The following is a 45,562-nucleotide window of genomic DNA, read 5'->3' as shown; positions in this document are numbered from 1 at the left end:
CGGCGGTTCCTGCCGCGCCACCGGCGCGACCGGCTTCGCAGGCGCCCGCCGCGCGGCCGAGAACAGCGGCTTGTCCCTGGTCGCGCTCAACTGTTGCAGCGGCTGGAGCTCCACCGGATTGTCGACGATGACCTCGCCGCCTGCCGGAACTTCCGCAGCGCGAGCAAACAACGCACAAAGACAAAGCGCAGCGACCATCAACGATTGCAATGCGATCGACATCTGCCGGCCGTCCATTTGTCCGGGTGTACTTGCGTGCGTGTACTTGCGTGCGTGTACTTGTCTGCGTGCACCAGCGTCGATGGATCGTCATCAGCGCGTGCGACAATCAACCTGCGCCAGGCGCACGCGTGTTGCAAGCCTTCTCGTTGCAAGCGGCGCAAGATGTCGCGCGTCGCGGCGTGTATGCGTCAAATCTGTGAAGATGAATCACAGCCGGACATTGTCGCCATGCGCATCGCGCGAGAGTTGTTGTAACGACGGCGTCATCCAAGCCGCACACACTCAAGACGTGCAGCAGGCGGCATCCAGCCGACGCTGCGGCTTCCATCGACATCGAGATCGTCGAGACGAAACACCGGTATCAAAGACGTGGCGTCATGCGTTCGAGTCGCATCCGTGCCGGCCTCATGCCGCTGCTGCTCGGCGCCCTGTTCCTGGCGCTGGATTGCATCGTGACGTGCAGCACCGGGGCCGGACAGGCGCTCGCCGCGTGCGAGCTGCGCTCGCGCGGCGGTGTGATCAAGCGCGTCGTGCAGATCGAGTTCGACAACGTTCACCTGCGCCGCGACAATCCGAACGTTCCGTCGGACCTCGAGCAGATGCCACATTTGCGCGATTTCATCACGCGCGGCGGAATCATCGGGAGCAATCACCAGACCTCGCCGCTGGCCCAGACAGCCACAGACGTGCTCACGATCCTGACCGGTTTGCATGGCGACCGCATGGGCGTGCCGATCGGCGACAGCAGCGCTGCGCTCCGCAGCGACGGCAGCGTTGGCTTCGCCAGCGCCTTCGCCTACTGGACCGCGAACAGCAGCGACGGCAAGCCGCTGATGCTGGCCGACACCGGCAAGACCGTGCCCGCGCCATGGGTGCCGTTCACATCAGCCGGCTGCGACGTCGGCGCGTTCGCAACGACAGGTCTGACGCTGCAGGAGATCGGCCCCGAGGTCGCGGCCACGCTCGGTGCCTCCGAAGCGCGCGCTGCTGCCGGCGATCCGCGCAAGGTGCGCGCCGATCTGCTCGGCATCGCCATCCATTGCGCCCGCGGCAGTGCATTGTGCAGCAACGCCAATGCGCGTCCCGATCTGCTGCCCGATGAGCCGGGCGGCTACGCCGGCTTCAGCGCGTTGTTCGGCAACCGCAATGTGCAGCCGGTGATCTCGCCGGACGGCCCGGTCAAGGATCTGGACGGCGATATCATCGACGACGACGCAGGCCACCCGGGCTTTCCCGGCGCGTCGGAGACAACGGCCGCCCAATCGCTCGGCTATGCCGCGGCGATGCTGGAGGCCGGCGTCCCGGTGGTCTATGTCGGAATCGGCAATGCGCACCGGCCGGCCGCCGCGCGCCGGCGCGCCCTCGGCCCCGGCGAAACTGAGCATGTCGCCAGGCTCGCGGCAGACGATGCGGCCTTCAAGGCCTTTGTCGACCGGCTCGCGGCAAGCGGGATCACCACGCGCAACACGCTGTTCGTCGTGGTGCCCACAAGCAACGACCGCTTTGTCGGCGGCCCACCCAGCCCGCCGGCGTGCGATGGCGTCGCGGTGCCGTGCAGCTACGGGCCGACCGGCGCGATTAGCATCGCCATCGATCGGCTGCTCGCGACCGAGCGGCGCAACGTCACCGCGTTCGATGTTCAAGCCGGCAACACGCCGCCGTTCTACATCCGCGGCAATCCGCTATCCACCGATCCGCTGACGCGCACGCTCGCGCAGGACGTCGGCAAGCTTGGCGTCGTCAACCCGGTCACCGGCAAGAGCGATCGCCTGACATCGATGGTCGCGGACCGCGCCCAGATGCAGCTCATGCACATGGTCACGGCAAGCCCCGCGCGCACGCCGCATGTCCTGATGTTCGCCGATCCCGACTACATCATCCGGACGGCCGCCAGCCGCGCCGACTGCGCACAACCGCCGGCCTGCATTGCGGTCGATCCCGACACGGCGTGGGTGCGCGGCGACATCGCGCAAATTCTCGCCGGCAGCTGGTTCGGCATGGCTGGGCCGGGCATCGCTCACCGCGGCGAAACACCGGACATCCTCTCGCACCACGCGGACCTGCGGCCCACCATGCTGGCATTGCTGGGCCTGACCGACCGCTACATCCACGACGGCGTCGTGCTTGTCGATGCGCTCGAAGCGGACGCGCTGCCAGCGGAGCTCGCAAACGATCGCGAGACCTATATGGATCTGGCGCGCGCCGCCAAGAGGATCAACGGTCCGCTCGGCCAACTCGGACGCAACGGCCTTGCCCTTGCGACCCAGGCCATCAAGGGCGGCGACGTCGGCTATCAGCGCTATCTCGACACGATCGGCACGATCACCGCGAGGCGAGCCGCCCTGGCGCGCGAGATCAACTCGCAACTCGATGGCGCAGCTTTCGGGCATCGGCCGATCAATCCGTCTTACGCCCGCGCACTGATCGGTCGTGCCGAGGCGCTGGTCAACGAGGTCGAGGATCTCGCCGGCAGCAGCCTCGCTCCTGCCGATCGTCCCTGGAAGGCAGCAAGCGATGCGCATTGACAACCGATCTGCCGGTGACACCGCGGCATCCCCGCGAGGCGGACAAGAGGGACTGGTCGAGCAACGTCTCCAACCGTTCTGCCTCTCGCGCATGGCGCCGGTTGGCGCAGTGACCGGCACCTGGCTTGCGTTCGCCGGCCTGCTCGGCGGCTGCATGATGGACAAGGGCATCGATTTGCCTGGCCGCGACCAGGTGACCGACCCGATCCGCGATGCCGACTTGCGCGCGCGCTGGAACGGCCCGGTCGGCGGGACCTCCTCCGCCGCAACGGCATCCGCGCGCACGCAGCCGATGGTGTTTCCCGGCGCCGATCAGGATCTCGCGCCGGCACCGACGCAACGCGACGCCGCCACAACGGCGACGACCCGGTTGGCGAACGTCGTCGACAGCGACGTCGTCACCGAGGGCGGCGGCATCGAGCTGAATTTTGACAATGCCGATATTCCGACGGTGGTGAAATCCGTGATTGGTGACAGCCTTGGAATGAACTACGTCGTCGACCCGCGGGTGCAGGGCGTGATCACGCTGGCCTCCGCACAGCGGATTCCGCGCAAGGACGTGTTGCCGATCTTCGAGAGCGTGCTGCGAATGTCGAATGCGGCGCTGCTGCGTGAAGACAATCTGATCCGCATCGTGCCGCTGCCGGAGGCCGCGGGCGCCGGCGTCTCGGTAGTCGGCGCCGGACAGCCCGGCTATGGCGTCTCGATCGTACCATTGCGCTTTGTCTCTGCTGCCGCGATCGGCAAGACCGCGGAAAGCTTCCTGTCGCGCCCCGGCGCCGTGCGCGTCGATCAGGCCCGCAACGTGCTGTTGATCCAGGGCACCGCCTCCGAGCGCCAGGCGGCGCTCGGCGTCATCGGCACGCTCGATGTGGAGTGGCTGCGCAATCAGTCGGTCGGGCTCTATCCGCTGAAGTCGACCGCGCCCGAGACCATGATTCGCGAGCTCGAGAAAGTCTTCGACACCGCCGACGGCGGACAGGGACAGGGCGTGATCAAGTTTCAGCCGGTGTCGCGCATGAACGCGGTGCTGGCGGTGAGCAAGAACAGCAAGGTGCTGGAACGCGCCACCCAATGGGTGCGGCGGCTAGACCGCTCCGATCCCACCGGCACGACGGTGCGGGTCTACAGCCTGCGCTTCGGCAACGCGCGTAGCATTGCCCGCATCCTCAACGAGATGTTCGTCGGCCGCAGCTCGCAATCGGCCGGTGACAGCCAGAGCAGTCCGACCGCGCCCGGTCAGAGCGGAACGACATCGCGTATCGACTCGCTCGGTGCCGGCACGCTCAGCAGCAGCAACAATCCGGCGACGACCACCCAGGGCAGCACCGACAATTCCGGCACCGCCAATCGCAGCGGCGCGGCCCAGGTCGGATTCTCCGATCGCAAGGACGACGACCAGGATATTGCGGGACCCGGCGGCGGCGGGACTGGGCTGGGCTCGCTTCCGCGCGGCATATTTCAGAATGTTCGTGTCACCGCCGACAAATCGACCAACGCGATCATGGTCTATTCCAACCAGGAAGATTACCTCGTGATCGAGCGGGCGATCGAGTCGCTGGATCGGCCGCGGCTGCAAGTCGCCGTCGATGCCATGGTCGCCGAGGTCACGCTCACCGACCAGCTACAGTATGGCGTGCAGGCCTATCTGACCAGCGCCAATGCCGGCGCCGGCCCCGACAAGGGATCGGTGGGCCTGTTCGGCGCCGCGCAATCCGCCGCCCAGACCGCCCTGCTCGCACGCGTGCTGCCCGGATTCAACCTGCTGCTCGGTGCCGAAGCCAATCCCAAGCTGGTGCTCAACGCGCTGTCCACCCTGACCACCGTCAAGGTGCTGTCGGCTCCATCGCTCGTGGTCTCCGACAACGAGCCGGCGATCCTCGAGGTCGGCGACCAGGTGCCGATCTCGACCGGCAGCACCGTCACCGGCCTCAATGTGGTGAGCAGCATCAGCAGGCAGAACACCGGCATCATCCTGAAGGTTCTGCCGCATGTGCATCCGAACGGATCGATCGAGCTCGAGATCGAGCAGGAGGTCTCCAATGTCGTCAATCCGGGCGGCGCGAGCGCCCAGAACCTGACGCCCACGATCTCGCAGCGGCGGATCCATTCGACCGTCGGCACCAGCAGCGGCCAGACCGTGCTGCTCGGCGGTCTCATCAAGGAGGACGACGAGCGCTCGGTCGCCGGACTTCCCGGCCTCAACCAGATCAAATATCTCGGCGACCTGCTCAGTCAGAAGAGCGACACCAAGCTCCGCTCCGAGATCATCGTGTTCGTCACGACGAAGCTGGTGCGCAACGGCCACGACGCCCAGGTGGTGGCCGAGGAATTCCGCGAGCGCCTCGACAGCATGCGGCGCGCACCCTCGACCTTCGATGCGCCGGGCGCGGCACCGCCATCCGTCGCGCGCAAATGAGACCGAGGCCGCCGATGGCGATGGTGTCATCCATGCTGCGGGTCCTGGGAGCAGCCATCTTCAGCACGGCCGCGACCGCCGCCGAGCTGAGCAGCGTGACTCTCAAAGGCGACGTCACCATCATCGCGCTCAGCGGCGATGTCGCCCAAGGCGACACGGAGACGGCGGAAACACTGATCAAGGCAGCCAATGACGGCAACCGCCTGATCTCGGCCGTACGGCTCGATTCACCGGGCGGCAGCCTCGCCGAGGCGGTCAATCTCGCCGGCCTGATCCGCAGGGCGAAGCTGCCGACCATCGTTGCGGCCGGATCGCGCTGCGCATCGGCCTGCTTCATCGTGTTCGCGGCTGGAAACGAAAAATTCGCAAGCTATGAGGCCGCGATCGGCGTCCACGGCGTGTCCGATAAGTTCGGCCACGAGACTGCGCAAACTGAAGAGGCGACCATCGCCATGGCGCGTATCGCAAGCGGGTTCGGCGTGCCGCCGCGCATCATCGGACAGATGCTGGCGACGCACGCCCACGAGATCGCGTGGCTGACGCCCGACGATCTGCGCGCCATGGGCGCCATCATGACCGATCGGCCAGGACGCCGCGCCCCGCCGCCAACGTCGCCTGACGGTCGCTGGCTTGCGGGGCTCGATCATCAGCCGGAAGACGGAACAACGAGATCGCAGGGGGCCGATCAGCGCACGCGTGAGGCGGCGGGCAAACCCGGGGCGCACGCGCTGCCTTGGCAGAAGAGGTAAGGCGGTTTCCGCGGAAGAGTTCGTCGAGCGCGCCGATGTGGCGTGCATCGAGACCGGACTGCGCCCGCTTCTCGGCCTCCCGATCGCGATCATCACAGCTCGCTCGCTCACGAGGCTCACGCGTGATCGCAGGCAACGTCATTGCTCGTTGCTAGCGGCGCTGGTCAGCTTCTCCAACGAGATGTCTCCCGCAGTCCCACTGCCTCCCTCCTGGCCATCGGAGCCATAGGAGAGGATATCGTAGGCATCATGTTCGCCGGGCGCCCGATAGATATAAGGATGGCTCCATGGGTCATTTGGAACCATACCGCCCTTGAGGTAGGGACCGTTCCAGTTGGCAGCGCCTGACGTCCGCTGCACCAGCGCCGTGAGCCCCTCCGCAGTCGACGGGTAACGGCCGGTATCGAGCTGGAACAGGTCGAGCGCGCTCGCGAAGCTCCGCATCTGGATCTTGGCGGCCTTGACCTTCGATTCACTCAGGTAACTCAGCACGCGTGGGCCCACCAATCCCATGATCAAGCCGATGATGGCGATGACGACCAGCATCTCGACAAGCGTGAATCCCCGCTCGCTCTGCCGCGTCGTGTTCCGGCCGATACGCCGCGAAGTCAGGATGGCATTTTGCTTCGGCATCGTTGTTTGTCCGGTGAGCTTCAAGGTCGAGAGCCGTCACGGTTGTTGTCGGCGCCCAGCGAATAATTCCGGGCGCCTCGAAGAGGCGCCCGGTCGCGTCATGTGTTCGGCACTGTCCCGGCGTGGCGCAACCGGGATTGCGCCACCCGCAACCGCGTCGCTTTACTTGGCGCCGCCGCTGGCGCCGTTGGCGACGTTCAGGCAGCCGTTCGCCTGGGTGGCGGCCGCGGCGAAGATGGCGGTCGTCAGGGAGCCCCAGTACTGCTTCTTGATGTTCTGGGCATAATTGACCGGAACCAGGTGGAAGCCTGCGTTCTGGACCACCGCCGAGACATCCGGATCAAAGTTGCCATCGCCGGAATCGGCGCCGGCAATGTACGTCGTCAGGAAGTTGACGAGGTTGGTGACGCGGTTGGAGTCGGCCTGGACGTTGTAGCAGCTATACAGGTCGAGGAAGGTGGTGCCGCTGAGCGGATAGGCGTTCAGCCTGTTCGTGAGCGGCAACACCGGCAGGCCCGTCACGGTCACGCCGGACTGGGTGACGGCGCCGAACACGTTGGCATAGATGTTGTAGTCGTTCCAGGTCCAGGTCGTGGACGGCGTCTTGAGCCTGGTGTCACCCCATGCGGCGTTGGCGCCAGCCGGCGTCGGCGCGATGAACGTCAAGTTCGCCGGACGGGTGGCCGGCGGGGTCACCGAGTTGTTCGGAACGTAGGTTCCCGCGCTGCGGAGCTGCTCGTTCTGCAGCGCTGCCGAGAGCGGCGCGGCGATGGTCCCAACCTGGGTGGTGTAGGGCTGGGTGAAGTCGGCGCTGACATATCCGATGCGGCCTGCATTGCCGCTGCTGGTGCTGATGGCCGATGCCACGCCACCGCTGCCGGTTGCGGGGACCCAGGCGTTTGTCGCCGTCGTGTTGTTCCAGCCACCCGCGCCGCGGACGGCGTTGATACGGGTGATCAGGTTGCTGAAGGACGTGCTCGGCAGGGTCGTGGTGTTGAAGATCGAGGTGTAGCCGAACGCGCCGGTGGAATCGAGCAGCGGGCAGACCGCCTTGAGATAGTTGGTCAGGATGAAGCTCGTGCCGCTGCCATCGCCGCGGTACACGATCTTGATCGGCAGCGACGAACTCGAATAGGCCTGCAGCGTTCCCCCGCTGTTGGCGTTGGCGTAATTGAAAGCCGCGAGCTGCTGCGTACCGGTCTTGTCCAGGTACGGGATCTTGTTGGCGGTGACATCGTTCCAGTCGGTGACCAGACCGGTGAAGATCGCGCACAGTTGCCCCGTGGTGAGCTGGATGGCGGCGCCCTGGTTGGCCTGGGTGCCGGGCGTGGTGCCTGCGCCCGCGACCGACGAGTTCACCGTCATCGTGCTGGTGTTGATGCCGATCGCGACGTTGACTTCGAAAGCCGGGATCTGGATCGGATTGCCGTACACGGTCGTCTGATAGGCGACCGACGCCGTCGAGGTGCTGTTCAGCGTGATCTGGGTCAGCGCGCCGCCGGTGGTGGTCCAGCCCTGCGTCGGGTTGAAGCTGACCGACGATGTCGTGAGCGCCGCCAGGGTGCTGCCGAGAGGCGAGTCCGACAGGCCGATATCGACGCGCGGATAGGGATAGCTGCCGAACTTGGTCGCCGGGCTTCCCGGATTGGCGAGGTCGATCATCGCGGGCTGGTTCGCGGGCAGCGGCGTGGCGATCGAAATGTTGGCCGACGCGTTCGGCGTGACCGTGCCGTTGTACCACTGCTGCGGATTGTTGGTGATGAAGCCGCGGACGCCGTTGCCGCTGCCGACACCGGCATACATGCCTTGCACCGGCACGCTCACCAGCGTGCAGGTGGTCGGCAGTTTGCCCCGCGCCGGGAAGCTGGAGGCGAACGCGAAGCCGTCGGTGTAGCTGGTGCCGGAGCCGACGATGCCGCCCATGTAACAGTCGAAGATCTGCCGGAAGGCTTCCGAGGCGAGCGTGCTGCCGCCAGCGTAGATGCCGGCCGTGGCGGTGGAGGCCTGCGCGTTCGCGGGCGTGATGGTCGAGGACGCGAGCAGGGCGAGCACCGAGGCGGTGCCGAGCATGTATCTGGACGATTGCATTTTCATTGCGCTGTTCCTGTGGGGTTGATCACCACCGGCACATCGTCATCGCGTCGTCATCAGAGCGCAAAGTAATCTTCAAACAAGAAGAAGTTTATTTTGCCACCAATCAAGATTTGTTGGAACAAATCTACGATCGAGAAAGTATCTCTGCCGTCGACGTCATGTCTCCGTCGCCGATGATTGACTTCACGTCTGATAGACAATTCGACGATCGGCTTCGCGCAGGGATTATTTTCGGTCAGCATCCGAAAAACATCTTGGCAATACCACATCGGATGCTCTATGGACTCTCTCGTTCTGATGGCTCGCCGTCTGATCGCATACTCTCTACAGAGCAATCTCCGCGGGCTTTCATTCAAGCGAGGCCTCCCACATGGAAGACAACTCGAGCGGACGTCTTGCGATTCATGTGGGGCATGGCGGCCATGCAATTTTGGCGCGCCCGCTGGCTAATTATCCATCAACCGACCTGAAGCGGGCGCAAGCTCTGCATCAAGAGGGCGTGGCGCACGCGCGACAGGATCGCTGGCGCCAGGCACTGCGCGCATTCAACGAAGCCGCGCGGCTCGCGCCCGACCAGTCCGGCTTCAATTATTGCAAGGGCGTTGCGTTGTGCCGGTTCGATCGTTTCGATGACGCGCGCGAGGCATTCGCCGCGGAACTCAGGGTGACACCGACGCATGCGCCGGCGCTTGCCGAGATCGGCACCTGCCTCGCTCGCACCGGACGCACCCGGGACGGCATTCCCTATCTCCAGGATGGCTTGCGACTGCTGCCGAACATGCCGCTCGCGCAATACAGTCTCGGTCTCGCGCTCCTGACCGAGAACCGGCGCAGCGAGGCGCTCGCGGCGCTCGACAAGGCGATCGAGCTCGATGCCGGGTATGGCGAAGCCTACCGTACCCGCGGCCTCGCCTATGTGATGGACGGACAGTTCGACAAGGCGGTCGACGATCTCCGCGCCGCCTCAACGATCGACAGCGACAATTACAAGGCGATCATCGAGCTCGGCATGAACTTCGGTGTCGCCGCGCGCGACCAGCAGGCGGCGCGGTTGTTCGAGATCGCCGCCGAGAGCGCGCCGACCGTCGCGCTGCCGCAATATCTCTATGGTCACTTCCTGATCAATCATCGCGCGTTCGAGCGCGGGCTCTCTTATGTCGATCGCGCGCTCGCAATCGATCCGCTGCAGGCGGAACATCATGTCGGCCGCGGCTTCGGATTGCTCGGACAGGGCCGCATCGAGGAGGCCGTCGCGGCCTATCGGCGCGCTGGCGAGCTCGATCCCGGTAGCGCCGGCATCGCCGGAACCCTGCTGTTCGCACTTCAGCACAAACCGGGCGTGACCCGCGACGAGCTGCTGCGCGAGCACAGGCGATGGGCGGTGCTCTACCGGCCGAGCGCGCCGTTCAATCGTCTTGCATTCGTCAACGCGCCGGATCCGGCGCGCAAGCCGCGGCTCGGCCTGGTGTCGGCGGACCTGCATCGCCATGCGGTCTCGTTCCTCGTCCTGCGCGCCTTCGAGGCGCTCGCCGCACTCGGCTACGAGATCTTCTGCTACAAGACCGACAGCAAGCGGCAAGACGACGACTTCAGCGAACGCTACAAGGAGATCTCGCTCTCCTGGCGCGACGTATCCGGGATGGACGACCCGGCGCTGGGACGGCAGATTGCCGAGGACCGTGTCGACGTCCTGTTCGATCTCGCCGGCCACACCGCCGGCAACCGCCTCTCGCTGTTCGCAATGCGCGCGGCGCCGATCCAGCTCAGCTGGGCCGGCTATGTCGGCACGGTCGGGCTCGATACCTATGACGGCCTGATCGCCGATCCGGTCGAGATTCCGCCGGAGCATGACGCGAGCTATGTCGAGCGGCCGATCCGCCTGCCCGACTGCTATGTCTGCTATCACCCGCCGGCGAAAGCCCCCGAGGTGCCGCCGCTGCCAAGCTTGAGCGGTGGCCGCTTCACGTTCGGCTGCTTCAATCGTCCGGCCAAGCTCAACAGCGAGCTTGGCAAGGCCTGGGCGCGGATTCTCGCGCAAGTACCGGACTCGCGCATCCTGATGGTTTACGGCGGCCTCGGCGAGACCAGCACGCGCGACGCGGTCTACAACGTGCTCGGCCAGGGCGGCGTTCCGCGCGAGCGGGTCGAGCTGGTCGGCGAAACCGAGCAAGACAAGCTGCTGGTTGCCTATGGCGAGGTCGATATCGCGCTCGATCCGTTTCCCTATTCTGCCGGCGTCACAACGCTCGAGGCGATGTGGATGGGCGTTCCGACCGTGACTTTCGTCGGCGACACCTTCGCCGGCCGTCACTCGGCGGCCCACCTCACTGCAGCGGGGCTGGGCAGCTTCTGCGCGCACAGCATCGACGACTACGTGGCGATGGCAGTTGGCTGGACGCACCGGCGCGATGAACTCGCCGAGTTGCGCCGCACCCTGCGCGACCGCGTAGCCGCCTCGCCGCTCTGCGACGCCCCGCGTTTCGCCGACAATCTCTCCCGCGAACTGATGAAACTCTGGGCGGAGTGGTGCGAGGCCCGCGCGAGCGCGGTGGCCTAGCCGCGATCGCAGGCGAAGCGAACAAGGGTGCGGTCCTCCGCGGTATCGCGAAGGACACGCAGGTCGAGAGTCAAAGGGTGCGTCGATGTCGAAAGCAGGGTTCAGCGAAGCGCAGACGATGCGTGCAGGGCTGGCGATGCTCAATCAGGCCTCGTCCGAGCGGCGCGCGGAATTCATCCAGACTGTCATGGACCGCGCCATCGCGCTGTTTCGTGACGGCCAGCTGGACAGCGCCGATCTGCTGCTCGAGACCATGGAGCAGGAACCCGAGGTGCGGTCACACGTCCTGCATATCCGCGGCGTGATCGCGCTGCAGCGGGACGCGGACGAGCGCGCGCTGCAGCTGATCGAGGAAGCGGTCAGGCTCAATCCCGCCGACGGCGAGGCGCATGGCAATCTCGGCGTCCTGCTGCTGAAGAGCCGCCAGTACCCGCAGGCGCTGGCCGCCTACACCGCCGCGCTGACGCTGCGGCCGGACAATGCAGCGGCGCAGCTCGGCCTCGCCCGCGCACTGGCGATGCTCGAGCTGAGCGATTTCGCCGACGACGTGTTCCGCGACCTGATCGCGGGCGCCCCCGATTACATCGATGCGATCGTCGATTTCGGATGGCTGCTCAGCGACACCAACCGGCACGACGCGGGCATCGCGTTGCTGCACGACGCGCTGGAACGATATCCCACCCGCACAGAGCTGCGCACCGCGCTCGCGGTCTGCCTGTTCGGCGTCGGCAACTGGTCGGCGGCCTGGGCGGAATATGAAGGGCGGCTGTCGGATCCGCGTGTCAACAGGCATCTGATCTCGACCGACCGGCCACGCTGGCAGGGTGAGTATCTTGCCGGCAGGACCATCCTGCTGCAATCCGAGCAAGGCTTTGGCGACACCCTTCAGTTCGTGCGCTACGCGCCGATGGTGAAAGCGCGGGGTGGCCGCGTGATCCTGCGGACGCCGCCAGTGTTGCTGTCGTTGATGCAAACCGTCGCCGGCGTCGATGATGTCGTCAGCGACGCGACCGCGGCGCCGGCATTCGACGTCCACCTGCCGCTGCTGTCCTTGCCGCTAATCTTCGATACCCGGATCGACACGGTTCCGGCGGCAACTCCCTATGTCACCCCCGATCCGGATCTGGTCACGCGATGGCGCGAGCGCCTTCGTGAGCGCCTTGGCGACAATCCCGGCCACGGCATGTCTGTCGGCCTGGTGTGGCAAGGCAATCCCGGTCATCTCAATGATCAGCGCCGCTCGATCCGACTCGATCTGCTACGCCCCCTGCTCGACTGTCCGGGCGCACGATTTGTCAGCCTGCAGATCGGCCGCGGGCGTGAGCAGCTCGCCGACTTCGACGATCGCATCCTCGATACCGGTGCGCAGATCGATGTGGCATCCTTCGCCGACGCGGCCGCGATCATCGGCAATCTCGACCTCGTCATCTCGATCGACAGTGCCATCGCGCATCTGGCCGGCGCGATGGGCAAGCCGGTCTGGATCCTGCTCGCCAACGGCAGCGATTGGCGGTGGCTCCGGGATCGCAACGATACCCCGTGGTATCCACAGGCCCGGCTATTCCGGCAAACAAGACCGGGCGATTGGGCTGAAGTGATCGGACGGCTGAACAGTGAACTCAGGTCCCTCGCCGGGGCCGGGTCCGAGTTGCCGGCGGAACCGATCGCGGACCCGATCACGAGCTCTGCGCTCAAGATGACGGTGCCCCATGACGAGGGCGACGCGCTGGTATGCGATGCCCTGTTCGTCGAGGCGTGCCGCCAGCATCGTGCAGGGAAACTGGATCGCGCGGCAAAACTATTCGAGCATGTCCTTTCCCTCGACCCCGGACACGTCAACACACTGTGCAATCTCGGCGCGATCGAGCTCGGCTTCGGCCATCATGAGCGCGCGTACACGCTGTTGCAGACCGCGGTGGCGGCGGCGCCCAATCTAGCGCCGGCGCGCATCGCGCTCGCCGACGTGCTGATCGCGACGTACAGGACGGAACAAGCGGTTGCTCAATACCGCAAGGCGGTCGAGCTTGCGCCAACGAGCGTCGACGCTCACGCGGCATACGCAAATGCGCTGCGGAAACTTGGCCGTGATGAGCAGGCGAGCGGCATGCATGCCGATATGGTGAAGCGCCAGCTTCATCAGCACTACCGCAAGGCGCTGGAACTCGCCCCCGGCAGTGACACACTGCACGCGCAATATGCACTGGCATTGTGCGAACTTGGCGATCTCGACAACGCCATGCTGCATTTCCTGGCAGCGACGAAGATCAATCAGCAGCAATCTTCGGAATTCTACGAAGCGCTTGGGCGCGCATGCGCCGCACGCGGCAATTCGCAGGGCGCCGAAATCAGCTTGAAACACGCAGTTGCACTCGATCCGCGCCGCGTAACCGCCCATTGCGCACTTGCCGACGTCTATCTCATGCTCGAACGACCCGATGACGCATCGGCAAGTTTCCATGAGGCGCTGGCGATCGATGCCGGAAGTGCGGCGGCCCTGCACGGAATTGAACGGACACTTACGGCGCAGAGAAACACTGTCATCAGCGGACTATCGTGACATGCGTTGCGTTGCCGGTGATCGCGTTGTTGCCCGCTTCGCAGCCGATGTCTGCGATAGACCTGGGGAATGCGCAATCACACTGGACACAAATCAATTCTGCATCATCGACTGTGGCACGGCATGTCGCGACGTGAGCACTCGTTGTGGTTTCATTTCCATGTCACCAACCACAGATAGAAGTGTCGCGACCGACTTGAAATGTGACGATTGCCGCGGTTGGGGATGGGGCCCCTGCAATGAGCGACACCAATCGAACGGCGTTGCTCGCGCTCCTCGTCACAAGCTACGACGATCTCAAACAACGTTTGACGCGCCGGACCGGGTCGGCCGATCTCGCCGACGAGGCCTTGCAGGATACGTTTCTGCGCTTGAGCAAGGCAGACGGCATCGGACCCGTTCGCGATTTGCCTGCATATCTGTTCCGCGTGGCGATGAGCGCCATCAGCAATCGGCGCGTTGCCGAACGGCGCCGTCGCACGGTGCCGCAAGCGGATGCGCTGTTCGATCTACCGGACGATACTCCCGGCCCGGACCGCATCATCGAGGCGCGATCCGAGATCGGTGCGCTGCGGCGCGCCATCCAGGAGCTACCGACCCGTCGCCGGGAGATCTTCATGGCGATATGTGTTGAAGAAGTACCGTTGCAACAAGTGGCAAAACGGTTCGGCATCAGCGTGCGCACGGTGCAGGTCGAGATCAAGCATGCGCTGGTGCATTGCGCAGTGTGCATCGATCGGAACGCGCACATGCCACGGGCTGCGTTTCGGCGCCGAATTTCATTCACCGAGCGGGAGCGCGCGGCGCTGCATTCAGCCGGCGACGGCGATACGGTGCTCGACCGGCGATTGCCCCTGGGCGGCAGCAGGTGACGCGCGATGGCAAGACAAATCCATATCGTCCGTCGTGCCGAGGTGGCCACATCGCGTCCGGCGCTTGAGGTGCAATGTCTTCACCACGTTCGGCAACGCTCAGCGCGACGATCACGTGGCCAGCAGCCGCGCGGCATAGTCGACCAGCTGTGCAGGCCGGTTCAATCGGAGTTGCGCGATGCTAGCGCATGAGAGCGATGCGCCTGCGACACCGGCCGCACCGCCGATCGACTTCATGACGTATCTCGCCGGCAAGGGCGCATTGCGCGACGGCCAGAAGGACGAAGCAGCTGGTCGCCCGCGTCATGCTGACGGGTCGGCTGGCCATGTCGACTGGAGCGCCGTCAGCAAGCTGACGCCATCCGCGCTGGCCGACGAGCTGGCCAGCTTTTACCGATGCGACCGGGTTCGTCGCGACGATCTGGTCGACGGGCGCTTTGCCGGCGGCGAGATGTCGACCCGGTTCCTCAAGGAAGAGCGCCTGTTTCCCTACGAGGGCGCGGCCGGCACGTTACGTCTCGCACTGGCCTCCCCGATTGACGATGAAACGTTGCGCGCGGTCGAACTGATGCTGCGCCGGCCAGTCGCGCTTGCGGCAGCGACCGCCGACGATCTGGAAGCCGCATTGTCGCTACGGCTCGAGCCCGATCAAACAAGCGACGCCCCGCAGCCCGGGACGGCCGGCGGCGAGGACGATCTCGACAATTTGCGCGACCTCGCGCGCGGTGCGCCGGTCGTGCGAGCGCTTGACGACCTGCTCCGCCTGGCGGTCGAGCAGCGAGCGACCGATCTGCACATCGAGCCGACCGGCAATACACTGCAGGTTCGCCTGCGCATCGACGGCATGCTGAAGAACGTGCCGGCACCGCCGATGGCGATGGCCAAGGGCATCCTGTCACGCCTCAAGATCATGGCCGGCCTCAATATCACCGAGCGCCGGTTGGCGCAGGATGGGCGCGCCCACATCCTGGTCGGCGGCAACGAGATCGACCTGCGGGTTGCCACCATGCCGACGATGCACGGCGAATGCGCCGTCATTCGACTGTTGCGCAAGGGAGCCGGCCTGGTCTCGCTCGACCAGATCGGGCTCAGCGCGCAGCACGAGGCGGTTCTCCGCAAGGCGTTGCTTGCACCATACGGAATGGTCATCGTCACCGGCCCGACCGGGTCCGGCAAGACGACGACGCTCGCGGCATCGCTTGCCGTGATCAATGAACCCACCCGCAAGATCCTGACCATCGAGGACCCCGTCGAGTATCAGATCCCGGGTATCACCCAGACCCAGGTGCATCCAGGCATCGGGCTCACGTTCGCATCCGCGCTGCGCTCCTTCATGCGGCTCGACCCCGACGTCATCATGGTTGGCGAGATGCGCGATGCCGAGACCGCCCATATCGGCGTCCACGCCGCGCTGACCGGCCATCTGGTGCTGACCACGCTGCACACCAACACCGCCGCGGGCGCCGTGACGCGCCTGATCGACATGGGAATCGAGAGCTTCCTGCTGGCATCGTGCGCGCGGGTGATCGTCGCGCAGCGGCTGGTCCGGATCCTGTGCGATCACTGCAAGCAACATCACACCTTGTCGGCGGCGGATATCGCGGCGGACGAACGCTATGCGGCGCTTGGCATCGAGGCTGGCGAGGTGGTCTGCCGGCCCAAGGGCTGCGATTGGTGCAGCAACACAGGCTTCCGCGGACGCAAGGGCGTGTTCGAGATCATGGAGATCGGCGCGATGCTGCGACGGTCGATCGGCCCGAAAACCGATGCCTCCGAGCTGGAAGCCGTGGCCCGGCGCGCCGGCATGACGTCGATGACGGAGGACGGTGTCGCAAAACTGCGCGCCGGGCAGACCACGCTCGATGAGATCTTCCGTCTGACCATGAGCCTGTAGGACGGTCATGCCGCACTACCGCTACCGCGCATTGACCAAGGCCGGCGAGATTATTCTCGGCGACGTTGACGCGCCTTCGCGCGAGGAGGTGCTGCGGCGGATCGAGTATCTCGGCCACCTGCCGGTCGAGGCCGAGATCGCAGGCCGCAGCGCGCTGCGCGCCAGCGTTTCGAGCGGGAGCCTGCCGCGGCAACGCGAGCTGACCACGTTCCTTCGTCTGCTGGCGCTGCTGCTTCGCTCCGGACTGACGCTGGAAGCTGCGCTCCAGACGCTTGAGGAAGACACCAACAAGGCGGTGGCCCGCTTTGCCGCCGGGCTGCGCTCCGCAGTCTCCGGCGGCGACGGCTTCGCCGAGGCACTCGAGCGCCACAACCAGATCATCGAGCACATCTACATCGCGATGGTGCGCGCCGGCGAAGCCTCCGGCAAGCTGGAAGTGGTGCTGCGGGCGATCGTCGAGGACCGGACGCGGCGCGAGCATTTGTCGCAACGGATCTCGTCGGCGATTCGCTATCCCATGTTCCTGGTCGGATCGGCACTCGTCATCCTGTTTTTCTTCCTGCTCTATGTCGTGCCGCAGTTCGAGTCGGTATTCAGCGAGCTGCGCGGACGTCTCAATTCCGGCGCGGCCTTTGCGCTCACGATGTCCACCTGGCTGCGCGCCCATCTCGACATGTTCCTTGGCGGCTGCGGCGCAGTGCTGGTGCTGGGTTGGCTGATCCTGCGCCAGCCGGCCGCGCGCGCATCGCTGATGTCGGTGCTCGCGACCATTCCCGGCATCTCCGGCCCGATGCACGATCGTCGAACCGCCCGCTTCATCGGTACGCTCGGGCTGCTGGTTGAGAACGGGGTCGCATTGCCGACCGCGCTGAAGATCCTGCGCGATATCATGACCGAGCCCCGCTACGCGGCGGCCGTCGATAAGGTGCACGAGCAGGTGCGCAACGGCCGCCGTTTCATCGAGGCGCTGGCCGAGAGCGACCTGGTGCCGCCGCTTGCAGTCCGCATGCTCCGGGTCGGTGACGAGACCGGAGACCTCTCGGCCATCGCGCAGCACGCCGCCGATCTCTATGAGCAGCGGCTCGCCATCGGCCTCGATCGGCTGATGGGTGCGATCGGACCGATCACCATCATCGCAGTCAGCATCGGTATCGGAACGCTGGTGGTATCGATCATGAGTGCACTGCTCAGCATCACCGAGCTTGCGATGTAGGGATGGCTGATGACGCACGCGACGATCACCGGCCCGACGGCGGGCTCCACCCTGATCGAGATGATGGCGGTGATGCTGATCATCGCGATGTTGGCATCGCTGGTGGTGACGATGGTTCCGGGCACCGGGCGCGCCAGCCTGAAGGCGTTGACGCTGCAGACCGCAGCCCTGCTGCGACGCGAGCGGCTTGCGGCAATTCTCACCGGGCAAAGCCGCCGCGTGTCGCTCGACGGAAATGCGCGGACGATCGTCGGGCAGGCCGGCACGATTGCGATCCCTCGCGACGTCCGGGTCGATGTGATCGGCGTGAACGAGCTCTGGTCGGGACGACAGGCGGTCGTGCGGTTCGAGCCGGACGGCGCTTCGACCGGATCGGTGCTGAAATTCTCGTGGGAGAATGTGCGCTATGAGGTGGACGTCAACTGGTATAATGGCCGCGTTGCGGTCGATCTGCCCTGAACCTCGTTCGGCATGTGCGGGGTTCACCTTGATCGAGGCGCTGGTGGCATTGGCGCTGCTGCTGGCGTTCGTGTCGGTGCTCGGCCCGCATCTGTTTTATGCGCGCCGGATTGCGGACAAGATCGACGGCCGCATTGCGGCACAGGTCATGTTGCGCACGATCCTGGATTCGGCGGTCGACCGTTCGATTCTCGCCAATGGAACGCGTGACGGCGAGACCGCCGGTCTGCGCTGGTCGGTCACATCGGAGCCCATGTTCGTCGATGCCATGGCCGTGCGGCGGGATGCGCCGGCCGCAGCCGCACCGGACAAGAAGGAGGAGCCCGGCACCAAACGCCCGAACTGGATCGCATATCATCTCGTTGCGACAGTGTCGTGGGCGCCCGGACAGATGGTCAGCGCGGATACGCTGCGGCTCGGATTGGGAGCCGACGAATGAGCGTAGCGCTTCGAAGGGGGCTCCGTGCGGCGTCCGGCTTCACGCTGATCGAGGTGCTGGCCGCGCTTGCGATCGGGTCCGCGGTGATTGCCGCAACCGCTGTTCTGATCAACAACGTTGCGCTGAATTTCGACCGCAGGACGGGTCTAGCGGGAAAGACGGATCAGTTGCTGCTCGCGGTCGACCGCCTCGCGGCGGACATCGGGGCCGCCCGGCAAGTGAAACAGGGTGACGGCGCGGACGCGACGGCCGCCTTCAACGGCGATGCGAACCAGATGACGTTCGTCACCGGAAGCAGTGCGGGCGGCGGTCGGGGTGAGGAAGTGGTCAGCCTGCAGGTCGAGGAGACTGATGGCGTCAACCATCTGGTCCGGCGCCGTGCTCGATGGCAAGGACAACGCACGCCGTTTGCGAGCGTCGCGCTGCAGGACCCCGTCGGTGTGATCGAAGGTCAGGTCGACATCGCGTTTGCATTCGGAAGTTCTGGCCCGGATGGCACCTTGTCCTGGAGCACGACATGGATCGGGCAGCCGCTGTTGCCGCGCCTCGTGCGGCTGACCGTTCGAGACCGCGCCAGCGGGGCCGATCTGTTGCCTGGCGTTCAGTTCACGCTGCGCGCCGACGCGCCGATCGGCTGCGCCCAGCCCGGAGCCAACGCCGACTGCGTCACCGGCAAGTCCGCGTCGCCGAAGGAGATGCCGGCCAAGGACCCGCCGCCAGGAGCGCGCCGATGAGCGGGCGTCTCACCCAACGCGGCATGGTCCTGCTCGCCGTGCTCTGGGCGATCGCGCTGTGCGCCGCCCTCGCCATGGCGACGTCGACGACGTTTCGCAGCCTCGCCGGCATCGTTCGGATCGACCGGGAGCGTGTGCAAGCCGACGGACTCCTGACCGCGGGGCTCGAGGCCGCCGCCGGTATTGTTGCGGCGCTGCGAGACGCCCCGCCCGCCGAGCGCACCACCACGCTGACGTTCGCGACCGGATCCGTTCAGCTCACCATCAGCGATGAGGGCGGCCGCATCGACATCGGAAAGGCACCGGTCGAACTGCTCGCCTCACTGCTCCGCTATGTCGGTGCCGAGGATGACGATGCCGGCATCGTCGCGCAACGGATCGTCGCGCTGCGCGACATCGCAGGGCAAGCGCGACCGAACGATGCGCAGCCGCGGCCGAGCGATGCGGCGAAGCCACCGGCACCCGGTACACCTGACCAGCCGGCGGCAGCGCCCGCGCCGTTCACCGACATCGGGCAGATCGCTGATATCCCCGGCATGCAGCCGCAATGGATGGCAGCGATGGCGCCCCTGATCACCGTCTTCGGCAGCGACGGCGTCAATCCGCTCACCGCGCCGGTCGCGGTGCTGCGGGCCTTGCCGTCGTTCGATGCGGAGCATCTTGATGCCTTCCTCGACATGCGGAGCTCGCCGTTCGTTGATCCCGAGCGGCTCTCCTTCCTGCTCGGACCGGCGCAGAAATACCTGAAGGTTCCGCAGACGCATGTGGTCGCGGTGGACCTCGTCGCCGGCACGACCGGCGGATACACCGCCGCAGCCAGGGTGCTCATCGTGCTGCTCCCGGACGACAAGCAACCGTATCGGGTTCTGGCCTGGACACCGATATCGCGGTTCGCAAGGACAGGCGTCGTCGCATCGCTGGAGGCGCACTGATGAACATCGAATTGATCATGCGGCGCTGGATCGACATCCTCGCCCGCCTGTGGCTCGGCTGGCAGGAGCGGCGCCGCGCCAGGCACTGGTTGAAGGTGACCAGGGTCGGCAGCGACTGGGTCGTTGAAGACGCAACGAAATCGGCGAGATCGACGTTCGCGGCGGGGGTTGTGGGCAATGCGCTAACGGATGAGATCATCCGCGCCGCACAGAAATCCTTCGTCATTCTCGAGCTTCCTTCCTCCGACATCGTTTCGCGCGCGATGAATGTTCCGGCGCAGGCGCGAGACTTACTGGCCGGCATCGTGCGCAATCAGATCGAGCGGCTATTTCCGTGGCGGGCGAACCAGGCCGCCTTCGGCTTCAATGTAGCAACCAGCGCGGATGCAAATATCCTCAATGTGCAGATCCTCGCCACCTCGCGCGCGACACTCGATGACGCGTGCGGCCAGTTCGGCGCGCTGGGCCTGCGGGTCGACCGGGTCGTCGCGGGCAAGGGCAGCGGCGACGGAACGGTCACGCTGTGGTCCCGCCTCGCTGAGGCGTCCGACAGAAATCTTTCGCGGACGCGCCGAATGGTCGTCGGCCTGATGGTCGGAGCGGTCTGCCTGACGCTGGTGGTCAACGTCTGGGCCTTCAAGAGCGCGGCATCCGCGGACAGCGAGAGCGACGAGATCGGATCGCGCCTTGCGACGCTGCAGCGCCAGATCAAGGGCAGTTCGTCGAAAGAGGCGATCGCCTCGCTGGCGCCGGCTGAACGGGCTCGCGCCCTGAAGGAGACATCGCCGGTCGCGGTAGTCGTCGTCGAAGCACTGTCGCGCGCCCTCCCCGACACGTCCTATCTGACGGAACTGAATATGGACGGCTCGACGCTGCGCATCGTGGGCCTCGCCGGCGACGCACCGTCGCTGATCGCGCCGCTCGAGCGCTCCGGACATTTCAAGGACGTGCATTTCTTTGCCCCGACGACGCGCAATGCCGACGGCGCTCGCTTCGTGTTTCACATCGAGGCACGCGTCGAGCCGCATGTCAGGATCGATGGAGAGTGATTCGTGCTGAAGGCGACGCTGAACCTCAACTTCGACATCAACCGCGAGCAAGTTCTCGCGGCCGGCGGATTCTGCGCGCTGCTGCTGATCTGCGCGATCGCGACTGCGGGCGCACTGCAGGCACGCTCCAGTGCCCTGCAGCACCTCGCCGAACAGCGCGACGAATTGGCGGCGCTTGAGCTGCGTTCGCGGCCGGTCGCCAACAAGCGTACACAGACCCAACGCCTCGCTGCGCCGGCGGCGGCTTTCCTCGATGCGCCGACCAGCGGCCTCGCCACCGCGCAGCTCCAGGCTTATCTGTCCGAACTGGTGCTGAACCAGCACGCGGTGCTGGTCTCGTCCGGGATTCCCGCTGATCGCGACGACAAGAACGACGCCATCAGGCTCCAGATCTCCCTCAATGCCACGCTGGCGGCATTGCAGACGTTGCTCTACCGGCTTGAAAGCGGCGCGCCCTATGTGTTCGTCGACGCATTGCTGGTGCAGCCGGGGGGATCAACCGAGCGAACTGCCGGCGATCCGGTCTTGAAGGTCGCTCTGACGGTGCACGCTTTCTGGCGCCGCCGGACAGCCTGATCGATCGCAACCGTTCAAGGGGGGCCAACTCAAAGGATGCTATTCGGCCGCTGCTCTCAACTGGCTCCGGAAGTAATCGATCGTACGCTCGAGGCCACGGCCGAGATCAATGGTCGGCTCCCAGCCCAGCACAGCGCGCGCCAGCGAAATGTCCGGCTGCCTCTGACGAGGATCATCGGACGGCAGCGGCGCGAACACCAGCCTGCTTCTTGATCCGGTCATTGCAATGACCTGCTCGGCCAGCTCGCGGATGGTGAACTCCCTGGGATTGCCGATGTTGATCGGCCCGGTGAAATCGTTGGGCGTGTTCATGGTCCGGATCATCGCCTCGATCAGATCGTCGACGTAGCAGAAGCTGCGGGTCTGCCGGCCATCTCCGTAGATGGTGATGTCGTTGCCGCCGAGCGCCTGGACGATGAAGTTCGACACCACGCGCCCGTCGTTCGGATGCATGCGGGGGCCATAAGTGTTGAATATCCGCACGACCTTGATCCGCAGACCGTGCTGGCGCCAATAGTCCAAGAACAGCGTCTCGGCACAGCGCTTGCCTTCGTCATAGCAGGAGCGCAGCCCGATCGGATTAACGTGTCCCCAGTAGGATTCGACCTGCGGATGGATTTCCGGATCGCCATAGACCTCCGAGGTCGAGGCCTGGAGGATCTTGGCCTTCACGCGCTTGGCAAGTCCGAGCATGTTGATGGCGCCGTGGACGCTGGTCTTGGTCGTCTGCACCGGATCGAACTGGTAATGGATCGGCGAAGCGGGGCACGCCAGATTGTAGATCTGGTCGACTTCGACATAGAGCGGGAACGTCACATCGTGGCGCATGACCTCGAAGCGGGGACTGCCGACCAGATGCGCGATGTTGGCCCTGCTGCCGGTAAAGTAGTTGTCGACGCAGAGCACATCGTGGCCCTGCCCGATCAGCCGCTCGCACAGATGCGAACCTAGAAATCCGGCTCCGCCGGTCACCAGCACCTTTGCCACGTCACTCTCTCTTCATGTCGGAGCTTGAAGCCGGTTGCCAGACCCACGCACGCCGAGCCGCGGGAACATAGCCCGCGACATGCGAGCAATCGCCGCTCTGCGAGCCGAACACCGTCCACTGCGTGATCTTCCAGACTTCGTTGCGGCGAAGCGACGCGCCGGCAAGGACACAGCTATTCCAGGGAGCAACCACGAATTGGATATCGTAACAGCCCGGCTCGATGCGCGAGACCGTGTGAAATCGCGAAGGCGGCAACGCCCCGGTAAACTGATCCGGCCCCCATTGCCCTGCCCCGCACGGCGAAATGTAGAGGTGCTGCAGCGGCGTGTTCGAGGCGTTGACGATGGTGAATTCAGCCGCGTCCGCAGCAGACGAGAGCATCGCCGCCATCGCCGTCACAACGAGCCGTTGATAAGATGAGCGATGCATGTGAGGCGAACGCACTGCGGACATTTGATTGCAGCTGCCGCGTGGCAGGCAATGAAGGATAGCATCGCGCCATTGCAGTTTTATGGCGTTTCCCGTTGTAATTGTCTCGTCCGCAATGCGATGCGTGAATGCCTGCGCAGTGCCGAGCGTTCGCGGCGGGCCATCCTGCAGAGCTTGCGTTTGCTACGGTGCACGAGGTGAGCTGACACCACGTCGCGCAACGCGAGAGCTCTCGGTGAACTGCGACGATTCAGGTGACCCTAACCCGCAAAATTTTTCGCAGGTCAACACGGCGGAAAGCTCCTCGCCAAAACGATATCGGCAACTATCGCTCTTGCGCCAAAAGCTCCGGCATCGCTTCGCAAGCTTGTGGATCGGTGACGGTATTGGCAGGAGACAGAGATGATCTGCCCGTGAATTGCAGGTTCCGCCCCAATTCAATATCGAGCTCGGCTTCGTCCTTGCCGATCTCGATACGGCGCCCCTGCCTTGGGAAACACTGCCGTGAGCCCAGTTGAGCGCGGCAACAAGACCAATCAGTTCAATCTGACGACGCGGCGCTACACGCATTCCGAAGTCGAGACCATGTCGCGTTCGCCCGATTGCCTGACCTTCCAGATCAGGCTTCGCGACCGCTTTGGTGACAACGGGGTCATCGGTGTCGTGATTGCGCGCAAGAAAGACACGAGCTACGACATCGACACCTGGTTGATGAGCTGCCGGGTCCTCGGGCGGCGGGTTGAGGAAGCCATCATTGCCGAACTTGTCCGCCATTGCCGTTTGAATGGCGTTGATACACTCGAGGGAAGCTATCTCCCCACCGCCAGGAACGGGTTGGTGCGCGACCTGTACAAGAAGCTCGGATTTGCGCCGGCCGGCGGCACAGATGACCACCACATCTGGAAGCTGGACATCTTCGAATATGACGTCCCCTCCCTGCCGTTCGAGGTTATTCGCGACGCAGAAAATGCCTGAGGTCTGGCGTTCGCGCTTCGCGCCGCTGACCGCGGAGCGGTAGCCGCGGCAACCGGATCTCACCCTGGCCGGCCGCGCCGCGCTTTCCTGGCCGAAGACGGTCAACCAGGACGACCGTCTTGGCTGGCAGCCGCGATCGAATCGGCCTCCCCCGGATTCGCCGCCAAAACGGGAACTTGCAGCGACGGGCGAGAGACTTTCAATGCTTTCGCCCCGGATGCCGTCGACGTAACGGAGACGGATGCCAGCGCACGGAAGCCGGCCAGTTTCGGCCTATACACCTGCTTTTTCAGATACTTAGCTGCCGCACATTGGATGGCTGGGGCGGGAGGGATCGAACCTCCGAATGGCGGAATCAAAATCAGCCGGGATGCTCAGCGAAATCAACGTACGTTCTGAACTCCGGATGAAATTCGACCACAGACGGATCAATAGGTTAGCAGGCAATTCAGAATGACGGCGGGGAGATTGGCAGGCCGATACCGGCGCGAGACAATGATTCCGGGATTCTGCGCTGTTGGCGACAGCCCAATAGATGATCCTCTTGGGGCCGCCGCGGCCGGCAATCGCAGACGTTGTAATCCCGCGTGCGCCGTGAAGTGGTCGTCAGCGAAGTTCCTACGTTGAATCATCTCTTGGGCTGCGGCTCGTCAGCGATTGCTTCAGCCTAATCCCAATCTGCTCGACGGTGCTAGACCGACTTGAGCGATGGCAAATCTTAATCGTCGCGCACTCTTCGGTTGGAGATGCTCCGACAAAGCCGCTGATTAAGAGGCAGCTCCTTTGTAGTTTATCGCGGATACTTAGCTGTAAAAACCCCTCTCGGGGCGGCCATATACATCAAAAGGTTACAGCCGGATTGTAAAATGCAGGTCCTCCCATTACCTGCCCGCAGCTTCTGCGCCCCCAACGCAAATAGCGAACGGAAAGATAAATAAAGACAAGGGAGTTCGCTCGTGCCTGACCCGTCGCGTGAGTTCGACGATGCCTACTCTCAAGAACATCTCGCCGCTCACCTGGGTGCTCGATCGCTGCGGATAAGTCGCCACCGGGCCAGGCTGGCATCGCCAGCCCGCTCCACGGCTTTTCCCTCACGGTTCTTGAAGCTGTGCTGGATGCCCAGCGGGGATCAGTTTCCGATAGGATGCTCGCCTTCCAAGGCCCGGCACAGCCAATTGCCGGCCCTCAGCGACGCGTCCGGCCAACGAAACCATTTTCACCAACTGGCGAAACCGACCGGAAACACTTGGCTGGTATCACCTCCCCAAAATGACAAGGGGAAGTGTCATGATGGAAATCGCGATCATCGGTTTGCTGTTTGTAAGCACCGTCATCTTTGGCGCCCACGCTTACGACGCGATCCACACCCATTGATGAGTCGTGAGAGCCTTGGCGACGACGACATCACCAAGGCTCACCATCACGCGGATTGCCCCTTAGATGGCCCGCTCAGTATGCGTGCCATTTCGGCCAAACTTAGGCGTCTATATCCACAGCCACGATGCGCAGTAGGCCTTATCTGCACTCGGGGACGCCTTAAAGCGGCTATCACTGCCTCGAAATGAAGTGCCTCGGCTGCGAGACCCATCAGACGGTCGCACTGGATATCGTGCGGCGTCCAAGTGGACGCCGATCACGAGCTCGAGCGCTACGTGCGATGCAAGGAATGCTCGTACGGCAAGGCCATCCGTTCAAGCGCAGCTACCTAGTGGCATTGCGAACGAGCAGGATTTCCGCCACGCACCCGGCGTCGAGCTGGTGGCCGGGAGAGCGATCGCGGCTCTAACGCTCGTCCCGCATATATGGACTTCGCTGGGAGACGAATCTCAAGTCTTGATCCGCCGCCATCGTCTGGAGGCCGTGCATACGCGGCACGTTCACCGGATTGCCCCAAAAGGTCCAAGCGATAGCGCCAGTCGCGAGTATTCCGCCGCAGATAGCCAAAAGGTCCCGCCTCATTCCGCTCCCTCCGTGTCGGCTATCTCGAAGCATAAGTCAGGCCAAGACCGACAAGCACGGTAGAGCGCCATACGCGAAGCGAAATCGATTGACCTCCATTTCGGAACCACACGGAGCTGCTCTAAACGGCGGCTTGTTGCCTAGCAAATCACCAAGCGAGAGTTTGCTTCATCGCGCTGTCATGCGGGTCGTCCTTGGAGCGACATTCGGACGTATCCCACCTCGCACCATCTTTCCAGACCCCGTCGGTTTCAGGCCGGGTTTCGGCAAGAGGCTGCATTCTGAACTTCTCCTGCCACCTCAGTTGGCAGCCTTTTGCAAAAGAATAGCGCTGCAACAATTTATTTGGGGAGCCTCTGTCGACTGCATTACTGTTGTCGTGAAAATCCCCGATGTACACATATTCCGAACTTGACGGTCGCCGCGAGGTGACGGTCATCGTGGCGTCGATTCTTACATGCAAGTGATCACGGTACCGGCGCGAAAGCACCTCCAAGACACAGGGGGCGTACATGGAAAACCGAAAGACTGCAATGTTGCGCGTGCACGAGCAAAACATTGAGCGTTACCAAGGCTTGCTGCGCACCAAACTTAGCGACGTCGAGATACACTTCATTGAACGGCGCTTATCGGAAGAGCGATCCGCGATCGAGATGTTGAAATTTATGAGTCGTGGGGAAAAACCCGTGCAAGATCATTTGTTCGCATAAGCTGTCTCCGTATACTCCGACGGTGGTAATCCGTTTGAGACATGAACCATGGCACGCCTTGTGCTGACTCCTGCATGTCGGGATTTTGCATATCCTTCCCGGGGCTAGACCAGCGCCGCCAGCGAGTATTTTAAGCTTGGCGGCGTTGTTGTGCGTTAGCTTTAGGCCATGCCCATCGCGCGAAGGCCTGTCGATATCCCGTCAGAATTCGCGCGCCAGTTTGCCGCGGACCTGCAAGCGTATCACGCCGAGCAGGACGGCAGCCGGCGCGACCGGATCGCCGTCGGCACCAGGCATAAGCTGCTCGAGCATATGCCGGTCGGCACCAAGTTGCGGTTGAGCGAGGTCAAAGAACTCTTCGAGCTGATGCGATGAAAACTGTTTGGATCTACACGGACGCGGTCAGACATGTCGGCGACGAGGATCACATCAAGGTCTTCGCGACAATCGAGGCCGCTGAGAAATGGTTCGAAGACAACGACCCCGAGGGCGTGGCATTTGAGTACGACGTCCTGGAGTAAAAGATGGCAAATGACTTGTTGCTGTCATTACAATTGCCGCATTGATCGCTGGGACACTGCTAGTGATCGTCGGCTGCATAGGATTTTTGATCCGACGCCAAGCATCTGCGGACGTTTCGACAACCCGGACAAAGAGCCGAGACCTCACCTCATCCCAACATAAGCGTGCCTAGGCCGACGGCGAAGGCAACTAACGCTACGTTTATGGGACATGTCGAGCCCCAGCTCAGGAGTGAGCTGGGGCTGCCGGGGCTTTGGAGGCGTAGCGGCGGCAAGCCTCTATCTTCGACGTTACGACTTTCCCAAATGTCGTCTATCGAGACATTCAATTGCCGCGACTACGGTGTTTGGTTCGTGCGTGCGTGATGGTTGGCAAGAAGCTCGACCCGTCCGCAATGAATGTCCCGCCACCTCAAGGCCCACGCCGCCTTGCGGCCAGTACTATCGATGGAGCCGCCACTCGACGGCATGCATCCAGCGTTGAGTCTCAGGGCTTTATTTTGTCGAAGGAACAGCTCGCCCGAGACACCGCAGAATATTCCGGCGGCTGCGAGCATATCGCTCGATCAAAGATCGGAAGGCGCGTCGACGAGTTGTCGATGCCGTCGATGCAATGGCCGAAGGCCGCCCGCAGTCGACAAAGCACTTGACGAAAAAGCGGGAAAGCCGTTGAGCGACGATGTGTAACCTGTACAGCATCACGACCAACCAAGCCGCGATCCTGAACCTGTTTCTGGTGTCAACCGGTACGTTAGCAATCTGGCGCCACGCCGGGCGCCTTCCCTGATTACTCTGCGATGCCAGTGACGATCGGAGGATCGAGCGCGTCCGACTTGGAGCGATCGTGTCAGCGTGGCAACTCGTAAAGCCCCTCTTGAGATCCTACCTAGTTTCTGATCGGAGCACTTTTGGGGCGTCGTCGACGCTAGTTCGAACGGCGTACGCTTCAACGCCACTCTGCTGCAGAGCCTATGACTGGCTTCGATAGGCGGCCGGTCGCCGGTTTTGGCGCTCCTGACGACGAATGATCTTGCTCTAAAGACTGTTCTTCAAACCGCGATCAAGCAAGGGTTCGCAATCGCGTCACGCGATTGAACATCCGTACGCTTCATACCGTCCGTCGATGTGATCGGCCCTTGCCGCGGCGACGCCGCGTTCGTTGGCGACGGTTTGGAGGAGGATGAGACAATCTTGTCGCATCTGTCGCCCCCGGCGCGGCGGGTTCGGTCGTTGGCGGATCGTCCACTGATCGAAGCGGCGACCTTCGAACGGCGACGACGGTTTCTAGCGCGGCCAGGAATAGCCGCCCCTCCGCGGTGATTTCCAGCCCAAGTCATCGCGAAGCACGAATTTGGCCGAGAAGATATTCAGGTCCGGCGCATGCTCCGCCAACCGCTTCATGCGATCGGTCCAGTCTCTGCCGCTATTCATCAAGATTGCAACGGCGTGCCGTAAGTCGGCAACGCAGGCTCGCCCGGCGGACTGGCCGGCCAGCACTTTCAAGACGGTCAGTTGGAAGGACACTTCCACGTCTCCGGTCTGGCTGGCCGTGCAGTATGAATGAGATTGGTTAATCGCCAGTCAAGAACCCGGTGCGCGAAAGCTTCGCGATGAAAGCCGATGATGACTGCTGTTACCTGGATTTGGGCGTGTACGCATAAATCCGGGACGACCGCTTCGAGAGGTAAGCGGACATGTGGCCCGACCGCAGAGGCGACCACGCCTCATTGCACCGCCGGCGTAGAGGTGGGACAGTTTTTGCTATCTACGAGACACATTTCCAAGAGAGCTTCGCGATGCCCGAGGTTGCGCCAAGAGTCCGCACTTCTTTCATTTGCACATTCCCGTCGCCGGTCGCCACCCAGCATCTCGGACAGCTTTGTTTGTCGCCCGCATTCCTCACCCAGGGAGTATTTTGGCGCGGCGTAATGCTCTCGTTGGAGAACCGATGTCCATGCTATCGACGAGCCAAACATACTCCTAGCAGGAATGCGAGGGCGAGTGATTGAAGCGGAGCCGCTCTCGTCGCTTCAGTCATATGGTGCAGCCACCGGTCCTGCTGCGGTAGAGGTTCGAACGCGGCGTCTCAGCCATTCGACGGATCGCTTCCGAGGCCTAATTTATTAGTTGTTCTGGCGTAGCAGTATGTGCAATGGGGTTTCCATCTGTCATGTACGCTTCCTCGCGGCCGGTCAAAGCGCTGGCCATCGTCCGTCATCACACGCACCAAGGGACATCTCGCAGGAGCGCTAACGTGCCGTGAACGCCGACTTTTCCCGTCGTTCGGGGTTCGCTCCCGGATATTTGCCTTAGGCCGATTCAGAGCCCCCAGTTGGGGCCGTCCGTAATTTGGAAAAACGGACGGCCCCTGCCGGCCACTTCCAATTGCCCTGCCTCAAAACAGAAGCGATAGTCGACTAACCAGAAACGTAAATGAGGCTGCCCCAGTTTCGCGCCGCAGCGCCGCCATTCGTTTTCATCTGACCCATTTGAGTTAAAGCCGCCTCCGTTCGCCCAAGACTTGGAAGCCAAGAGGCTTCAGATGCACCGACGTTGAGCCCGCACTTCAACTCTCTCTGCCTGGCCAGTATTTCGCCCTGGTGGCGATCCAACGCTCCGCATCGGCTTCCGTATCGAAGTCTCCGATGTGAGAATCCGGCCCATTGCCAGTCTTGACCGCCACAAACCAGCGACCGTCCTTCGTCTTTTCAGGCTGAAAATAGGGCGTCTTGATCGTCATGCCGATGAGTATGCGACGCTGACCGTCAACATTCCAGAGCGCTGCGACTACGCGCAAGCATAGTCCATTTGGACATGACCTTATGGCGCGAACTGTATGACCCAAACGGACTATCAAGGTCGCAAGCACAACGTGTATGAAATTGGCCAGCTCCGTATTCGCACGGATACAACGGACATGCCTTTCGAGCCCATCATGGATGGCTCGGCGAATAGCGCATGGGGAACTTCGCTATGCCAACGATGTCCAGGCAAGAGACAGAAGCGCTCGCATGCAAATGTGACATTTGCGGTCGCCACATGGCCTTGTTGGTTGAGCTACCGTCTGTTGGCAAGCACGAAGCTGTCCACGTATTCGTTGCTATGGCTGCAATTCGGTGAAGTCGGAGCAGGAGGTTCGGCGCTAGTTCGAATGCTCAACGCCGCCTGCGGATTGCGGCGCCAGGGCGCGATCGAATCGCCCTAGTGCAACTCCGCCCTCGCTGACACGACCGATCTCTTCGCCAGGTTGCGGTGGTGGTAACCACGCTTACTGGGCGTCTCGCTCCCCCACTCTCCATGACCAAGATCAGGTGGGACCTCAACTGGACCTGCCAATTTGGCGCGATCGATGAATACGGTCGACTTCCTCGTGGTCACGCTGAATGCCGAACCATCACCATGTGGGACAGGCCGAACCGCGGACCTTCGCCCTGCACATCCGTGCGCCCGCACAGTTCAACGGGCCGCGAGTTCATGGATGACCGGTCGCAAACCGTCAGACGTAACATCGAGCGTCGGCAACTTGAAACGCCGTGGCCCGGCGCTGCCGGGATTGATGTAGAGCACATTGTTGACCGCATCGAACGATGGGATGGAAGAAAGACGATTGAGCAAGTGCCGATAAGGGCTGTGGAGAAAGCGGGCCATAGAATCACCCGCTTGGCCGAGAGAAGCCGCGCTGGCTAGCTTTTTGCGTTTGGACCGCCCCAGCGTGATCCACGTTGGGCTGGGCATTCTCATCACCATCGAGAAGTTCGAGAATTATCTCGCTTCGATCTAGCCGCGCCGGAGACGAGAACGGTCAACGGATGCAACGTGCTCAATTTGCATAAATTAACGCGAGTCCGTCATAACCTTCGATCGTCAAGCCAGCATAGTGAGAATTTGGGAAGCGGGTAGCGATCAGGGAATCGAGGCTCTGCATGGCGGATAGGAACTTCTCGCGCGGCGTGCCGAACCAACTCGTGCCAGGTTCGTTCGGGTTGGCGTCGACGAGCACGCCCAGGCGCCACGACCGCTTGGCGGCCGCCACTTGCGTCACTGCGGGCGCGGCCCAGTCGAGAGAGCGAGCGATGGACGTGCGATAAGCCATGATCGAGACGGAATTGACATGGAGGATGAGAGCTTCCAAGAAGGTCCGGGAGCCCGAGGGCAACGTTGCAAAGACGGGGTTTACGGCCGCGTCGATCACGACCCCCGGCGCGCTCGCACGAAGCATGGCGTAAAATTTTTCCGTGCCGGCGATCAAGGCCGGCCTGCTATTGGGGGCGCCCCATTCCGACAACGCGTTCGGCTCCACGTCAAAGTGTAAGCCGTCGAAGAGAGGGGTCGCCATGGCGAGGCGAACGAGAAGGGCCGCATGCTCCGGCATCGAATCGCCACCGTGCGACCAATCTGGCTCTCCAGCCACCGCATAGACCCGGCGAGATCCCTCTCGCATCGCCCGAACTGCGGCAACCGCGGATGCCTTCCCGTCCAGGAGTGCCTTTGCCCCGGCCGGACTGACATAGACGAACAACGTATCGATTCCATGGGCGTCAGCGAACGCGGTCATGCCGTCCGGCGAAAGAACGCGCTCGCCCCAAACCCACATTCCCATCGTGGGACGCAACTCTTGCCCTCGAGCGTGAGCCATCCAAGCGGCGGCTCCTGCCGCTTGCACGACGGCGCGGCGGGTCAGCCAGGGTCCTGGCTTCATTCGAAGCATACCGGCCTCGGCAGACAGATCCGAACGTTTCGACGCATCGATGCCTCCTCGCCGAAGGCAGAGAGTATTTGTCGAGCCAGCGGCAAACTAACGAATCGACGGTTTGGGCCTTCGGGACAACTGCCGGATCATTGCCCGGCTGTAACGCAGGACCGCGGTCATTTGCGGACCGGCTCGCCTGCCCAGGCGACGCCGTCGTTCGCCAGTCTTTGCGTGCGATTGGCTATCCAACCGACGCCGCTCGTCAAGCCGCCCGTGACCGCGACCCGAACGGCGGCCAATAGGTTCGAGGGGCCCCAGGCGAGGTCGCCTTTATCTTCGAAAGCAAAGGGAAGACGCTGTCGCCAGCCAGGGAGATGCGCGCGAGTTGCTTGCGCTCCACGCTACGGAAACTCGTCTGGAACTCCGCCGGCAACTGATCGGCAATCGCCTGAATGCGTTCCAGATGGCCGACCTGGCGATTGACGCCGTCGGTAACTACGACTTCCTGGCCTGGTGCGGCCGAATAGAGGCGATTTGTCGGAAGGTAGGCGAGGACATACTTCGTTCCGTGATGGATTTCCGCGACATGATCGCCCGGCGCCAGCACGGTCCCTGGAGTCGCAACCCGCGTTCCAACGGTACCTTCGACAGGACTGGTGATCGTACCGTCATCGTAGGTGCGCTGCGCCTTATCGAGAGCAAGCGCGAACCGATGCCGGTTGCCGCGCACGAGCGCCTGCTCGCTTGCCAGTCCGGCCTGCTCCGCCTTCAATGAGGCGACCTCGCGCAAAGCATCGTAACGCTCTCGGGTGCCTCGGCAGCACGGGTCGTCGTGGTATAGCCACGGGCCAGCGCCTTGCTGATAGAAGCCATGGCGACCTCCGCGTCTCTGACGCGCTGTTCGGCCGCGGGAAGCATCGCGTCGATGGCGGCAAGACGCGCCTTGATTTGCTCATCGCGAGTGTCGAACTGCGCCTTCTTCGAGGTCAGGTCGGAAATAAGGTCGAGCATCTGGGTCGAGAGGACGTGCCCAATGGCCTGCCCGACAGCGACATGATCACCGGGGCGCACCGCCACGTCGATGACCTGGGCGCTGAAGGCAGGTGTCAACTCTTCCGGCGTCTGCACCACCATGCCGTCCGCATCGAGGAACACCATCGGCCCGAAGACGAGCATCCCGATCCATCCCGCCGAAACGAGCAATGCCGCAAGATAGAGCTTTCGGGCGAGCGACTGGGTCGCTCGCACCTGATTCTTGACATTGTCCGGTCTAGTTATCGGGCGCAATGAATGAATTGCCATTGGGTCCCTCCGGGTCTTTTTGGTCTGAGGTTATCGCCACCTGACGAGGTCACGCGCTTTTTGCGGCACGTAGTTGTCCGTCAACGACGACGAGAAGATGAACTCGGTCGCATAGGCATAAAGTCGGCAAATGCGCATGACATACGACTGATACAGCCCGAACAACGGAACGAACGGGAACAGTCGCCAGTAGATTGGCTTACCGGTTACGAGCGCCGCCCCGGCGAACGAAGCGACGTCGAGCGGAAGCAGAGCAATCCACACGCAAACCAGAAGCATCACTCCAAAAGATCCGTAGGAGACGAGGATCCAGGTGACATAGAAGGGAAAGATCGTTGTCGGCAGGATGTTGAAGATCAGGAAGTCCCACTCGTGTGCCGCCTCCTGCCACCGGAACGACGGATTGAAGGGGTTCATGAGGCGCGGATACTTGCGATAGCGTATCCAGAAGGCGTCGCGCTCCCAGCGGTTGCGCTGGCGCAGGAGATTGTAGGTCGTGTCCGGAACATCGGTGTAGCAGATCGCGTGGCGGGTGAAGGCGACCTTGTAGCCGCACATGCGCAACCGTAGCGTAAAGTCGAGGTCCTCGCCGCCTCCGATGTCCATGCCACCGACGCGATTCCACGCGTCTCGCCGGAACGCCCCGAAGGCTCCCGACACGCAAGATACTTGATCGAGGGAGTCCGAGAACGCCTTTCCGAGAGAAATCGACAACAGGTATTCGATGCCTTGAAGCGAGGCGGTTATCGAGGCACGCCAATTGCGGACTAGAATATTGCCCGACGATCCTGCGATCTTCGGGTCGCGCGTCAATGGTCGTAGCAGCTCCAGGATCGCGTCGGGCTCAAACGAGCAATCGCAGTCGACGACGACGAAGACATCGCCAGTCGCCATGCGGGCCGCCAAGTTGATCCCGGACGCCTTGCCCCCACGCAGTTGCAGCTGAGCGACACCATCCACGAGCCCCTCGCGGCGCAACCGCGTCATGATGCCGAACGTTCTATCACTTGATCCGTCGTCTACGCAGATAATTTCGAAACTGTTGAAAGTCTGCGCACGCAGCGATCGCACACACTTCTCGATCGAGTCCTCCTCATTATGACCAACGAGAAGGATCGAAACGCGCGGCATCGGCGGAAGATGGCCAAGCCGGCGATAGTCTCGCAACAGGAGCGCGGCCGCGGTGGCATGAATGCCCATCGCGTAACGCGGAATCTCGATGAAAAGGGTCAACCAGAAGAACGCTAGGAAGGACCATCCCGGCAGCGCAGTGAGAAAATGCCAAGCGTCGGCGACAAACTCTGTCATTGCGGCACCCTCAATGATGAATGTCTCTCGATGAGACCAACGCAAGGACTTCGTCTGGGGCGAAGATTGCGAACTCCATCATCGGCTTCACGGCGAAATGACGCTCAAGCCGGCTCCGGATTTCCGGTAATGCAGCTTCGACGTCATGTTTGCTGTCGCGAGAGATGAGAACGAAATACGTCGAGAGGGTAGCGACGATCTCCGCCTCTGCCGTGAAGCACTCTCTCAGAATGGCAGCGAAGAAGCGGCGAATCTGTTGCCACGAGCGACCGTGTGACGGCCCGCCTTCAGCTTCATGCAAGCGCACGCACAAAATGCACGACCGGTGTTGTCCTAGGTCCGCCTGGCGTTCGAGGAAATTTCGAATGGACGTCCCAGCAGTCCGCTCTTGTGGCTCGAGCGCCGCCAGAATGGCAGGAGAACCGGATGTCACGCAGGCATGGCCGGCCTCGGTGAGGGAGTACGCGTAGACGCTGCGGCTGTCGATGTTCGCCGAGGCGATGTCGGCGTCGCAGTCGAGGCATCCGAACTCCACCGTGGTGTCGCCGGAGACGCGTCCGCAAGCGCGACAGACGCAAACCGTTCCTGGGCGATCGTAGTCGATGCTGAACTCCTCAAGGCGCCGCGTGCATTTGGGGCACCTCAATACGTCCTCCTTGCTGGGATCAAAAAAATCCTCTTCGGGCCCTTGATACCCACAACGCATATGATGGAGGACTGCGTGATCGGCAACATCCGCGCTGCCGCAAGAAATGCATCGCTCCCGCACCGACAGGCGCGCCGAATCGCAATACGGACAGACGCTTCGCATATCGAAAAAGCGCCGCTCCATCAGGCCGAGGCCTACGAGTTGCTCAGCCAGCATTCGCGCGCCGGGCACGGCAATCTCGTCGTCATAAGATACCGTCTCCTTGGTGGAGGGATCGCGGCGGGGTTGCATCGCTCGCTCACGTACGTGCAACCGAGCGAGAAGCATGATGCGAGGATCGGCTGTGGCAAAGATCGGCGGGGGCAAGCCGTGCACACGCTGAACGACGGAATGGAGCATTTCGGTCGCGTCCGCCAGAGAGTTGCACCCGGACCCGCCGAGTACGATGTCGGCGCGGCGAAATCGGCTAGGCGGTCCAATCCGGCCGGATACGTCGACGATCGGCAGAACGGCGGCGAGCGCGGGCCTCAAGCGAGATGCGACAAGCGCCGCCGCGTTCGTCTCTGTCAAGACGACGATATCCGGGATGCCATCATCACTCTCGACGCACCCAGGCGGCAACGCTTTCAGTCTGCCGGGTATCCCCAGAACGGAGACTGACGAATCGAGGCGAGCGGTGCCAACAGCAACCGGCGAGTAGAAAAGCGAACGAGAACCATGCATTCCCACTGTAATCCCTTGGGTAATCCGAAGCATGCGGAGCACGGTAAAGACTGGCCTGCCACTCAACAGCGTGAAGAAGGCAACAATGCCGCAAGCGTGCCTGGATTGACGCTCTAAAGGGGTACTTCTTCCGGGGAGCAAGAGAAGCAATCATGCCACTAGGGCAGCGTGACTGACTTAAGCGGTGCGTATTCAAAAATACCTAGCCTTAATATTTGCTGATAGATGAACAGATAGCAATCGCAGAAAAGCACGTTGAGGATGGACGCCACTTTGTGGCGAACCAGCGTGAACGGCTTGCGGCTGGAAGAACTGGCATACGCGCGCGGGCGAGTGCTGCCGCGCGATCGCAAAGATTAGTACGATTGACTGTACAAGCTCGATGAAACGCCATCTGGTCGATCCCATTCACTTCGACTCGCGGGCGCTGACCCTCGATCCCGTGAATCCCGCTTGGGACGAGACAGTGAAGCGACTGCATTGAGAGAACAGGGATCGCACTGTTGCAGTCAACGTCTACCTCGTGCCGGCTCACGAGACCCTTGCGAAGGGTGACTACGAACGCGTCGGGTTCAACGATAGCTTCGACCAAATGCACTGGGCCCCACGGAAGGACATTCTTAGGACCTGCCCTCGATCCGAGAGGCCGGCAAACGCGCTGGTAAAGACTGGCGGGCCATCGACTACCGTCCGCGGAAGTGAGATGCGTGCGAGCACATGGCTCGTGCCCAACCGCGCGGCGATAGGCGCAGTAATCCACGTCCACGACGCGTAGTAGTTCGCCGCCGTTCCTGGCCTCAAGGGATTGAAAATTTGCAAGCTCAGCAGCCGCGCAATCAATCGCGCATGCCCTGGCGCCGCAAGCCCGCTCACTTCCTCCGCTTCCCGTCGATCGCGGCGGCGACTTCAAGACGATGCTGGTGTTCTGCGTCGGCTGCCAGCATCACAACACAAAGAGAAACGACCCCAACGCGGGGAGCGCCAGGGTCGCCACTGAACTTCCGCTCGGGGGGCACCAGATTACGGGAGCCTAGGCCTGACTCCCAGCATTGCCACTTGTTCCTGCCCTCCCGCAACATCACAGCGCGTAACAAGAAATGCTCCCCGGTCGATCACCGATGGAGCGGCGCCCGCCGTTGACTCCATGCTGAGGATTTCAGGGCCCCGGTTTAGGAAGAAACGCCGCCGGGCGTGTATTTGTGAGACCGGCGGCGTATTTTTCGGGGACGGCTAAAACAGCATGCCGCTGCCGATCGTCGCCAGCTTGCGAGCCAGCAGGATGGAATAGCGCGTGATCCTGAGCCGGAGACGCATCTACAACTATGACGAGCCGTATCGCTGGGGCGGCGGCTACACCACGACCTACTATACGGCGCCCCTGTCCGACGGCTATCGCCACCGCCGCGTCGTGCGCTCTGCCTACGCCTATTACGGCGGATCCCATCCGGTCGTTCGGCATCGTTGGCATCGCCATCATCATTGGTGAGACAGGACGAACTGCATAATGGAGGCCGCGCGGAAGCGCGGCCTTTTTGCGTCACGGCCAGCCGAGACTTTCCGCTCACCACCCTCCGCCGGCAAACGGGTCGTGCCGATCAAAGGCAAGCCGTCGTTCGGGCTCTCTCATCGACGGCTTCGCCGGCCGCTTTGGATACGGACGTGCCTGGGCGGAGCGGGGCGGTTCTTTCTTGACCACGGCGGAAGGTGCTGCGGGCACGGCGGCCACTTGGCGCACCTGCTCCTGCGGCTCTTCAGAGGTGACATCTGCCTGCACGATGCTCGGCTCCTCGGCGCGCGGGCGCGTGTCGAATACGATCTTCTCTGGAAGACTTCGCGCCGAGCTGATCCGGATGATGGTCCTGTCAGGATCCGCCGCGGCGGCAGTTTCGATGGGGGCCGGCAGGTACCGATCCGCAGCGAAGAGCAGTGCCAACAGCAGCGTGCCGACGAAGATGAAATAACGAATGATCGGCATGGTCGGCCGCTCGCAAATGAGAAATCAGGTATCGGCGGGCGCCGAATTGGAGGGGCGGGTCGCTGCCTTCAGCGACCCGCCCGGAGGACTTAATCGAGCGCGCATCAGACCCGGCGCTTCAGCAAATCGTACGATGAATTCACCGATCGACTCGATGGCCGCCTTACCGCGTTATCCAAGGCCCATTCACTGCTGGTGGACTCCGACTGGAAGGGGGCCGATCTCGCATCATTGGCACGCACGCAACTTGAACCCTATATTGCTGACAATCCTAGCCGGGGATACGGCCTCCAGCTTCAGCTTGAGCTCGCTGTTGACGGTCTGCAATTCTTCATTAATCGATTGCAACTCTTCCTTGCTGGTCTCCAGCTCTTCCGATGTGGACCGATATTCCTCGTTGATGGATTGCAGTTCCTCGTTGGCCGCGCGCAATTCCTCGTTGGCGCCATCGGATTCCTCCCGGGTTGTCCGCAGCCGCGCCTGGGTCTGCTGAAGCTCCTCGCGCAGCCGAGCGACAGTTTCGCTGGCGACGCCGTTCTTCGGGAAAGAACCTTCGATGGCGATGTCGACCGCACGGCGTCCGCTTGAATCCGAAATATTGCCGTGTGTGGAGTTGCATTATGCGTAGATCAGATTGGACGCCCTCCATTGTCCCGAGCGACGACCAGACCGTTTATTTGGTCGCCGACGACTTTGGCCCCATAGGCCGCGCCTGGCGGGAAGCGGATCTCGAGACGGCGGACTACCTGGAGACCGTCGTTCAAGATATGATTGCCGGCGAGTATTCGAGCCCGATCAGGGTCGCTGCCTTCAATACATCGGAGCGTTGGTCCGAAGACGTCTCGGAGGACATTGCGCGCGAGATCCAGCGGCGAGGTGACCTGCAACTCACCGATGTGCAACCCACCTCCGGGATTTTGTCGCTCGCCATGTCGGCTGTGACCATAGACAGCTCGTCCTGCGTCTGGTCTAGACATGCCGTTCCAGCGCAAAAAGCCTGAGCCGATCGGGACCAAGGCGTTCTTTCCCGGCTTCATTGCGCCGGCCCTGGCATCGCCGATCGAAAAGGTGCCAAGCGGCCCGCGCTGGATCCACGAAATCAAATTTGACGGCTATCGCGTCCAGACCCATCTCGCGAACGAAACCGTGACCATCTTCACCCGCCGCGGCCACGACTGGACCAAGCGCTTCAAGAAAGTCGCCGACGACGCATGGCACATCTCCGCCGCGTCGGCGATCATCGACGGCGAGATCGCGGTACCGGCTGCCGACGGCACCACCGACTTCTCAGTGCTGCAGAACGAACTGCGCGGCACCTCGACCAGGATCGTGCTGGTCGCCGTCGATCTGCTCTATCTGAACGGCTGCGACCTCCGGAAGCGGAAGGCCGTGCTGAAGAAGCTCATCGCCGGCACCGACATCCAGTTCAGCGAGAGCTTCGAAGTCGATGGCCGCGGATGTTCGCCCACGCTGCGTGAGGCGGACCGTCGCCGCGGCGGGCGTCGCGCAATCGTAAAGCTCGAAGACCACAAGGCGAACAGAATTCCCCAAACCTCTTCTGACAGTTTGGGGAAACCACCCAAAACCATAGGAAAATCAAAATGAGCGGGAAGGACCGGGCGCTCCCTAGGGGAGACGAAGGGCGACCGATGAAGGCACTGAAAATCAAGAACAAATTAGCCTTGCTGCGAGCCGATTGCTACCACTCCCTGCTACCACCTTCAAGTCGACAGTTTCTCGGCACGCCCTTTGGCTCTGGGATCACAGGGCCTCGTGTTCGCCACAGGAAACGGGAGCGGCGCACCAGGTTCATTCGGGTAACCCCGCTTTCCGCAGGCCTTCAATCTGCACCTTCGACTTCGACTGACCGCCTCGAGCGACAAAAGTGGAAATTGTGAGAGCGGGGTCGATTTCAAGTAAACGCGCCACCGCCTCACGCGCCTCGATGCCCCGTCCGAGATGAGCAAGAGCGGAGGCGACGCATCGGTGGGCGGGCGAGAAGTAGGGGCTCTGACGCAGAGCCTTCTTGGCCGCGACAATGGCCTCGTCAAAGCGACCAAGTTCAATAAGGGCCAGTCCCATGATAGTGACAGATTGATGTAACAGCGGGTCTACGGGGCTCATGCGCGCCGCGATTTCTTGGCTTCGAATGGCCTCCTTCCAGAAGCCTGCAATTTTATAAACCGTACCTCTGGCGTGCCAAGCATGGAATGAGTTTGAATTGAGCGCGACCGCCCTATCTGCGATTTCAACGCCCGCTTCATAATCACCATTGTATGCTAACGTCGCGGCAACAAAGGCTAACGTTTCTGGATCATCATCGTCGAGGCTCAGTGCAAGGCGAAGCAGTCGAACTGCTTCCCTGCGGTCTGATTGGACATCAGTTGAGTAGCCCCAAACGATACGCAGGGTGTGGCAGGCTCCAGCAAGAGCGGCCATGAAGGCGTACCGAGGGTCCAGCTCCAGAGCACGATGAGCTAACCTGATCACTTCAACGGTCCCGTCACATGTCGCCATATAGTATTGCGGCATAGCACGGAGGAAAAAGTCGTAAGCGGTGAGATTGTCAGGCCGCCGCCGCGTGGCCATCGCCAGTTCTGTCTGAAGTAGTTTCGGCTGGATAGCTGAGACCACGGCCACAGTCACTTCGTCTTGGAGAGCGAATATGTCTGTTAGGTCACGCTCAAACCTATCGGCCCAGATATGCGCGCCTGTCACCGCGTCAATCAACTGGCCGGTGATGCGAACCTTCCCTGCGGCCTTGCGCACAGCACCCTCAAGGACATAGCGCACGCCGAGCCTGCGTCCGACGTCCTTTACATCGACGGCTTTTTCTTTGAACGTAAAGCTCGAATTGCGAGCGATTACGAACAACCACTTAAACCGCGAGAGCGCGGTGATTATTTCCTCAACCATGCCATCCGCAAAATACTCCTGCTCGGGATCGCCGGACATATTCTGAAACGGCAGAACAGCAATGGAAGGCTTGTCCGGGAGTTGAGGCGGGCTCTCGGCCTCAGCAACATGAGCCGAAGTAGTCTCTCGCGTCCCACCCGGCGCAGTCACCTGATAGGCCCTGATTGGCTCTTGAATGTTCTTCACCTGCTGAGCCCCAAGGTCCGCGTAGGTGATCGGCAAGACCTTGCGTACCTGATCGTGCGTCACACCGGAGATACACACGCCTCCCGGCTTCGCAATCAACTGTAGCCGAGCGGCAATGTTCACACCGTCGCCATAGAGGTCCCCAGCGCGTATCATTACGTCGCCGATGTGGATGCCGATGCGGAAGCTAATGCGCAGATTGGGTGCGAGACTGGCGTTCACAGCGGCCAACGCAGCCTGCGCCTCCACCGCGCATTGCACGGCCTCCACCGCGCTACCGAACTCCGCAAGGACACTGTCGCCTGCCGTGTTCGCTATGCGGCCCCTGTGGTCTGCAATAAGCTTGTCGAGGATAGCTCGCCGCTCGGTGAGGCCCCTGAGCGTACCGACTTCATCAGCGCCCATGAGGCGGCTATAGCCTTCCACATCCGCTGCGAAGACTGCGACGAGTTTCCGGCTGACTGCCATAGGATCTGACATCGGTTAACCTAATCCCTAAGCCCTCACCCATCCGGTACCCCGGCTATGTGCAGTCCTTCGTAGAGGCGCTCGCGTAGTGCGAGATACGCAGGATGCTTGCTTGGGCTGTTATTGCGGAAACGGCGGATACTGAAGCTCGGGTTGAGGGCAAGCCCCCCCTGCACCGAAGCCCGTGCCGCACCTAACTCACCAACCTGCGCAAGAGCGGCCGCGAGAAAGAAATGCGCAATAGGATAGTTCCGGTTGGCTTCAAGGCTGCGCCGCAACCAATCAATCGCTTCGGCGTCGGCGCCGAGCAAAAATGCGGCGAGCCCCCCGTACATAGTCCAGATGTAGAGGTCGGTATCACGGGGGGAAAGGCGGAGCGCCTCCTGTATGTGAGCTTCGGTTTCAACTCCCCGACCGATAAGAAGCTTCGCGACCCCGATATTTGCGTGCGCTCGGGCCAAATTCCGATCTAGCACTAACGCCCGCTCGCATTCGGCAATACCTTGAGCCACACGATCGGTGAAAATTTGCACCATGCCCAAGGCGAAATGAGCCACGGGATGGTGCGGTGCCAACGACAGCGCTCTTGTAACGCTCGCCTCTGCAGCCGTGAAACGTTCGATCCTATCATCTGGGTAAAAGGTGGTGGCAACTCCGATATCAACCAGCGCCGTGCCGACCAGCGCCTCAATATTTCCGGGTTCGAGCGCCAAGGCCCGTTCAAAGAAGCGGCGCCCTTGTCCCAAGTGGTCAGGACTTCGACCTTTGTTAAACAACGCGGCCCCTTGGAAACACAGGTCAGTCGTATCGGGATGTGCCGAGCGCTCGGCTCGCCGGGCTTCGACCGCAATCAATTGGGCATTCAGCGTATTCGCGAGCCTGGACACGATTTCGTCCTGCATATCGAAAAGCTCGGCCGCTGCCTTTTCGAACCGTTCAGCCCAAAGGTGGCTTCCGGTTTCGGCGTCGATTAGCTGGACATTCACTCGAAGCCGATTACCGCCGCGCTGCACCGAACCTTCAAGTACGTAGCGAACGTTCAGCGCGCGTCCCAGCTTCTTTACGTCCACGGCTTTGCCCTTGAACGTGAACGCGGTGTTGCGCGCAATCACGAACGCACCACTGATGCGCGACAAGTCCGTGGTGAGGCTCTCGGTCACTCCATCGACGAAGTACTCTTGTTCGGGATCGCCGCCGATGTTTGCAAACGGTAAAACCACGATGGACAGACGGGGAGCAGAAGAGGGCAGCGCCGCGATTTGATTAGCATTCACGATCAGGCCAACCGCGTAAGTACGGATCGGCCGGGCGATGTTCTTGAGGGTCTGCTCGCCAAGATCAGTGAATTCGACTGGGACCTTGTCGCGAACCTGTTCGTAAGCGGATGACGAGATGCAGATGCCACCCGGCTCAGCGATCCCCTCAAGCCGAGCCGCAACGTTGACACCATCGCCGAGGATGTCCTCGCCCTCAATCAGGATGTCCCCGAGGTTAACCCCGATCCTGAACATCATACGCCTGCCCTCAGGGACGCCTTGGTTGCGCTCGGCCATCACCGCTTGCACAGCTATCGCGCACTCGACAGCATCTACAACCGAAGGAAATTCAAGCAACACCCCGTCACCAGTGGTCTTCACCAGGCGACCGCCGTGTTTTACCACGAGGGCGTCGGTAACCTTGCGATGTTCGCGGAGTATGCGGGCTGTGCCGACCTCGTCGAGGCCCATCAGCCGCGAATAGCCGGCCACGTCAGCGGCCACTATCGCCACCAATCTGCGTCCGATACGACCTGGTTGGTCTTGCTCCATCGCCAAACCATGTGCCTTGCGAGGCATTCTGCACAAGGGTGCGATCGGGACGCAAGGGTCTTATGGCGGCCCAAAACACACGATGTGGCTTGGCAATCTTCGTGTCAGAGTGCCGTAGCTGAATCCGTCAACACTCGGTCGTGCCAAGAGCGGCGGCAATACGGGGTAGGTAATTAAACGTCCCCTAGGGGAGACGAAGTTCACGGCCGCAAGACACTGAAAATCAAAAGCAAATCAGCTTCGGCTGCAAGTTCATTGCTACCACTCGGAGCTACCACTCGCAACTCGCATTCTCCTTGGTCGGGTCCAGCACGAGAGAGTGCACTGAATGTAATCACTTCCTTGGTTGCAACAAACGCAGAGCACGGGCCTTTTCTCGTATCCAGAGCAGAGGATAGTGAATCAACGTGTAGGCGATGAATTGCAAGACTATGGTTATCCGGCTCCTCGTATCGACAAAAGGACCCTGCGGACCTTTTGTCAGCCACTCAGACGGGTGGGGCTTGATGTCTCTGTCGCAAGTGCAAATGTGAACGGCTGGACCAGAGGCTTGTTGCCATAGGCGATCAACTATCAACGTCTTGATCGGTTCAATCGCCTCTTCATCGCCGCCGGTGTCCACTTCAATTCGCAGATTGCAGTGTGCAAACTCACCATCTTCGATTTTGTGAACGACCTCCGCTTTCGTCACCTCGGGTAGAGCCTTCGCAAGGACGGAGATATTTGGCGAACTATATGGATTTTGCTGGCACAGTTCTGTGGGCTCGAACCACCGACCTCCTGTTTCACAGATTCCTGGTCTAACGGTCAGGCGACGTTAAGCCTGTTTAAACTCAACAGACAAAATTGCCACTTCTTCCCGATTTGATTGGAACGGCGCGTCGCTCACCGGGTTCATTCGGGGAAAACTAACGGAGTTGAAGAGATGGATGGCCGCAAGGAAGCACGAATATTCGGCTTGGCTACCGCCCCTGGCAGCAGCGCATTGCCGTCATTCCCGATGGGGACCTGTTCGCCGCCATCCGCAGCGGCAAGGCGTCGGTGGTCACTGACACCATCGAGCGTTTCGACGCCACGGGCATCCAGCTCACCGGTGGCGAACGCCTCGACGCCGACATCATCGTCACCGCCACCGGCTTCAACATGAAGTTCTTCGGCGGCGTCCCCTTGAGCGTGGACGGCGAAGCGGTGGATTTCACCCAGCGCGTCACCTACCGCGGCGTCATGATTCAGGGCGTCCCCACATGGCCTACACCCTGGGCTACTTCCGCTGGAGTTGGACGCTGCGCGCGGACTTGGTCAGTGACTTGGTGTGCCGCCTCATTGAGCACATGCGGCAGGAGGGCCGCTCGGTGGTAGAGCCCACGCTTTCCGCCGCGGACGCCGACATGCCGCGCCTGCCCTGGATGAGCTCGGAGAACTTCAACGCCGGCTATGTGATGCGAGCGCAGCACCATCTGTTTCGGCAAGGCGACCGTCACCCCTGGAAACATCAGATGGAATACGCGGAAGAACTCTCGATCCTGCCTGCCTTGCAGCCCAACGACGAAGCGCTCGCCTACCGCTGAGACCAATTTCCCGCGCAACCAATTCAAGGAAACAACGATCATGCCCCTCGATCCCCACCTCGACGACGTCCTGCAAATGATGGCCGGCTCGGGCGCCAAGCCCATCCAGGAAGGCTCGCCCGCCGAAGGCCGCGACGGCTACCTGGCGTTGACGTTCGGCTCTCGTACGCCCGAGCAGGTCGTGCCGGTCGCCAGCGTGCAGGACACCACCGTCGACGGCGCCGCCGGCCCGCTCAAGGCGCGCGTGTACCGTCCCGAAGGCGACGGCCCCTTCCCAACCGTGGCGTTCTTCCACGGCGGCTGCTATGTCATCGGCGACCTCGATACGCACGACAACATGTGCCGCGACATCTGCCGCGGCGCGCGCGCCGTGGTGGTTGCGGTGGACTACCGCCTCGCGCCCGAACACCCCTTCCCCGCCGGCATTGATGACGCCGTGGCTGCCGCCAAGTGGGTCGTGGCC

40 protein-coding genes and 6 pseudogenes are annotated in these 45,562 nt (G+C 62.4%); 26 read left to right on the top strand and 20 right to left on the bottom strand.

The genetic code is table 11. From position 1 onward, the window contains the following. Positions 1–222 (bottom strand): annotated as a pseudogene (locus H8B02_RS12960) (hypothetical protein); the annotation flags it as partial. A gap of 377 nt (positions 223–599) precedes the next feature. Here H8B02_RS12960 and H8B02_RS12955 point away from each other — a divergent pair. Genes H8B02_RS12955 through H8B02_RS12945 form a run of 3 tightly spaced genes read left to right on the top strand, consistent with a single transcriptional unit; the run spans position 600 to position 5,915 of the window. Beyond that, on the top strand, positions 600–2,747 hold the full coding sequence (locus tag H8B02_RS12955) for a hypothetical protein (protein ID WP_229166595.1): 2,148 nt from the start codon (positions 600–602) through the stop codon (positions 2,745–2,747). Continuing rightward, entirely contained in the window at positions 2,737–5,166 is a 2,430-nt protein-coding gene (gene gspD / locus H8B02_RS12950; protein WP_229166594.1) for a type II secretion system secretin GspD, read from the top strand. The genes H8B02_RS12955 and gspD overlap by 11 nt, the downstream gene beginning before the upstream one ends. Positions 5,167–5,198: 32 nt before the next feature. Then, on the top strand, positions 5,199–5,915 hold the full coding sequence (locus H8B02_RS12945) for a COG3904 family protein (RefSeq protein WP_229166593.1): 717 nt from the start codon (positions 5,199–5,201) through the stop codon (positions 5,913–5,915). 138 nt (positions 5,916–6,053) lie between these two features. Here the strand turns inward: H8B02_RS12945 and gspG are convergent, their stop codons facing one another. Next, complete coding sequence (gene gspG, locus H8B02_RS12940) at positions 6,054–6,548, bottom strand: type II secretion system major pseudopilin GspG (protein ID WP_229166596.1); 495 nt, start codon at positions 6,546–6,548, stop codon at positions 6,054–6,056. A gap of 162 nt (positions 6,549–6,710) precedes the next feature. Further along, positions 6,711–8,642, bottom strand: a complete 1,932-nt coding sequence (locus H8B02_RS12935; RefSeq protein WP_229166592.1) for a substrate-binding domain-containing protein — start codon at positions 8,640–8,642, stop codon at positions 6,711–6,713. A 499-nt stretch (positions 8,643–9,141) separates the two neighbouring features. On the opposite strand from H8B02_RS12935, the gene H8B02_RS12930 reads away from it, so the two are divergent. The 11 genes from H8B02_RS12930 (at position 9,142) to gspM (ending at position 21,924) form a co-directional block, all read left to right on the top strand. Further along, positions 9,142–11,199, top strand: a complete 2,058-nt coding sequence (locus H8B02_RS12930) for a tetratricopeptide repeat protein (protein WP_229166591.1) — start codon at positions 9,142–9,144, stop codon at positions 11,197–11,199. Between the two features lie 85 nt (positions 11,200–11,284). Continuing rightward, the gene (locus H8B02_RS12925; protein WP_229166590.1) at positions 11,285–13,756 is read left to right on the top strand and encodes a tetratricopeptide repeat protein; all 2,472 of its coding nucleotides are present in this window, start codon (positions 11,285–11,287) and stop codon (positions 13,754–13,756) included. A gap of 239 nt (positions 13,757–13,995) precedes the next feature. Beyond that, complete coding sequence (locus H8B02_RS12920) at positions 13,996–14,628, top strand: RNA polymerase sigma factor (RefSeq protein ID WP_229166589.1); 633 nt, start codon at positions 13,996–13,998, stop codon at positions 14,626–14,628. 178 nt (positions 14,629–14,806) lie between these two features. Continuing rightward, positions 14,807–16,522, top strand: coding sequence for a GspE/PulE family protein (locus tag H8B02_RS12915; protein WP_229166588.1), 1,716 nt, complete (start codon positions 14,807–14,809; stop codon positions 16,520–16,522). 7 nt (positions 16,523–16,529) lie between these two features. Continuing rightward, positions 16,530–17,735, top strand: a complete 1,206-nt coding sequence (locus H8B02_RS12910; RefSeq protein WP_229166587.1) for a type II secretion system F family protein — start codon at positions 16,530–16,532, stop codon at positions 17,733–17,735. 9 nt (positions 17,736–17,744) lie between these two features. Further along, the gene (locus H8B02_RS12905; protein WP_229166586.1) at positions 17,745–18,194 is read left to right on the top strand and encodes a prepilin-type N-terminal cleavage/methylation domain-containing protein; all 450 of its coding nucleotides are present in this window, start codon (positions 17,745–17,747) and stop codon (positions 18,192–18,194) included. Continuing rightward, positions 18,133–18,633, top strand: a complete 501-nt coding sequence (locus H8B02_RS12900) for a prepilin-type N-terminal cleavage/methylation domain-containing protein (protein ID WP_312000861.1) — start codon at positions 18,133–18,135, stop codon at positions 18,631–18,633. Before H8B02_RS12905 ends, H8B02_RS12900 begins: the two co-directional genes overlap by 62 nt. Continuing rightward, a complete protein-coding gene (locus tag H8B02_RS12895; protein ID WP_229166584.1) occupies positions 18,630–19,367 on the top strand; it encodes a PulJ/GspJ family protein in 738 nt (245 codons plus the stop codon). Before H8B02_RS12900 ends, H8B02_RS12895 begins: the two co-directional genes overlap by 4 nt. Then, complete coding sequence (locus H8B02_RS12890; protein WP_229166583.1) at positions 19,364–20,299, top strand: type II secretion system minor pseudopilin; 936 nt, start codon at positions 19,364–19,366, stop codon at positions 20,297–20,299. Before H8B02_RS12895 ends, H8B02_RS12890 begins: the two co-directional genes overlap by 4 nt. Beyond that, positions 20,299–21,348: a PilN domain-containing protein gene (locus tag H8B02_RS12885; protein WP_229166582.1), complete on the top strand. Its 1,050-nt coding sequence runs from the start codon at positions 20,299–20,301 to the stop codon at positions 21,346–21,348. Before H8B02_RS12890 ends, H8B02_RS12885 begins: the two co-directional genes overlap by 1 nt. Positions 21,349–21,351: 3 nt before the next feature. After that, on the top strand, positions 21,352–21,924 hold the full coding sequence (gspM, locus tag H8B02_RS12880; protein ID WP_229166581.1) for a type II secretion system protein GspM: 573 nt from the start codon (positions 21,352–21,354) through the stop codon (positions 21,922–21,924). Positions 21,925–21,963: 39 nt separating this feature from the next. Here gspM and H8B02_RS12875 read toward each other — a convergent pair whose 3' ends face one another. Both H8B02_RS12875 and H8B02_RS12870 read right to left on the bottom strand, forming a co-directional pair. Beyond that, positions 21,964–22,911, bottom strand: a complete 948-nt coding sequence (locus tag H8B02_RS12875; protein WP_229166580.1) for a UDP-glucuronic acid decarboxylase family protein — start codon at positions 22,909–22,911, stop codon at positions 21,964–21,966. A 1-nt stretch (position 22,912) separates the two neighbouring features. Further along, positions 22,913–23,293, bottom strand: coding sequence for a hypothetical protein (locus H8B02_RS12870; RefSeq protein ID WP_229166579.1), 381 nt, complete (start codon positions 23,291–23,293; stop codon positions 22,913–22,915). Positions 23,294–23,845: 552 nt separating this feature from the next. On the opposite strand from H8B02_RS12870, the gene H8B02_RS12865 reads away from it, so the two are divergent. Together H8B02_RS12865 and H8B02_RS12860 are read left to right on the top strand one after the other, a co-directional pair. Further along, positions 23,846–24,316, top strand: coding sequence for a hypothetical protein (locus H8B02_RS12865; protein ID WP_229166578.1), 471 nt, complete (start codon positions 23,846–23,848; stop codon positions 24,314–24,316). Between the two features lie 1,524 nt (positions 24,317–25,840). Then, positions 25,841–26,102: pseudogene (locus tag H8B02_RS12860) on the top strand (hypothetical protein); the annotation flags it as partial. A 321-nt stretch (positions 26,103–26,423) separates the two neighbouring features. On the opposite strand, the gene H8B02_RS12855 reads toward H8B02_RS12860, so the two are convergent. Beyond that, complete coding sequence (locus H8B02_RS12855) at positions 26,424–26,714, bottom strand: hypothetical protein (protein ID WP_229166577.1); 291 nt, start codon at positions 26,712–26,714, stop codon at positions 26,424–26,426. Positions 26,715–26,787: 73 nt separating this feature from the next. Between H8B02_RS12855 and H8B02_RS12850 the strand changes: the two genes are divergently transcribed. From H8B02_RS12850 to H8B02_RS48895, 4 genes and pseudogenes are all read left to right on the top strand, one after another. Continuing rightward, entirely contained in the window at positions 26,788–26,985 is a 198-nt protein-coding gene (locus H8B02_RS12850) for a hypothetical protein (RefSeq protein WP_229166576.1), read from the top strand. Between the two features lie 168 nt (positions 26,986–27,153). Next, the gene (locus tag H8B02_RS12845; protein WP_229166575.1) at positions 27,154–27,360 is read left to right on the top strand and encodes a hypothetical protein; all 207 of its coding nucleotides are present in this window, start codon (positions 27,154–27,156) and stop codon (positions 27,358–27,360) included. Continuing rightward, a complete protein-coding gene (locus tag H8B02_RS12840; RefSeq protein ID WP_229166574.1) occupies positions 27,357–27,506 on the top strand; it encodes a hypothetical protein in 150 nt (49 codons plus the stop codon). The genes H8B02_RS12845 and H8B02_RS12840 overlap by 4 nt, the downstream gene beginning before the upstream one ends. Positions 27,507–28,185: 679 nt before the next feature. Next, positions 28,186–28,303, top strand: a pseudogene (locus tag H8B02_RS48895) (SOS response-associated peptidase); the annotation flags it as partial. A gap of 487 nt (positions 28,304–28,790) precedes the next feature. Here H8B02_RS48895 and H8B02_RS12835 read toward each other — a convergent pair. The 8 genes from H8B02_RS12835 to H8B02_RS12800 form a co-directional block, all read right to left on the bottom strand. Next, positions 28,791–29,030 carry a hypothetical protein gene (locus H8B02_RS12835; RefSeq protein WP_229166573.1) on the bottom strand — a complete coding sequence of 80 codons (240 nt, stop codon included), beginning with the start codon at positions 29,028–29,030 and terminating at the stop codon, positions 28,791–28,793. A 1,042-nt stretch (positions 29,031–30,072) separates the two neighbouring features. Then, the gene (locus H8B02_RS12830) at positions 30,073–30,246 is read right to left on the bottom strand and encodes a hypothetical protein (RefSeq protein WP_229166572.1); all 174 of its coding nucleotides are present in this window, start codon (positions 30,244–30,246) and stop codon (positions 30,073–30,075) included. A gap of 716 nt (positions 30,247–30,962) precedes the next feature. Then, on the bottom strand, positions 30,963–31,154 hold the full coding sequence (locus H8B02_RS12825) for a metallophosphoesterase family protein (protein WP_229166571.1): 192 nt from the start codon (positions 31,152–31,154) through the stop codon (positions 30,963–30,965). 172 nt (positions 31,155–31,326) lie between these two features. After that, positions 31,327–32,118 (bottom strand): hypothetical protein, encoded by a 792-nt coding sequence (locus H8B02_RS12820; RefSeq protein WP_229166570.1) that lies wholly within the window; start codon positions 32,116–32,118, stop codon positions 31,327–31,329. A 340-nt stretch (positions 32,119–32,458) separates the two neighbouring features. Beyond that, complete coding sequence (locus tag H8B02_RS12815; protein WP_229166569.1) at positions 32,459–32,968, bottom strand: HlyD family secretion protein; 510 nt, start codon at positions 32,966–32,968, stop codon at positions 32,459–32,461. Beyond that, positions 32,965–33,498, bottom strand: coding sequence for an HlyD family secretion protein (locus H8B02_RS12810; protein ID WP_229166568.1), 534 nt, complete (start codon positions 33,496–33,498; stop codon positions 32,965–32,967). Before H8B02_RS12810 ends, H8B02_RS12815 begins: the two co-directional genes overlap by 4 nt. A 30-nt stretch (positions 33,499–33,528) precedes the next feature. Next, entirely contained in the window at positions 33,529–34,806 is a 1,278-nt protein-coding gene (locus H8B02_RS12805; RefSeq protein WP_229166567.1) for a glycosyltransferase family 2 protein, read from the bottom strand. Between the two features lie 10 nt (positions 34,807–34,816). Further along, positions 34,817–36,025: a TackOD1 domain-containing metal-binding protein gene (locus H8B02_RS12800; RefSeq protein WP_229166566.1), complete on the bottom strand. Its 1,209-nt coding sequence runs from the start codon at positions 36,023–36,025 to the stop codon at positions 34,817–34,819. Between the two features lie 1,444 nt (positions 36,026–37,469). Here H8B02_RS12800 and H8B02_RS12795 point away from each other — a divergent pair. Next, a complete protein-coding gene (locus tag H8B02_RS12795) occupies positions 37,470–37,664 on the top strand; it encodes a hypothetical protein (protein WP_229166565.1) in 195 nt (64 codons plus the stop codon). Positions 37,665–37,739: 75 nt separating this feature from the next. Here the strand turns inward: H8B02_RS12795 and H8B02_RS12790 are convergent, their stop codons facing one another. Then, a complete protein-coding gene (locus tag H8B02_RS12790) occupies positions 37,740–38,153 on the bottom strand; it encodes a hypothetical protein (RefSeq protein WP_229166564.1) in 414 nt (137 codons plus the stop codon). Between the two features lie 159 nt (positions 38,154–38,312). On the opposite strand from H8B02_RS12790, the pseudogene H8B02_RS48890 reads away from it, so the two are divergent. After that, positions 38,313–38,369, top strand: a pseudogene (locus H8B02_RS48890) (hypothetical protein); the annotation flags it as partial. 57 nt (positions 38,370–38,426) lie between these two features. On the opposite strand, the pseudogene H8B02_RS12780 reads toward H8B02_RS48890, so the two are convergent. After that, positions 38,427–38,675, bottom strand: a pseudogene (locus H8B02_RS12780) (histidine kinase); the annotation flags it as partial. A 98-nt stretch (positions 38,676–38,773) separates the two neighbouring features. Here H8B02_RS12780 and H8B02_RS12775 point away from each other — a divergent pair. After that, positions 38,774–39,154 (top strand): hypothetical protein, encoded by a 381-nt coding sequence (locus tag H8B02_RS12775; RefSeq protein ID WP_229166563.1) that lies wholly within the window; start codon positions 38,774–38,776, stop codon positions 39,152–39,154. Next, a pseudogene (locus H8B02_RS12770) lies at positions 39,129–39,625 on the top strand (ATP-dependent DNA ligase); the annotation flags it as partial. The gene H8B02_RS12775 and the pseudogene H8B02_RS12770, both read left to right, overlap by 26 nt. 337 nt (positions 39,626–39,962) lie before the next feature. Here the strand turns inward: H8B02_RS12770 and H8B02_RS12765 are convergent. The 4 genes from H8B02_RS12765 to H8B02_RS12750 all read right to left on the bottom strand — a co-directional run bounded on the left by H8B02_RS12765 (position 39,963) and on the right by H8B02_RS12750 (position 44,730). Beyond that, entirely contained in the window at positions 39,963–41,723 is a 1,761-nt protein-coding gene (locus tag H8B02_RS12765; protein ID WP_229166562.1) for an adenylate/guanylate cyclase domain-containing protein, read from the bottom strand. 35 nt (positions 41,724–41,758) lie between these two features. Then, a complete protein-coding gene (locus H8B02_RS12760) occupies positions 41,759–43,531 on the bottom strand; it encodes an adenylate/guanylate cyclase domain-containing protein (protein ID WP_229166561.1) in 1,773 nt (590 codons plus the stop codon). 334 nt (positions 43,532–43,865) lie between these two features. After that, positions 43,866–44,222 (bottom strand): hypothetical protein, encoded by a 357-nt coding sequence (locus H8B02_RS12755; protein ID WP_229166560.1) that lies wholly within the window; start codon positions 44,220–44,222, stop codon positions 43,866–43,868. Between the two features lie 271 nt (positions 44,223–44,493). Next, positions 44,494–44,730 carry a hypothetical protein gene (locus H8B02_RS12750; protein ID WP_229166559.1) on the bottom strand — a complete coding sequence of 79 codons (237 nt, stop codon included), beginning with the start codon at positions 44,728–44,730 and terminating at the stop codon, positions 44,494–44,496. A 45-nt stretch (positions 44,731–44,775) separates the two neighbouring features. Here H8B02_RS12750 and H8B02_RS12745 point away from each other — a divergent pair, with 45 nt between their 5' ends. Next, positions 44,776–45,099 (top strand): hypothetical protein, encoded by a 324-nt coding sequence (locus H8B02_RS12745; protein WP_229166558.1) that lies wholly within the window; start codon positions 44,776–44,778, stop codon positions 45,097–45,099. 40 nt (positions 45,100–45,139) lie between these two features. Then, positions 45,140–45,562: alpha/beta hydrolase (locus H8B02_RS12740; protein WP_229166557.1), on the top strand; the 423-nt coding region annotated here is incomplete at its 3' end.

It is taken from the genome of Bradyrhizobium altum, assembly GCF_020889705.1.
GTDB lineage: Bacteria > Pseudomonadota > Alphaproteobacteria > Rhizobiales > Xanthobacteraceae > Bradyrhizobium > Bradyrhizobium altum.
Note: the sequence above shows the minus strand (reverse complement) of the source record. Positions and strands in the feature narration are given on the sequence as shown.

Excerpts from the sequence above, each read along its gene's own strand:
- H8B02_RS12955 (WP_229166595.1), top strand. The coding sequence starts at position 600 with ATGCGTTCGAGTCGCATCCGTGCCGGCCTCATGCCGCTGCTGCTCGGC.
- gspD (WP_229166594.1), top strand. The coding sequence starts at position 2,737 with ATGCGCATTGACAACCGATCTGCCGGTGACACCGCGGCATCCCCGCGA.
- H8B02_RS12945 (WP_229166593.1), top strand. The coding sequence starts at position 5,199 with ATGCTGCGGGTCCTGGGAGCAGCCATCTTCAGCACGGCCGCGACCGCC.
- gspG (WP_229166596.1), bottom strand. The coding sequence starts at position 6,548 with ATGCCGAAGCAAAATGCCATCCTGACTTCGCGGCGTATCGGCCGGAAC.
- H8B02_RS12935 (WP_229166592.1), bottom strand. The coding sequence starts at position 8,642 with ATGAAAATGCAATCGTCCAGATACATGCTCGGCACCGCCTCGGTGCTC.
- H8B02_RS12925 (WP_229166590.1), top strand. The coding sequence starts at position 11,285 with ATGTCGAAAGCAGGGTTCAGCGAAGCGCAGACGATGCGTGCAGGGCTG.
- H8B02_RS12920 (WP_229166589.1), top strand. The coding sequence starts at position 13,996 with ATGAGCGACACCAATCGAACGGCGTTGCTCGCGCTCCTCGTCACAAGC.
- H8B02_RS12915 (WP_229166588.1), top strand. The coding sequence starts at position 14,807 with ATGCTAGCGCATGAGAGCGATGCGCCTGCGACACCGGCCGCACCGCCG.
- H8B02_RS12910 (WP_229166587.1), top strand. The coding sequence starts at position 16,530 with ATGCCGCACTACCGCTACCGCGCATTGACCAAGGCCGGCGAGATTATT.
- H8B02_RS12905 (WP_229166586.1), top strand. The coding sequence starts at position 17,745 with ATGACGCACGCGACGATCACCGGCCCGACGGCGGGCTCCACCCTGATC.
- H8B02_RS12900 (WP_312000861.1), top strand. The coding sequence starts at position 18,133 with ATGTGCGCTATGAGGTGGACGTCAACTGGTATAATGGCCGCGTTGCGG.
- H8B02_RS12895 (WP_229166584.1), top strand. The coding sequence starts at position 18,630 with ATGAGCGTAGCGCTTCGAAGGGGGCTCCGTGCGGCGTCCGGCTTCACG.
- H8B02_RS12890 (WP_229166583.1), top strand. The coding sequence starts at position 19,364 with ATGAGCGGGCGTCTCACCCAACGCGGCATGGTCCTGCTCGCCGTGCTC.
- H8B02_RS12885 (WP_229166582.1), top strand. The coding sequence starts at position 20,299 with ATGAACATCGAATTGATCATGCGGCGCTGGATCGACATCCTCGCCCGC.
- H8B02_RS12870 (WP_229166579.1), bottom strand. The coding sequence starts at position 23,293 with ATGCTCTCGTCTGCTGCGGACGCGGCTGAATTCACCATCGTCAACGCC.
- H8B02_RS12855 (WP_229166577.1), bottom strand. The coding sequence starts at position 26,714 with ATGACCGTCACCTCGCGGCGACCGTCAAGTTCGGAATATGTGTACATC.
- H8B02_RS12850 (WP_229166576.1), top strand. The coding sequence starts at position 26,788 with ATGGAAAACCGAAAGACTGCAATGTTGCGCGTGCACGAGCAAAACATT.
- H8B02_RS12845 (WP_229166575.1), top strand. The coding sequence starts at position 27,154 with ATGCCCATCGCGCGAAGGCCTGTCGATATCCCGTCAGAATTCGCGCGC.
- H8B02_RS12840 (WP_229166574.1), top strand. The coding sequence starts at position 27,357 with ATGAAAACTGTTTGGATCTACACGGACGCGGTCAGACATGTCGGCGAC.
- H8B02_RS12830 (WP_229166572.1), bottom strand. The coding sequence starts at position 30,246 with ATGACGATCAAGACGCCCTATTTTCAGCCTGAAAAGACGAAGGACGGT.
- H8B02_RS12825 (WP_229166571.1), bottom strand. The coding sequence starts at position 31,154 with ATGGCCCGCTTTCTCCACAGCCCTTATCGGCACTTGCTCAATCGTCTT.
- H8B02_RS12810 (WP_229166568.1), bottom strand. The coding sequence starts at position 33,498 with ATGGCAATTCATTCATTGCGCCCGATAACTAGACCGGACAATGTCAAG.
- H8B02_RS12805 (WP_229166567.1), bottom strand. The coding sequence starts at position 34,806 with ATGACAGAGTTTGTCGCCGACGCTTGGCATTTTCTCACTGCGCTGCCG.
- H8B02_RS12790 (WP_229166564.1), bottom strand. The coding sequence starts at position 38,153 with ATGCCGATCATTCGTTATTTCATCTTCGTCGGCACGCTGCTGTTGGCA.
- H8B02_RS12775 (WP_229166563.1), top strand. The coding sequence starts at position 38,774 with ATGCGTAGATCAGATTGGACGCCCTCCATTGTCCCGAGCGACGACCAG.
- H8B02_RS12765 (WP_229166562.1), bottom strand. The coding sequence starts at position 41,723 with ATGGCAGTCAGCCGGAAACTCGTCGCAGTCTTCGCAGCGGATGTGGAA.
- H8B02_RS12760 (WP_229166561.1), bottom strand. The coding sequence starts at position 43,531 with ATGGAGCAAGACCAACCAGGTCGTATCGGACGCAGATTGGTGGCGATA.
- H8B02_RS12745 (WP_229166558.1), top strand. The coding sequence starts at position 44,776 with ATGGCCTACACCCTGGGCTACTTCCGCTGGAGTTGGACGCTGCGCGCG.